We start from the raw sequence: 57,671 nt of genomic DNA, 5'->3' as shown, positions 1-57,671 counted from the left end.
CGTGTATCCACCACTTGGGTGTCGGGGCCTTTGCAAAATGGGCATTTCATAGGGTTGAAGAACGAAAAGCGGGAATTGAAGCGTAACGAAACGAACAAAAAATCATAGTCCCCGGTTTTTCTTAATCTTCTTTCCTTCTTTTTTTATTGTAACCATATACTGGAAATTTCGCGCATAGCTGCTTCACATCTTCAGCCACGCGGTTAATCACCGCATCATCATTTGGTGCATTCAATACATCCGCAATCAGGTGCGCCAGTTTCTCCGCTTCCAATTCTTTAAAGCCGCGCGTGGTCATTGCCGGACTACCGATGCGAATACCGCTGGTAACGAACGGTTTTTGTGGGTCGTTAGGGATGGCGTTTTTATTCACCGTGATGTGCGCACGCCCCAGCGCCGTTTCGGCGTCCTTGCCGGTGATGTGCTTGGCTTGCAGATCCACCAGGAACATGTGGCAGTCGGTGCGTCCGGACACAATGCGCAGGCCGCGTTCCTGTAACACCTTAGCCATCACGCGGGCGTTATCAATCACCTGTTTCTGGCATTCCTTGAATTCCTTGCTCATCGCCTCCTTAAATGCCACGGCCTTGGCGGCGATTACATGCATTAAGGGACCGCCCTGTATACCAGGGAAAATCGCGGAATTAAGCACTTTCTCAAATTCTGCCTTAGCCAGGATAATGCCGCCACGTGGGCCGCGCAACGTCTTATGGGTGGTGCTGGTGACAAAATCAGCGATGCCCACCGGGTTAGGATAATAACCGGCCGCCACCAGTCCGGCGTAGTGAGCCATGTCCACGAACAAATATGCCCCCACGCTGTCGGCGATGGCGCGGAAGCGCTTCCAGTCGATCACCAGCGCATAGGCAGAAGCACCGGCAACGATCATCTTGGGCTTATGTTCCTGAGCCAGCTTTTCCACTGTGTCGTAGTCAATCTCTTCTTTTTCGTTGAGGCCATAAACAATGGCGTGATACAGCTTGCCACTAAGGTTCACAGAAGCGCCATGAGTCAGATGGCCGCCATGCGCCAGCGACATGCCGAGAATAGTGTCGCCCGGCTTGAGCACCGACATGTATACCGCCTGATTGGCTTGCGAGCCGGAATGCGGCTGCACATTGGCATATTCAGCACCGAACAAAGCCTTTACGCGATCAATTGCCAGCTGTTCCGCCACGTCCACGTATTCGCAGCCGCCGTAGTAGCGCTTGCCGGGATACCCTTCGGCATATTTGTTGGTCAGCTTGCTGCCCTGCGCCTCCATCACTGCCGGGCTGGTATAATTTTCTGAGGCGATCAGCTCAATATGATCCTCTTGACGGCGACTTTCATCCTGGATCGCTGCCCATAATTCGGGGTCGGTATGAGCAATAGTGTTTTTGCTAGAGAACATGACGGATTTCCAATAGGTCAGTGAAGGGGGAAAGCGTGCATTTTATCACGTTGGTCGGGAACAAACTTGCTACAGACACATGGGCTTATACTCTATAAAAGCTTACCTCACCACGCCAGACTCGTGCTCAACAGACTCGCGCCGCTACTAGCAAGGATTGGAGTCTGCATTTACACGGCAAAGCTGAGAACGCCGATAACCACGCATTCGCCGCTGGCAACTGCCCCGCCGTCTTGAGCACCAAACCACCGAAGGTATCCCAGTTTAGTGCTTATTTATTAACCTTTACTGCACACTAAGAATTTATTTGCGAGCCTCTGCTTCGTGGCTTGTTTTCTTAAAATGCTTTGAGTCAAATCTCGCTTGAGATTATTTATTATATGAAGACACCCTTATTAAACTACAGCTTTGTAAGGATCAGCATACCCTAATTTTTCTAGCAACTTAGTTTCCAGTGCTTCCATTGTGGCGGCATCCTGCTCATTTTCGTGGTCATACCCTTGCAAATGCAGGGCGGCATGGATGGCAAGGTGAGCGTAGTGAGCTCGCAAGTCCTTGCGTTGCTCGCGCGCTTCCTGTTCCACCACCGGCGCGCAGATCACGATATCGCCATACAGTAAATCGGCATTATCAGGCGACTGGCCGGTATCAGCATACACAAACGTAAGTACGTTAGTAGCGTAATCCTTGCCGCGAAATTGTTTATTCAGCGCACGCCCTTCTATTTCATCTACGATACGTAGCACGATTTGCACATCGCGTTGCAGCGCAGCCTTTATCCAACGGCGAAACTGCTGACGCGTGGGCAGATTCATCCCCCCAACCGCATACTGCACCGACAGGGATAATTTATGCGCAGTCATCGTCTTCAATTTATAGAGTCCATTCGGCTTATCGAGGGCACTTTTCCATGGGCCATGTTTATTCCAGAGACTGAAGTGGCTAAAGGGCACTTCTAAAAATTCAGATTTCGTCACAATACTTTGTTGCTCACAAAAAATGTTTCCTTACATATCAATTATATGCTGCGTCAACATTTTTTATTCGCGCCTAGTCTTGTTTAGAACTCTGAATTTTTAGAGGCGCCCTAAAGTAGCCATACACCGTTTTCCATGACGGAATGTCCTTCGGTAACATCAGCCATTGGTAGCCACTTTTTCCACGTACAATATCGCATCAACAATCGTTTTTTGTGCGCGGCTCGCAGCCTCGCTTATCACTTCGAATAAAGTAGCTTTCTATCATTGCCCATTCATGACTTCAAGTTGCGTTGATACATTTTATGCTGAAAAATAAAACCTTTACTTCTACAAGAAAAATATTGCAAGATAGCTTCTCACAACCTCTCCTTCAGTGTTTTCCAATTCAGAAATAATGGAAGAGGCTAATCCTTGACCCGGTAGTTAACGTGCTGCTAATATACCCAGTCAAATCATTCAACTAAATTTTAGAGGCCATAATATGGACGTACAAGAGCTAATCAAAGAACAGGTGGAGAGCAATCCTGTAGTGTTATATATGAAAGGCACACCAGAAAATCCGCAATGTGGATTTTCTGCAAATGTAGTACAAACTCTCAAGGCATGCGGCGTGACAGGTCTTTTCACCGTTGACGTGCTCGATGATCCGGAAATCCGCCAAGGTATCAAGGACTATTCTAATTGGCCAACCGTTCCTCAACTCTATATCCATGGCAAATTTGTCGGTGGCTCCGACATCGTGAGTGAGATGTATAAAAATGGAGAGTTGAAGAAATTACTCCATTCCTAGAGAAATGTTTTAGGTATTGGATTTGTTTTCTGGGCGGCCGCAAGGTCGCCCTTTTTAATATTTCCTTTTTAATATTTAATTTGGCCCTGCAAGATACTTGCGCGCTTGCGCGATGGCAGTTTCAACCTGCTGAGGTGCAGTGCCGCCAATGTGATTGCGGCTGGCCAACGAACCTTCCAGTGTGAGCACAGAGTAGACGTCATCTGCAATGAGTGACGAGAATTGTTGTAACTCCTCCAGCTTTAGATCGCTCAGATCGCAACTACGCTGCTCGGCAAAGCGCACCGCCAGCGCGACCGCTTCGTGTGCATCCCGGAACGGCAACCCCTTCTTCACTAGGTAATCAGCCAAGTCTGTGGCCGTGGCATAACCTTGCAAAGCAGCCTCGCGCATGGCTGCTGGCTTGACAGTGATGCCACCTACCATGTCGGCGTAGATACGCAAGGTGTTGGTTAGCGTATCTACCGTGTCGAACAGGGGCTCTTTGTCTTCCTGGTTGTCCTTATTATAGGCCAGTGGCTGGCCTTTCATTAGTGTCAACAATGTTACTAGATTACCGTTCACGCGGCCGGTCTTGCCACGTACCAGTTCCGGAACGTCTGGATTTTTTTTCTGCGGCATGATGGACGATCCAGTGCAGAAACGATCAGCAATGTCGATGAAGCCGAAGCATGGATTCATCCACAGGATCAATTCTTCTGACAGGCGCGATAAATGTGTCATGGTGAGCGCTGCGCAAGCGGTAAATTCGATGGCGAAATCGCGATCGGATACTGCGTCTAGAGAGTTTTCACACACTCCGTCGAAACCAAGAAGTTCCGCCACCATCTCGCGCTCAATCGGGTAGCTGGTGCCTGCCAATGCGGCCGCACCAAGTGGCAGGCGGTTGACGCGCTTCCGGCAATCGATGATGCGTTCTGCATCGCGCTTGAGCATCTCGAAATACGCCATCAGGTGATGCGCGAAACTCACCGGCTGCGCTACCTGTAAATGGGTGTAGCCCGGCATTATGGTGTGCGTGTGCTGTATGGCAAGATCAGTTATTGCAGATTGCAAACTGCGAATGAGTTCGTGCAGTTTGTCGATGGCGTGGCGCAAGTACAGGCGCACATCGGTTGCCACTTGGTCGTTGCGCGAGCGCCCGGTGTGCAAACGCTTACCTGCATCGCCCACAAGCGTGGTCAGGCGCTTTTCAATATTGAGATGTACATCCTCCAGATCAAGTGACCAAGCGAATTTGCCGTTGAGAATCTCATGTTCGATTTGTGTCATGCCACGACGGATATCAGTTAAATCCTGCATGGTGATGATGCCGCATGCCTCCAGCATCTGTGCATGAGCTAGCGATGCATGAATATCGAACGATGCCAGTCGTTTATCAAACTCCACCGAAGCTGTATAACGCTTCACCAGTTCCGCTACCGGTTCGGCAAATCGTCCCGACCAGGTTTTTTTGTCTTGCATCGTCATCGTCTCTTGTCCAGAATGTGCGTTATATACAGAGATATATCTGTCATGCCAAATATGCAAAGTATAAATCAAAACACGATGTCCGATGCGTTACCCGATTTTCGTAACTGGGGTGTCATATTGCGTAGCCTGCTGTTAGTCAATGGTATGGCGCTGTTGGTTGCCATTGCACAAGCATCATCTTGGCAGGACATCCTAAAACGCATAATAGACATCTCTACGCTGCTACAGCCGGTGTTGTTATTGAACTTGTTACTGTTGTTCATACTTAATTCCTGGCTAGCACGACTGACCTACAAGCAGGGCGCCACTGTAGTACTGTTATTGGCAGTGACTGTCACTCTGATGATTTACCATTTGGGGGGCAAGCTGTACATTTCCGCTGTAGATTATGGGCATTTCCATTCTTGGCGTAACGCCTTGCTCAGTAGTGTTATTGCGGGCCTTTTGTTAGTCTATTTTCGATTTCGTGCCCATGCTCTTTCCCCTGCCCTGGATGAGGCGCGCTTGCAGGCATTGCAGGCTCGTATCCGCCCACACTTCCTGTTTAACAGCATCAATGCAGTGCTGGGTATTGTTCGTGCCGACCCCAAGCGTGCCGAGACCGCGTTGGAAGACATGGCCGATCTGTTCCGTATGGCGATGGCACACGATGGCGATTTAGTGACAGTGCGACAAGAAGTGGCGCTTGCGCGTCAGTATCTCGCGTTGGAACAATTACGTTTGGGCGGACGTCTCAAGGTAAACTGGTACACCGACAATATGCCGGATGATGCGCTACTGCCACCGCTGATATTGCAGCCATTACTTGAAAATGCCGTCTATCACGGCATTGAGCCGCTGGCCGAGGGCGGGCTTATCGATATCAAACTATATCGCAACGGCAATGAAATGCACCTCGAAATGTATAATCCGCGTCAGGAACAAGGTAGCCACCATGTAGGCAACAAAATAGCATTGAGCAATATACGTGAACGTTTAGCGTTGCAATTCGATGTCGAAGCAAGTTATTCGGTGGAGATCGGCAAGGATTTTTACCATGTGCATATAAAGCTTCCATATGTTAAGGAACCCCTGCATCTCCCTTCTTTCTCGTGAGCGAGTCAGGGTAAAAACTCTTGCGTAGGAAAAGAGGGGTATATTGTCTGGTGTAACTTCAAGGAGAGCTCAATGAACGATGTTGAAAGCCCCCTCACTGTTTTTATAGTGGATGACGAGCCGCCTGCACGCAATCGCCTTAAGGATCTGCTTGCCGATTGCGCCGAACAACTGCCGCTGCAACTGGTGGGCGAAGCAGGCAACGGATACGAGGCGTTGGATAAGTTATCCGAAGTGCAAGTTGATGTGGTGCTGGTAGATATTCGGATGCCAAAAATGGATGGAATCGAGCTGGCGCGTCATCTCAACAAGCTGCCTAAGCCGCCAGCAATCATTTTCACCACAGCTTATGATGTCTACGCCATTCAGGCTTTTGAGTTGCATGCCGTTGACTATCTGCTCAAACCTATTCGACTCGGGCGTTTATCTGATGCCCTCACGCGTGCGCGTTCTGCCGTGCCTTTACGAAGCGAAAAACTGCAGGAACTTAGCCCTGAGCCGCGCAAAAATATTGCAATTCACGAGCGTGGCAAGATCCATCTTATTCCCATCGAACAAGTGCTGTACCTGCGTGCCGAGCTGAAATACGTTACTGTGCGCACAGTGGAACGCGAGTACCTGACTGAAGAATCGCTCGGCGCGCTGGAAAAGGAATTTGCCGCACGTTTCATTCGCATCCATCGCAATTGTTTGGTGGCGAAAGACGAGATTGTCGGCTTTGAAAAAGTTGCCGATGAGAAAGGCGGCGAGTCACACTGGACGGTCAATCTCAAGCAATTGAACGAGATGTTGCCGATTAGTCGAAGGCAGCAGTTTATTGTGAAAGAGTTTGGTTAGGTGGACCACGCTTTATTAAAAATGCCGAACCAACCAAAAAATTAAAGATTGTTGCAACCAGAATGCATGCAGGTATCAGCAAACTGCCTTAATGTATCAAAAATTCTTCCAAAACCTACATGAGAAATAGGTGGCAATAACATTGCCCCCAACTATCCGCTATTCCGCAATCCCGCTGCAATTCCGTTAATTGTCAGGTGTATCGCACGTTTCACTAGGTAGTGGGTATCGCCCGAGCGGTGGCGGTGCAATAACCCCACTTGCAGGTGGTTAAGCGGGTCGATATAGGGAGTACGCGTGGTAAGGCTGCGCGCCAAGGTTGGGTTGCCTTCCAGCAAAGTGGTCGCGCCGGTGATGGCGAACAGCATATCCACAGTCCGTTGCCATTCCGTTTCTATCATGTTGAAGATGGTGTAACGCAAGGTTTCGTCCGGCACCAGTTCGGCATAACGTGAGGCGATGCCCATGTCGGTTTTGGACAGAACCATGTCCATGTTGGAGAGCAGGCCGCGAAAAAATGCCCAGTTTCGATACATGGCTTGTAGTTGCTGCAGACCGGCCTCGCCCTCGCGTTCGATAAATTGTTGTATCGCGCTGCCAAAGCCGTACCAGCCAGGCAACAGTACGCGGTTCAAACTCCAACTGAACACCCAAGGAATAGCGCGCAAGTCTTCGATGCTGTTGGATGCCTTGCGCGAGGAGGGGCGACTGCCGATGTTGAGTTCAGCAATTTCTCGGATCGGTGTGGCAGCGAAAAAATAATCGGTAAAACCGGGAGTCTCATATACCAGCTTGCGGTAGGCGACGAAGGCATCCAGGCTGAGCGCTTCCGCAATGCGGAGGTATTCCGGCATGGTGCTGTCATTATGATCACCATGTTGATGCAGTAGTGTGGCTTCCATAGTGGCGGCGATGAGAATTTCCAGATTGCGCCGCCCGATCTCAGGGTCGGAATATTTGCTGGCGATGACTTCGCCCTGTTCGGTGATGCGAATTTGAGCGTTTACGCTGCCCGGCGGCTGCGCCAGGATGGCCTCGTAGCTTGGGCCGCCACCGCGCCCCACTGTGCCGCCACGGCCATGGAAAAGTCGCAATTCAACGCCATGGTTTTCAAACACCTTAACCAGCTCGAGTTCAGCCTTATATAGTTCCCAATTGGCAGTAAGGTAACCGCCATCTTTGTTGCTGTCGGAATAACCCAGCATTACTTCCTGTGTATCGCCGCGGCTCTTTAACAATTCGCGGTAGAACGGAATAGAGAATAATTCGTTCATGATCACGCCGCAAATGCGCAAATCGGCGATAGTCTCGAATAGCGGAATGATATTGAGGTGCAGTTCATGACAGCTGCCCAGCAAGCCGACCTGCTGCAGCATTAGAGCCACTTCGAGCAGGTCGCTTACCGCATCAGTCTTGGAAATGATGTAGTTAGGCAATGCGACGTGACCGAAGCGGTGGTGAATTTTTGCGGCCACTTGCATCAGACGCAGCTCACTTTGAACAATATCAGAGAACTGTTCCAAATCGCTGACCAATGTCTTGCCTGCCTGCAATGCCTTGATTAGGGCACTGCGACGGCCTGCCTCATCCAGCTTGGGGTAGTCGGTATTACCCGCCTTGGCGAATAATTCACTCACTACCTGTTCATGCACGCCACTGTGCTGGCGCATATCCAGCGGTGCGAGATGGAAGCCAAATACCTCGACGGCGCGGCGCAGGTAAGCCACTCGCCCGCGTGCCAGATACAACGCGCCATGTTGTTCCAGCGAGTGAATAATGATATCAAGATCGGCTATATATTCTTGCGCATTAGCGTAAGGTTTTGCATCCCGGCCAACGGCACGCAGGTGCTTGACGTGGTGTCCGAGTTGTTCTGTCGTAGCTACCAGTCGCGAGTAGATTGCAATAAGCGCGCGGCGATAAGGTTCATCTTCGCGGCTTACCGCTTTGTCCGGCGACTGTGCGGCAAACTCCTCCAATTCCTGGCTGACTTTTACCAGCCGGGTAGACAGACTGAGCCGCGTACCGAGCAGATGGGTTTCCGTCAGATAGTATTCCAGTGCTGTAGCCGAATGCCGCATTGCGGCGTCCAGCATGACTTGGTGCGTGACAAATGGGTTACCATCGCGGTCGCCTCCGATCCAGCTGCCGATGCGCAGAAATGGCGGAACGCGCAGGCGCTTGCCGAAACGTACTTCTATCTGCTTTTCCAAACTGGCATAAATCTTGGGGATTTCACTGAAAAAGGTATAGCGATAATAGGCTAGCCCATTTTTTACTTCATCCGGCACTGTTAATTTTGATGTGCGCAACATGCGCGTGTGCCACAGTATCAGCACGAATCGACGTAGTGCTTCCTCATTGTCGGCAAGCTCGTCCGGCGTCATGTCGATCCGATCGCGGTCTGATAGCAGACTAGCGATGATAAGTTGGCAGTCGAGGATGCTCTTTCGTTGCACCTCGGTAGGGTGTGCGGTGAGCACCGGCGAGATCAGCGCCTTGTTGAGGAAAGCCTGCATGGTTTCGGCAGAAATATGCTTTCCCTGTATACGATCGAGAGCAAGTTGCACGCTTCCCTCTTGTGGCGGTGAACCGGCATTGAGATGCGCGCGGCGACGACGGTTATGGTGCAGGTCTTCAGCAATGTTGGATAATTGCGAGAAATAACTAAAGGCACGAACTACGGACAAGGTGTCGCGTGGTGACAATGCATCCAAGATTTGTTCCAGTTGATCGCGATCGCGCTCGTCCTGAGTCTTGCGGAAATGTACTGCACAGCGCCGCACGTTCTCTACCAAATCGAAGGTTTTTTCGCCTTCCTGTTCGCGTAATGTGTCACCAAGGATACGTCCGAGCAGGCGAATGTCTTCTCGTAATGGCATGTCTTTAAAGGATATATCGGCAGGCGTGGCGAGCAAGTTCATGGTATTTATCTTCTAAAACAGGTGTCTTCTACAGCATACGGTATAACGCGCGCGCAATAGGCTCATGTTAGAATGCGGCGCAATCGGATTTACAACTAAAGATTCAGGAAAACCAATGAATCAGGTATCTCAGGCGCAAGCCGCCCCCGCAAAACTGGTCATCGTATCGCGTGAAAGCGCGTTGGCAATGTGGCAGGCAGAATTTATCCGTGCTCGGCTACGTGCATTATACCAACAAACCGAAATCAGCATATTGGGCATGACCACGCAAGGCGATCAAATTCTTGATGTAACGCTGTCTAAAATCGGTGGCAAGGGTTTATTCGTGAAAGAACTTGAGACTGCGTTGGAAGATGGACGCGCTGATATTGCGGTGCACTCGCTGAAGGATATGCCAATGCATTTGCCACATGGATTTATGTTGGCCTGCATTGACAAACGTGAAGATGCGCGCGATGCCTTTGTTTCTAACCTCCATGCCAATCTCGAATCACTACCGCCTGGCAGTGTGGTAGGCACTTCGAGCTTACGCCGTGAAAGTCAGTTGCGTGCACGTTTTCCCCATCTGAAAATTGAGTCATTGCGAGGTAATGTGCAGACCCGTTTGCGCAAGCTTGACGAAGGCAAATACGCCGCCGTCATTCTCGCCGCTGCGGGTTTGAAGCGTTTGGGCTTAGGCGATCGTATCCGCGATTTAATTTCTCCTGAGAACAGCCTGCCGGCAGTGGGGCAGGGTGCGCTTGGCATTGAATGTCTTATTTCCCGCCCTGACCTGGAAGTGCTGTTGCGTCCACTGCACCATGCGGACACTGCTATTTGCGTGCGGGCGGAACGCGCCTTGAGCCGTGCGCTGGCGGGCAGCTGCCAGGTACCGCTAGGCGGTTTTGCAGAAATAGTGGGCAATGAACTGCGCTTGCGAGGCTTTGTCGGCAGCCCAGATGGTAGTCGCATGGCGCATGCCGAACTATGTGGTACAACTGCCGACCCTGAAGCATTGGGTAATGCCGTGGCGCAAGCATTACGCGCTCAGGGCGCGGATGAGATTCTTGCGGCTCTATGAAATTCGATATAACAAGTCACTACAGAGGCACACAGATACAAAGAGTAAAATTTATTTTTGGCAGGTATATATTTTTTCCAACAAGAGGGATGACTTTGTTTTTTTCCCCTGGGTTTTTAACTCTGTACCGCTGTCACTCAGTAATATAACAAAATTTATTTTGACATGATGCAACAGCAGCCACTAGCCGGATTGAACATCGTGGTGACCCGCCCGCGCGAGCAGGCGACGAATTTGGCACAACGCATAGTACAGGCTGGTGGGCGAGCAATCCTTTTTCCCCTGTTGGAAGTCAGCCCGGTGCTTGACTCGGAGTCTTTGCGCGCGCTTATCGCCCGTCTGCACGAATTCAATCTTGCTATTTTTATTAGTCCCAATGCCGTGCGTTATGGCATGGAAGCTATTATTACCGCAAGCAAATCTCTCTCCCCCAGTCAGCTCAGCTCTGTTAACTTTGTTCCGCTAGCAAATGAAACAGATGCGGGCAGTAAAGCGGGAGAGGGTAACGTTAGTGTTTCAACCGAACAATATAATGCGTTGCCCGCGTCCTTAAAAATTGCAACGGTAGGGCAAGGCAGTGTTCGCGCACTGCGTGATTACGGTGTAAAAAATGTCATCGCGCCGCAGGATCGTTTCGATAGCGAAGCCTTGCTGGCGCTGCCGGAATTGAAACAGATCGCAGGCTGGCGCGTGGTTATTTTTCGCGGCAATGGCGGACGTGAGTTATTGGGCGATACCCTTAAAGCGCGTGGCGTCAAGGTCGAGTACGTCACATGCTACCAACGTGCCAGGCCGCATCAAGATGCCACCCTGTTGCTTGCTGCCAATCCAGATGCCATTACAGTGACCAGTAGCGAGGCCTTGGGTTATTTGTGGGACATGCTGGATAACGTGGCGAAAAAAAGACTTGCCGCTGTGCCATTATTCGTACCGCATGCACGCATTGCCGAAACCGCGCATAAACTGGGTTGGAGCGAGGTTGTGCTGACTGATGAAGGGGATGACGGTTTGATATCAGGTTTGATAGCATGGGCAAAGAAAAATGCTTCAAACAGAATTGGAAATAAGCTATGACCAAGCAAGCGCCGCCCCCCGAACCGATCAATTCTGCTGTGCCGGAGGCTGTGATAGCGCCTGCCGTTTCGGCGCATAATCGTGTGGAAAATATCATTTCGCGCATGAGTGTTATGCAGATGGTGTTGGCTGTAGTGCTGGTAGTGTTCCTATGGCAGTGGTTTGACACTCACCTCCAGATTAATAATATGCAACAGGATTTGGCGCGCCGCTTGGCCGAAATGGACGGCAACAACAAGGCCAGCCAAGTATTGATGATGCAAGTGCAGGAGTCCATGCGTGAACTGTCTGTCAAAGTGAGCGTGCTGGAAGCACATTCTGCCGAAGCACAAAATCAGCGGGCTGCGCTGGAGTCGCTGTATCAAGATCTGTCCGGCAGCCGCGATGAGACGGTGCTGGCTGAAGTGGAGCAGTTGCTGCTGATCGCTGGACAGCAATTGCAACTTTCTGCCAATGTGAAGGCAGCGTTAATCGCCATGCAACAGGCCGATGATCGCCTTAAGCGCATGGATCGTGCCGCCTTAAATGGATTGCGGAAGGCTATCAATCGCGACATTGACAAGTTGCGTACATTGCCAGATGTAGATGTACAGGATATCAAGTTCCGCCTCGATAATCTCATCGCTGAAGTGGACACCTTGCCCCTAATACAGGACATTGCTCATGTGCCGCAGGAAAAAAATGTCGCCATAACCGCGCCAGTGCGTGATGAGGGCGCATGGCGGCATTTAATGCGCGAAGTCTGGGAAGACATGAAGCGCTTGGTGCGCATCGAAAATATGCAAAAGCGTGAGTTGCCGCTACTACCGCCTACGCAAACTTTCTTTTTACGTGAAAATTTGAAGTTGCGCCTGTTGTCAGCACGTCTTGGCTTGTTGTCGCGCGACGAAAAGAGCTTTAAACATGATCTGCAATTGGTACAGGAATGGATAGTACGTTATTTTGATGTCAAATCCACCAGTGGTGCGCTAGCTGTAACCACTTTGCAGAAGCTGCGGAAGTCCAACATAAACATTGAATTGCCGGATGTCAGTGCGAGCCTGGAAGCAGCGCGTAACTATCGTTCTTCGCTCGGCAAGGGGTCACGATGAAATTCCTGGTGTGGCTGCTGGGATTATTCTCGCTGGCCGTGGCGCTGAAGTTGGCAGCACACAATCCCGGCTACTTGTTGCTAGTGTATCCGCCCTATCGTATTGAGATATCGCTCACCCTGTTTTTGCTGATGCTGTTAGCCCTGTTCGTGCTGGGATATTTCGCCGTGCGCTTGGCACTGTCCGCCATCCGCCTCCCCGCTTATGTGCGCCAGTTCCGCATTGAACGTGCTCACAGCAAAGGACGCTCAGCCATGATGGAAGCGCTTGACGCGTTCTTCGAAGGGCGCTATGCGGTGGCGGAAAAGGCTGCGGTACGCGCGATGGAGTTAGGCGAAAGTTCCGGCCTCAACCCTGTCATTGCAGCACGTGCAGCGCATGAGCTGCGTGAATTCGACAGGCGCGATGCTTACCTGGCTACAGCCGATAATAAGTCGGCAGGTGTATCCACCATGCGCTTGATGGCGCAAGCCAAATTTAATCTCGATCAACACCAACCCCAGGCCGCGCTTCAATCGCTGAAAGAATTGCGCGAGAGCGGAGTAAAAGGACATATCGGCGCGCTTCATCTTGAGCTTAGGGCACAGCAACAGGCGCGAAATTGGGATGCGGTGCTGGATATTGTAGATCAGTTGAAAAAGCGCAGTGCAATGGATGACGCCGCTGCTGCGCAGATACGCCAGCAGGCCTGGCTGGAAAAAATCCGCGCGCACACGCTGGACGCTCAAGCGTTGCTGGCCATTTGGAAAAGCACCCCTGGCGAATTCAGAAAGCGCCCCAAAGTTGTAGCGGCGGCTGCGCGTGCCTTCATCCATCAGGGAGATTGTCGTAACGCAAAGCAGATTATAACTGACAGGCTAAACGTGGAATGGGATAGCGACTTGGTAATGCTATATGGGGAATGCCTGACGGGAGAAGCAGGGAGTCATATTGAACAGGCAGAGCGTTGGCTCAAGCAGCATCCTGACGATGCTGGATTGCTACTGGTGCTGGGGAAGTTGTGCTTACACCAAGGGTTGTGGAGCAAAGCTCAAAACTATCTGGATGCAAGCAACAGCATTGCACCCAGCAGCGCTGCGTATACCGCTCTTGGCCATTTGTCTGAGAAATTGCAGCAACCGAACGAGGCATTTAAGTATTTTCAAAAAGCCATGGCGTTGGCGCAGGGCTAATATGCAAGCGTGGCCAGGATAAAGCGGTGCATGCTTGCACCCCTATTATCAGAAAGCTTCTAACGTTGTGAATCGAATCTAAGAATTAAATCTGCCGAGTCAAGAGCACCTCTGGATGTCTTTGATGAATGTCTGCATGTTTCCAATTTTTATTGCCTTCATATTCTAGCCCGAACATTTCATAAACCGCTCATAAATGGTTAACCCTGCCATTGCCGCACCCTGCCAACATCTACATGGACAAAATCAGAGCCCGGATAATAGCCCACGCCGCCGCCGTGCAGCATAAATGCCGCACGGCGCACTTGGATAAGATCATGCCCGGGGACACGAATATCAGTCGCCTTACCGTCCAAATGCATACTGTGCTTGGCCACACCGCCGCTGCTCGCTGCGAGCTTGGCATTGGTGGCGGGCGAGCGATATCCGGAAATAATATGGAAAGGTTGGCGAGCCTCGATCATGCTGTTGATGCCATACAGCAAATCAAGCAGCACAGGGGACATGTTTTTTATTTCATTATTTCGGTGATCACGCAGCACATGATTGATATCAGCCAAGGCTTGGGGGATATAGTCACCCTCTGCCCAATAGACGGTTTTTATGCTTTCCCCTGTATGCGTGTTATAAAAGGCTAATGATCGTTCTCTGGCAGCAATATCACGCAGTGCGGCATGCGCCGGGAAGGGAGACAGTCCAGCTGCGGCGACCAGCATCCCTAATTTTAAAAATTGACGACGGCTATTGTCTTTTATTGTGAGTTTCATTGGATATCTCCATTTGGAATGGGGACTGGCAATCCCACTTCACGAGCCAGCCCTTCCTTTAGTTGAATGACTTCTTTCACTTTGTCCCAGTCTACCATGTCACCAATTCCTTGGGTCTTAGCTGAGTTCTCTACAATGGTTATCGGATCAATATTCTTTTTATAAACGTCCCGATTCACTTCAAGAAAAACGCGGCCATCCTTAAGACGCACCAGCAATACAGGGACATAAATGAGCTTGCCGGTCAGATTTTTGCGTACCTGCTGAAAAAGTGCGGCAATGTCATCCGGATGCAAACGGATGCAGCCATGACTCAGGAAATGATAGATACTCGCCGGTGCGATGGTGCCGTGAATACCGATTCCCGGAAGGCTAAGGCCAATCCAGTGCTTGCCCAATGGATTCTCCGGCCCTGGCGGCACCTGGGTCAGTACAATCTTCCCTTCTCGCCGCATTTCTTCCTGGATTGACTTGGGCAAATACCACGTCTTGTTTTCCTGGATATTAATGACACTGAAGCTGCCCATTGGTGTTGGCCAGTTCGGGCGTCCCAGGCCCACTGGATAGTAAACCATCAGCTTGCCTGCTTGAAAATAATACAGCATCCGCTGCGGCAGGTTGATCAGTATGCCATCCGTCAACCGTTCCGGAATGATATGACGGTTATCAATCTGCAACAGCTGATCCTGTTGTAACATTGCGCCTTTTTTTATTCCATTCATCCGTGCAAGAACGGACAGCTCTATACCAAAACGGGCGCTGATGCTGGTCAGGGAATCGCCTCGTTGCACAGCATATTCAAACTGCTCGCCCACCAACGCAGCAGGAAACTCCATCGTATCCTGTGTCCCCTCAATGGGAGCTGAAACCGAGGCTGTGGGAGCAGGTGCCGGAGCTGGGTCTTCATTCTTGCAGTAAGCGCACCGTGCCAAGACAAACAAAAGAATCCCCAAGAACACAAATACGATTTTTTTGTGCATCAAGGATATTCCCACTAGCGAGTGAGTCTTCCAGTAAGCAATCGATTTGAATTAAACAACTTGGACAATTTTTTTGCTGTCGCCATTATGTCCTTCGCGTCAAATAAAGCCGAAATCACCGCCAGCGCATCTGCACCTGCATGCACTAACGATGCGGCATTGTGCAGGGTGATGCCACCGATTGCTACCAGTGGCACGGCAAGTTCGACACGCGCCTGCTGCAATAATTCAATATCTGCCACTTCAGCATTAGGCTTTATGGTCGAGGGGAAAAATGCTCCGAATGCCACGTAATCCGCACCTGCATGAACTGCATCTTGAGCCAGTGACAGACGGTTATAGCAAGAAACGCCAATGATTTTATGTATTCCCAGTGCGGCACGCGCCGTATCAACGCTATTATCCGCTACGCCTAAATGCACACCATCCGCATCCACGTGCGCCGCCAGTTGTACATCGTCATTTACAATAAATGTTATGGCAAATTCACGCGTCAGTTTGCGTAAGGCGTGAGCCTGTTCCAATCGCTGCGCAGTATTTGCTGATTTATTGCGATACTGCAGAACCTGTACGTCACCTGCCAGTGCCAGTCGCGCACGATGCAACAAATCTTTGGTATCTGCACAGTCTGGCGTAATAGCGTAAACGCCTTTAATGGCGTACGCTGGATTCATCCTCTTCGTCATCTCGGGCCCAAAATAAACGATCTGGAATGTGCTGTCCCATGCCGGGACGGAAGGCATATTGCAATGCCTGCCAAGTAAACTCCTGAGCCTCTTTCACCGCTTCATTCATCGACAGGCCGTTTGCCAGCAAAGAGGCAATGGCCGAGGCCAAAGTGCAGCCGGAGCCATGGTAAATGCCTGACAGGCGCGCCCAGCTATCGCTACGTACTACGCCGTTCTCGCCGTAAAGAGTGTTAATCACCTTGGGCGTATGCTCGTGTGTGCCCGTCACCAGCACATATTCACAACCAAGCTGCACGATGCGCTTGGCACACTCGGCCAAGTCGGGATTATCTTCGTCATTATCTTCATCTTGAATGAGGCGGCGTGCCTCTATGCTATTCGGTGTCAGGATAGTGGTCTGGGGCAATAACAGTTCACGTAATGCGTCCAACATGTCCTCATCGGCTAGTTCATCGCCGCGGCCAGATGCCAACACCGGGTCAAATACCAACGGAATATCGGGATAGTCTGAAATCACTTCAGCAATCGCCGCAATATTCTCTACGCTGCCCAGCAGACCAATTTTGAACGCCGCCACGGGCATGTCTTCCAGCACTGCGCGTGCCTGATCAGATACCCACTCAGCATCAATTGGCAAGATGTCATCTACCCCACCAGTGTCCTGTACAGTGACTGCTGTCACAACGGACAGGGGATGACAACCCATGCTGGCAATAGTCAGAATATCGGCCTGCAAACCTGCCCCCCCGCTGGGATCAGTGGCACCAAAAGTAAGGACAATAGGCGGGATGTCAGACATGGCAGTAGGTGTCATTGTAAAATACAAAAGAAAAATGCAATTTTAACTGAAATTACTCGCCATGACCCCGAACCCTGAATATAAAACCTATATGTGCCTCATTTGCGGCTGGCTATATGACGAAGCCACTGGCTCCCCGGAAGATGGCATCTTGCCTGGCACGCGCTGGGAAGACGTGCCTATTAACTGGACTTGCCCGGAATGCGGGGCGCGTAAGGAAGATTTTGAAATGATTGAATTTTAATACTCAGCTTTAAAAGCAGCTTGTATTTGCATCAAGTTGAGTGTATAAAAACACATAGTAGGATTGGGTAAGATTAGAACGTAAACCATTTGGGAGACGCTTATCGAGACTGCAATAAATACAATCTGAAGTGAGTATTTCGCCGGAATCAAACCGGATAAGTCGATAACCCATCTATCGACATATAACGCCGCGCAATGCGGCGTTATTATCTCTCAAGCTCAAATCATGTACTTGATTTGCAAAGTAAGCTGCAACCTCATGCCAATGTCCTGACAACACGGATGCCTGTGTAAGAGTTACGACTCGACTGATCGCTCATGAAGCGAACGGCGGAGCGCGCGTCCCTCGGATCAATGATCCAGGAACCGCCGCGCAGCACTCGCCATTCCTGATTGCTAAGAGTGCTTATTGCACCGCCAGACGACCACGCCTTGCCATCTGCCGGAGCCCCCCTGTAGGTATCATGCCATGTATCCTCCACCCATTCCCATACATTTCCCAGCATGTCATGCAACCCAAATGCGTTAGGCGCAAAACTACCGACTGGTGAGGCACGCTTACAACTCCATTCGCTTTTGCTGTCTTGGCAGTTGCAGTTGTTTTTGCCAAGCTCATCACCCCAGTAATATTCCGTTACCGACCCGGCACGGCACGCGTATTCCCATTCCGCTTCAGACAACAAGCGATAGGTCTTGCCCGTTTGGGTTGATAGCCAGCGCACATAGGCTTGCGCGTGAATAAAATTAACATTAGTCACGGGCAGATTGTCACCTGCCCAACCGTTATCTGCAGGGGAATAGGTAGTTTCGCCGGACACGACGAAACGCTTCCATTCCGCCATTGTGACCGGGTATTTTCCTACTGCGAAAGGGCGAGCAATGGTAACTTTATGTTTGTCAGATACTTCGCCCATACGATAGCTGCCTGCCGGTATCACTACCATCTCAGGAGTGTCCGGCGCATCGCGGAAAACTTTGGCAAGCCCGACTTCGTTTGCAGCCGCCATTTGTTCAAGTTGAATTTGTTCTACCGACCAGCACTCTATGCCTAGCGGTCCATTCAGCTCTTTCTTCTGTTCCCTAAGCTTTGCCTGGGCCTGTGCATGTTCCTCCGCCAGATAGATGAGACAGGCGACCTCTTCATTAGCAGAAGCCTGCACCCATTCCTTTTCCACTAGGCCATCTTGGGTGATGGCATTAATAAGGTGGCTACCCGCAGGCAGAAAAAAGCGTCGGGGTGTGTTTTTATCCAGTTGACCCTGATCGTCGCCATTTACCGTGAGATAGCAGTCCATGTCGGACTCAAGCAGCAAAGCAACCTGCAGGGGCGCAGCAGCAGTTTTAACAGGAGACTCGTTGCCGAAATCCGGATTCTTGAGATGGTCTTCTTGTTGTTCGTTAATCATTAATGCCATCCAGTGTTAAAAGAATTGAAGAAGAAATGGTAAAGGTTCAGGAACGCCTCTAAAAATTCAGAAATTTACAAGAATCTGCTACGCAGATGTTCGCAAATTTTTATTTTTTGAAAATGCACTTCAATGAATTAACTGCCGTTTACGGCAGCGTCCTGGCGAGACGAAGGCCGAAATTAAAATTCCTTATTGTCGGCACACTCCCATGACGATGGGCACAGCGCGCGTACCTCGGAAAGCTACTCCAAGAACCGCCGCGCATCACGCGACCAAGCTGGTTACCTCCAGACGACCAAGGCTTCCCATCGGCCGGAGCCCCTTCGTAATTATCATGCCATATGTCCTCCAACCATTCCCATATGTTTCCCAGCATGTCATGCAGCCCAAAAGTATTGGGCGAAAAGCTACCCACAGGCGAGGCACGTTTACGACTCCATTCGCTCCCGCTGTCTTGACAGTTACAATTGTTATGCCCTATCTCATTACCCCAGTAATATTCCGTCACCGACCCGGCACGGCAGGCATATTCCCATTCCGCTTCAGACAACAAGCGATAGGTCTTGCCCGTTTGGGTTGATAACCAGCGCGCGTAGTTCTGCGCGTCAAACCAACTAACATTGGTAACCGGCAAGTTATCGCCCTCCCAATCATTATCCGAGGGCAAATAGGATATCTCGCCCTTTTCGACATAACACTTCCATTCCGCTACCGTAACCGGATATTTACCTATTGCAAAAGGGCGAGTAATGGTAACCTTGTATTTATTAAATGCTTCCCCCCTGCGATAGCTACCTGCCGGTATCACCACCATTTCGGGAGCATCCGGCCCATCACGGAATACTTTGGCAAGTCCAACTTCTGTTGCCGCCGCCATTTGCTCCTGTTGTATCTGATCCACCGACCAACATTCTATGCCCAGCGGCTTGCCCACTTCTTCTTCACGTTTTGCTTGTAGCTGGGCATACTCTTCCGCCAGTTGAATCAAGCAGACAACCTGCTCTTCGTGATATAAATCCTGAGTCCATTCTTTTTCCAGCAGACCATCTTGCGTGATGACGTTGATAAGATGGCTGCCTAGGGGCAGCACGATGCTGAGTGGAGTATTTTTCTGCAGTGCACCATGGTTATCGCTATTCACCATGAGACGGCAGTTCATGTCGGTCTTGAGTAGCAATATAGCTTCACGACAGCGCTCAGTTTTTTGCGGTTTTTGTTCTTCCATATTAGCCACCCAATTACCTCTTGCCACATACCGCTAACTTTGATGACGACAACCGAGTCAGCCTTTGCTAGGAGTGCAATCTTCTGAGACGATACAAAAGCGAAAGAGCAGTTATCGCACCAAGATTAAATTGAGATTGCTCCAGTATTGTTCGTCACTCAAGTGAGATTAAATATCGAAAGGGTCAAAAACAGGAGGGAATCAGTTAATCGGCCGGTTCATCCAGCGTGCTGGCAATACGGAACCCAAAATCGTCGTATCGGCTTGACGTTACGGCTCGAGCGCGGCTGGCGGAGCGCGCAAGTTTCGGGCTGCAATCCCAAGAACCCCCACGTACCACGCGTCCCTGCTGGTTACCTCCATACGTCCAAGTTGTCTCGTCTGCTGGAGCCCCCTCGTAATTATTATGCCAATGGTCCTCCACCCATTCCCACACATTTCCCGACATGTCATGCACACCGAAAACGTTAGGCGCGAAACTTTCTACTCGCGAAGCACGTTTACAACTCCATTTGCTCCCGCTATCTTGGCAGTTACAGTTATTTTCGCCTATTTCATCGCCCCAGTAATACTCAGTCACAGAACCAGCACGGCAAACGTATTCCCACTCCGATTCAGTCAGCAAGCGGTAAGTCTGACCAGTCTGGGCAGTAAGCCAACGCGCATAATCCTGAGCGTCAAACCAACTGACGTTAGTGACTGGCAGGGTGTCACCTATCCATCCATTATCAGAGGGACGATGGGGAGGGATTTCCGGCTCAACGTAGGGCTTCACTTCGCTGCCATCACCTGGTGCACCAAAATAAACGCTCATCGGTTCCTCGATAATGACACTCTTCGCATCAACGAATCTTTTCCATTCCTCTACCGTAACTGGATATTTGCCTACGGCAAAAGAACGAGTAATGGTGACCTTATGTTTATCAGATACGTCGCCCATTCGATAGCTGCCCGCCGGTATCACCACCATTTCCGGGTAATCCGGCCCATCACGGAACTCTGGGGCAAGCCCCGCTTTTTTCGCCGCCTCCAGTTGTTCCTGCCGTATCTGCTCAGCCGACAAACATTCTATGCCCAGCGGCTCCCGCATTTCCTCTTCTAGTATTGCTCGTGCTTGGGCGTGTTCTTCCGCCAGATGAATGCAATGCACGACCTCTTCTTCCCGATATAACGGCTGCACCCATTCCTTTCCCACCAGACCATCTTGCGTAGCGGCATGAATAAGAGGGTACCCCAATGGCAATACGAAGCTGCGGGGGCGATCTCTTTCCAATATACCCTGATCCTCGCCATCAACCATGATGTGGCAATCCATGTCCGTCTCCAGCAGCAAAGTGGCTACCTGGCTGTGTTTGGCTTCCTGATGTTTTTGCTCTTCCTGTTCAATCACCTAATCATCTCCCTTGCAAATTTCTGATTTTGATAGCGATCACCATATCACTTTAACAGAGTAAGGTAATATGCTGGGCACGACAAACCCGAGTAGGGCATTCCCGCCCAGATTAAGTTCCTTCGGAAGGTTTCCAGATTTTGCGTTGATCATGGTGCAATCCAATGTCAAAAAGTGGAGTAGAAGTGAAAATAAGATTCAATACCTAAGCCATTTCTTTACAGCGTCCTGGCAACACGAAAGCCAATACCGTAGTTCCGGATTGAAGGCTCAATCCATAAACGAAGGGGAGAACGCGCGTCCCGCGGATCGCTATCCCAGCAACCGCCACGTAACACACGCCACTGCCGGTTGCCTTCGGACATCCAAGCCGTCCCGTCGTTCGGAGCCCCTTCGTAATTTTCATGCCATGGGTCCTCCACCCATTCCCATGCGTTTCCCAGCATGTCATACAGGCCAAAAGCGTTAGGTTTAAAGCTCCCCACGGGCGAGGCACTTTTACAGCTCCATTCGCTCTCGCTGTCTTGACAATTGCAATTGTTATGACCTACCTCATCACCCCAGTAATATTCAGTCACTGACCCTGCACGACATGCGTATTCCCATTCCGCCTCAGTCAGTAAGCGGTAGGTATGGCCTGTCTGAGTCGATAGCCAACGCACATAATCCTGCGCATCAAACCAATTGACATTGGTCACCGGCAAATCACTGTTAGTCTCTTTAACATAACTCAAAACTTCGTGATGCAATTCAGTTGCCTTCGTAGGGGTTTTGAGTAAAACCTTGTTATGCCCGCGAACTGTACCTGTACCCGCCAAATACCCCGCTCCAATACCAGGCAATACCTCATCTTCAGGCCGCAACCTCTCGACGAAACGCTTCCACTCTTCCACCGTAACCAGATATTTCCCTACTGCAAAGGGACGCGCAAAGGTAACCTTATGCTTCTCAAATACTTCGCCCATGCCATAACTTCCCGCCGGTAGCACCACCATTTCAGGAGTATCCGATCTATCGCGGAATGCTATTGCTTCAAATCCAGCTTCCTTCGCCGCCAATATTTGTGCTTGTTGTATTTGTTCCGCCGACCAGCACTCTATACCCACAGACTGGTTCAACTCTTCAATTTTTTGATCATTTTTCATGATATCTCCGTGGCTTAATATAGGCAATCGCACGGACTGACAGTCCCGCAGGCACTGGGCCAAGAGCCACAACACAGGGAAATTTTCTCTCTTTTAGGGCAACGCTCCAGCCATGCCATATGAAATTTTCGGTTGATTTAAGCAGCCCTACTCACTTTCCAGAATAGCCTAAAGTAGCCCTTTCAGTCAACAGAAAGTATGGCGAGTAAATAAACTGTCCGAACATATAACACATGATTAATCCAGCATAATTCGGCCCTAGGCAGTTGCCGGTCTTTGCTCGTACCCAATTGATTACATTGATGCGCCTATTATTTAGGCAAATGCATTGATATATAATAATCAATACCTTATGCACAGCCAAACCTGAAGTCCGACAGATAACGAACTTACTCGCCACATTTATTGCTAAATAGCTAATAGTCGAGGAGCCCGCAGCGATGTTCTCTGTCTGCTAAACAAAAATGAAATTGCTGCCGTCTCTGGTCATTCTGAAAATGCGTGACTCAGTTCTGGTAGCTCACACCGACAAATATCGTTCGTCCTGGTAATGGATAAGCGTTATATTTTCCCGGAGTAAATTGGCTGCTTACCGCATAATTAAAATATTTCCGGTCAAATAAATTGTTCACTGACGTGCTTAACTGCCAAGGACCGGTTTTATGTACAAGCTTAATATCAGCAACCGTATATGCAGGAATCTTTTTTCCTAAAGTATTCGCCTCATCGTTGTCCATGAACGGTGAATCAACGTAGGTGACCGATGAATTCAATAATGTTTGTTCGCTTATTGCCCATGCTGCGCCTAGATTCAACTTTTGCCTAGGGACCAATGGAACCCTCTTGTCTGCAATATTCACGTTAGTTTGCGTGAATGCCCCACCGGCCAAAACACCGCTTAAAAATTTTGCATCGATATAGGTATAGGCTGCATTTAATGCAAGCTGGGGTAATGCCTGCCATTTTCCATCCAATTCAAAACCCCTGCGTCGTGTCGGCGGCAAATTGGTATTGCCAATACCCGTGGTGAATGGATCAAGATGGATTTCATCACGCGTTTTGTTATTGAACAAGGCCGCTCGCCAGTTCCCTTTATGAATGCGCTGATCCACACTGAGCTCCATATTGTCAGAGGTCTGAGGGCGCAAAAACTGAAATTGATTGGTAAAGGTTGGCGATGATTCGTAAATTTCATCTATATTTGCAAAACGGAAGCTACGCCCAACTTTCCCATGTAATGCCACTCCACGATCAAGTTGATGGCGCAGACCAAGTTCATAAGCATTTTTTGATGCCTTAAAAGAACCCGGTGTAGCAGCAGAGCCAAATGCCGCACCAGGAGCGGCCGCGTTGAAAATATCATTCGCGTCTATAGTGATCCGTTCATTACGCACCCCGGCCAAGAGGGATGTTGCTTTTGATAAATGCGTCGTATTTTGTAAATACCAAGCGCTATTTTGCTGGTCCATGGATATTTGGTTAATTGGCTGTCCAATATGCGCCGCAGCGTTTGACGTATGCAAGTCATAATTCCAGCGATACACATCAATACCCGCTACCAAGGTGCTATCCCCACCTAATGAATGCGGAACCTTGATGCGAGGTGTAAGCGAAGTCACGTTCAAATCGCTATCGCGGTAATTTGGGAAACCGTTAAAATCAAAATAGGATTTTTGATTCTTGGTGCGGCGTGCTACGCCCACATTAACATCCGTACCAGAAAATCGCTGCTGCCATTCAAGCGCAACTTGATTGCCATCGCGGCTGGCATAGTCCAGCGGGGTAGCAGCGCCACGCGGATCAGTCGCCACCAGGTCAATGCCGGCGCTCGGCTGTACCAGCCGCGCGCCGGGTAGGCGAATGTCCTGTCGATCGATCCCAATTTTCAATGCAAGCTCACCTGCGTCCAACATCCACCGTGTATTTGCCTGCACATTGGTTTGCTCGTTGCGGTTGTTCGCACGGTATCCATCAGAAACTAATTGATTAGCTGTAAAGTCAATTCCAGCTTTACCAGAAAAATAATTAGCATTTGCCTGCACCTCAGCCATACCATAACTACCCGCCTTCACACTGACTTGCCCCGTCGTGCCTGCGTGCGTAGGCGATTTGGTGATGATATTGATTACGCCGTTAGTCGCGCCGTCACCGTACAAGACAGCACCACTGCCACGCATAATCTCAATGCGCTCAATCGAAGCGAATGGGATGGCCGACCACTGAACCCCTGAAAGATCAGCGTTAGTAATGCGCCGCCCATCCAGCAGAATTAGCGTATTTTGTCCGGCAGCTGCGCCAAAACCGCGCAAATCAACTGTGGCTAATGCGGCATTGTTGCCAAATAGATCTCGCGCAGAAATACCAGCTTGCTGCGAAAGCAATTCCGGTATCGTGCGTGCGCTGCTTTTATTGATAGCTTCGCGCGTAATGATGGATACATTAAGTGGCTTGTCAGCGTACGTTTCTTCGAATCGCGACCCGGTGACAATGATAGTTTCGAGCGTAGGATCGTCCGTTATTGCGTAAGCTGATGAAGTAACCGCGCACAAAATGGCGGCGACAAGTTTTTGATGTTTCATTAAGATTTTCCTGAGCGAATTCCAAGGTTCCCCGTTGAAATGTTCAAACACAGGAAATGCACAAGCAAAAGGAAGGAAGTGCTGGCTAACCGACGCGGCTTGCCATCCCGCCGTCCATGCGCCACCCGCAGCATTTCCCGACCTAAAGAACCTCTGGTGAGGCTCCTGTGCTCAAGGCCGGTATCCGGGCTCGCAGGACTAGACGCATCGCCTTCCCATGATTGCTCACAGTGGCTTAACTCAGGTTTTCCATAATTTACGCGTCTTGCATTGGTCGCTTGCTAGTTTCTGTCTACTATGCAAATTTAATCAGCTAGGGAGAAGCCACCGCCTCGATAAACCAGGCCAGCGCCCCGCCTTCCTTACTAAATTTACTTATCAAACAAATACTGCGCGATCATCACGCGAATTCATGAAACATCCAAGTTATCAACACGTCCACACCTGCTTACCGTTGCGGGGGCAGCACAGGCCTGAGGAATAAATTCCCTCACCTGTTTCCCGTTTAACCAGACGCATTCCTGTGTCTGGCACCTTAAGCGGCGCGAAGTATATCAGACGCGAAAGCTTGAATGGTTTTGAGCCAGAACATGCTTTCTTGACGCATGTGTTTTGCAAGAAACACTATCAAATATAGAGAGCTGAAATAAACGGTGAAACTTCATCTTATAAAGCACATCCTAAGAACAATGGTAAAATTATTATTTATGCAAGATTCAAATTAGGACTCTGTACCATGAGCTCACGCAACGAATATTTGTTTGAACAATCGCAGCACGTCATTCCAGGTGGGGTCAACTCGCCAGTACGTGCATTTAAGTCGGTGGGCGGCACACCGCTGTTTTTTAAACGCGGCCAGGGCGCATACGTGTGGGATGCCGACGACAAGCGTTACATCGATTATGTTGGTTCGTGGGGGCCGATGATTGTTGGCCACTGCCATCCTGCCGTGGTCACGGCAGTGCAGGATGCTGCCGCGCAAGGTTTGGGTTTCGGTGCGCCCACTGCGGCCGAACTGGAAATGGCCGAACTGTTGTGCAAGCTTCTTCCCAGCATAGAAATGGTGCGACTGGTGAGTTCCGGTACCGAAGCCACCATGACTGCAATCCGTTTGGCACGCGGCTTTACCGGGCGTAGCCGGATTATTAAATTTGAAGGCTGTTATCACGGCCATTCTGATGGTCTGCTGGTCAAAGCAGGTTCCGGCGCACTGACTTTCGGCCAGCCGAGTTCCTCTGGCGTACCAGCGGAAATCGCGGCGCTGACTACGGTGCTCGACTATAACGATGTGGCTGGGCTGGAGCGTACCTTTTCCGCAATAGGCAACGAGATTGCTGCAGTTATTGTTGAGCCAGTTGCAGGCAACATGAACTTGATTATCCCCAAGCGCGAATTTCTGGATGCGTTGCGTGCGCTGTGTACTAAACATGGTGCAGTGCTTATTCTGGACGAGGTGATGACCGGCTTCCGCGTCAGCCTGCAAGGCGCACAAGGCCATTACGGCATCAAGCCGGATCTGGTCACGCTGGGCAAGGTTATGGGCGGCGGCCTGCCCGCCGCAGCCTTCGGGGGGAGACGTGACATAATGCAATGCTTGGCGCCGCTCGGTGCGGTGTATCAAGCTGGCACCCTGTCCGGCAATCCGGTGGCAGTGGCGGCGGGGTTGGCTACGCTTGAATTAGTGCAGCAGCCGGATTTCTACGAGCACTTAAGCGTGCTGACGCGTCAACTAACCGAGGGCTTGGAACAGGCTGCCAAGCAGCATGGCGTCGATTTTTCCGCCCAATCCATCGGCGGCATGTTCGGTTTGTATTTCCGTGCCACCCCGCCGACCTCTTATGCCGAAGTGATGACCTGCGACAAGGAGGCGTTCAATCGTTTTTTCCATGCCATGCTGGACGAAGGTATATACATGGCGCCATCCGCATTCGAGGCAGGTTTCGTGTCGTCAGCACATACATACGCAGACATTGCGCAGACCATCGCGACTGCCAGCAAAATTTTCGCAGCTTGGTAGCATGGGACTATTTTCGCGCGCTACATTTTTTACCACGGTTAATCATTTGCGCGATTTGCCGGTTCATGGTGGAAGAGAAGTTGCTTTCGCCGGACGTTCTAACGCGGGCAAATCAAGTGCCATCAATACGCTGGCCAACCATGTTCGCTTGGCTTATACCAGTAAAACACCGGGGCGGACCCAGCATCTAAACTATTTTGATTTGGGCGAACATTGCTTTCTGGTGGACTTGCCGGGCTATGGATATGCCAAAGTGCCAGTGGAAATAAGGGCACACTGGGAAGAGCTGCTGAGCGGGTATATACAGACACGGGAGGCATTATGCGGGCTGGTCATCATAATGGATGCGCGACATCCGCTCACCCAGCTGGATGAGCAAATGCTGGATTGGTTTGCACCCACTGGCAAGCCAGTGCACGTGCTACTCACCAAGTCAGATAAACTAAGTCGCCAGCAGGCGAATATGACGCTGAATCGTGTTAAATTGCACCTCGCGGAGCATTTTCCATTTTGTTCGGTGCAGTTATTTTCTAGTCTGAAAAAGATAGGTATGGATGAGGCCGAGGCGGTGATTGCTGGCTGGTTTTCTGCCAAGTAGCAGACAAAAAAATGCCCCCGGCTAATAAGGAAAAGCCAGGGGGCGAAAATGCCTCGACTTTATTGAGCCAAGACAGCCCGCTCAGGGAGGAGAAGCGGGAGATGACTTCTCACCATCTATAACATCAGACTAAATAATGATGAAAGAGTTCCAATATTAAGTAAAAATTTTAGGATTTAAGTTATGCACACACTCGGGCAATATCCACATAAACGGATGCGACGCATGCGCCACGATAAGTTTTCCCGCGCCTTGATGCGTGAAAACGTGCTGACCGCAGCAGATTTCATTTACCCGGTATTCGTACTGGAAGGTTCTAATCGCGAGGAGGCTGTGGCATCCATGCCTGGGGTAAAACGCCAGACCCTGGACAAACTGCTAGTACAAGCTGAAGAGTGCGTCAAACTGGGCATCCCCATGCTTGCCCTGTTCCCTGTGATAGATACTTTGCTCAAGTCGGAAGATGCGCGCGAGGCGCTCAATCCGGACGGACTCGTACCGCGCGTAGTAGCCGCGCTCAAAAAACACTTCCCCGAGCTTGGCCTGATGACTGATATTGCCCTTGACCCCTATACCAGTCACGGACAAGATGGACTAATCGATGCCCACGGCTATGTCATGAACGACGAGACCGTCACCGTCCTGGCACAGCAGGCACAAGTCCACGCACAGGCCGGAGCTGACGTGGTAGCCCCTTCCGACATGATGGACGGGCGTATTGCTGCCGTACGGGTTGCCCTTGACCGCAAAGGATGCAATCACACCCGCATCATGGCCTATTCAGCCAAATATGCTTCCAGCTTCTATGGCCCATTCCGCGATGCGGTTGGCTCCAGTGCCAATCTGGGTACTGGCGACAAGTACACTTATCAAATGGATCCAGCCAATTCCGACGAAGCGCTGTGGGAAGTCGGTCTGGATTTGCAGGAAGGTGCCGACATGGTAATGGTCAAACCGGGCATGCCTTATCTGGACATTGTTCGACGTATCAAAGATGAATTTAAGGCACCAACTTTCGTGTATCAGGTAAGTGGCGAATACGCCATGCTTAAAGCGGCCTCGCAAAACGGCTGGCTGAACGAACAGGCTTGCGTACTGGAATCCTTGCTGTCATTCAAGCGTGCTGGCGCGGACGGCATCCTGACTTACTTTGCCTTAGATGCGGCGCGGTGGTTGAAGCAGGAGTAACTGCGCCGATTAATTCCCGTAGATTTCTGTCGATTGATTAGAACATCTGAATTCCGGCCTTCGCGGAAATGACGAATTGCACTATTTGGTGGCCGACTCCACAGCTAAACAAAGAGGCAATAACCCATGAAAATTGCGACAATTTTTTTACTCGTTTGCAGCAGCCTGTTCGTTTCGGCCTGCAAAACTACCCCAGAAGATCAAGCTCGTTGGGCTGCCTATGAGCATGAGCTAAACACTAAGGTTATAGACCCTCGGCCAATTATTTACGAGATGAGTCCATGAACATTCTGCCAGTTACATTAATAATCCGGCCAATTTCTAAATTAGTTAAGGAGCGAATATGGACATTCACGTCTATGACACTTATGTAAAAGCTAAAGATGGCCACACTATGCACTTTGATGTATTCACTGCGGTGAAGGACGATCAGAAAGCGATCAAATCCGCTAAAGAGTGGCTGACTTCAATCGGTGAAGGCGAAGCACTTATCACGAGCAAAGAATGCAATTTTTGCCACATTCAAAGCGCATCCAACAACGTTATTGAAGCGATTAACAAGGATGGGTACTTCATCTACAAGATGGAAGGTTGTAAGTAATAGAATTCTAGTGCTCCAAAAAGAAGGTTTGGCAAACCGGTCACAACAAATGAGTTCAAATTTTGGTAGCCCAGACCCGTAAATTGTGTCTGGCAACATACAGGAGCCAGTAATGTCTAATAAAAAAGTGATTCAAACCCTTGACGCACCAGCCGCTATTGGCATTTATTCGCAAGCTGTCTGCGTAAACAAAACCGTGTATCTTTCCGGCCAGATCGGGCTGGATCCCAACAGCATGCAAATGGAAGAAGGCATAGAGGCGCAAATTCATCGCGTATTCCAGAACCTGCGCGCGGTGGCCGGTGCTGCCGACAGCAGCTTGAACGATGTTGTGAAGCTCAATGTTTATCTCACTGACATAAACAGCTTCACCAAAGTGAACGAAATCATGACGTCCTATTTCCATCAACCCTACCCGGCACGCGCGGTGGTAGGTGTGGCGGCATTGCCGCGAGGCGCGCTGGTGGAGATGGATGGCATATTATGCTTGCAGGACTAGGCATACACCTCCTGTGCTATCCCTGTTTTGCAGTATTTCAAACGTGCTTCCCGCCAGCATTCCTGTAGCCACATTAACCAAGCTCGCAAAACTTGGTATTCGCAACCGCTTCGATCTGGTGCTGCATTTGCCGCTACGTTACGAGGACGAAACTCGGGTAACGCAAATCGTCGCGCTTGTGCATGGTGTGAGCGCGCAAGTGGAAGGCGAGATCATCCACAATGAGGTAACGTTTCGCCCACGTCGCAGCCTCATATGTCAGTTGCAGGACAGTAGCGGCGTGCTGCATCTAAGATTTTTGAATTTCTACCCAAGCCAGCAGAAGCAACTCGAAGTAGGGAAAAAAATCCGTGCCTTGGGTGAAGTGCGCATGGGTTATTTCGGCATGGAGATGGTGCACCCAAAGTGTCGCGTCGCGGGTGAAAGCACACCGCTAAAACAAGCGCTGACACCTGTGTACCCCACTACCGCAGGCCTGCCGCAAGCTACGCTGAGCAAGCACATTCAGGCTGCCTTGAACGAGCTTGAACTGCCTGACACACTACCAGCAGCTTTGCTCGCACGCTTGAAGCTTTCCAGCTTTGCCGACAGCGTAAGGTTGTTGCACAATCCTCCGCCCGACATTGATGAGGATACGCTGCTTAAACGCACCCATCACGCTTGGTTGCGCATCAAGTTTGATGAATTGTTGGCGCAGCAACTTTCCATGCGAATACATTACCGCAAGCGGCAAAGTCGCAATGCGCCGCGCCTGCGCGCACTCGGCCATTATACGCAGCGACTGTTGCAGACTTTAACCTTTAGTCTCACCGCCGCCCAACAAAAAACCTTGCGCGAAATCAGTCGCGATCTTGAAAAAGCGCATCCGATGCAGCGTCTGCTGCAAGGCGATGTGGGCAGTGGTAAAACCATTGTTGCGCTACTGGCCGCCTTGCAGGCGATAGAAAATGGCTATCAGGTGGCTTTGATGTCGCCCACCGAAATACTTGCCGAACAGCACTATCACAAATTGCGTGATTGGCTGGAGCCGCTTGGCATCAATCCCGTATGGCTTTCTGGCAGCCTGAAGAAAAAAGATAAGCAAGCCGCTATCGAACGTATCGCGCAAGGCGAAACGCAGTTGGCCATCGGCACGCACGCATTGTTTCAGGATCAAGTTACATTCCCCAAGCTGGGATTGGTTATCGTGGACGAGCAGCATAAATTCGGCGTGCAGCAACGTTTAGCGCTGCGCGGCAAGGGCGACGAGCCGCACCAGTTGATGATGAGTGCGACACCCATCCCGCGTACTTTAGCGATGAGTTATTACGCCGATCTCGACGTATCAGTCATCGACGAATTGCCACCAGGGCGCACGCCTGTTATCACTAAACTTGTGAGCGATAACAGGCGCGAAGAGGTGCTTGCGCGCGTTCGCCAAGCCTGCCTCGCAGGGCAGCAGGCTTATTGGGTATGCCCGCTGATTGATGAATCGGATACGCTGGAATTACAGGCCGCGCTGGAAACACACCAGAGGCTGGCACAAGCACTGCCTGATCTGCGAGTAGGTCTGGTGCATGGCAAACTGAATACCGCCGAGAAAATACGCGCGATGGCCGCATTCAAAACGGGTGAAACTCATCTCTTGGTGGCAACCACGGTGGTCGAAGTCGGCGTGGATGTACCCAATGCCGCCATGATGGTGATTGAACATGCCGAACGTATGGGACTGGCTCAGCTGCACCAGTTGCGTGGACGCGTCGGGCGCGGTGCTGCACAGAGTTTGTGCATTTTGCTATTTCAACAACCGCTTTCCGAATTAGCGCGCGCGCGCCTGAAAATAATTTACGAAAACACGGATGGTTTTGAAATCGCTCAGCAGGATTTGAGCCTGCGCGGCCCGGGTGAGCTGTTGGGCGCACGCCAAAGCGGCGTCCCCATGCTGCGTTTTGCCGATGTCACCGAAGATGCTGCTTTGCTCAATTGCGCGCAAGCTATTGCTGACGAAATGCTGTGTGATTTTCAGCAGGAAGCACGTGCACACTTGCAGCGATGGATGGCGAATAGACAAGATTATCTGCATGTCTGATACTTATTCGGCGCGTGTTTTGGGAATAGAATCCTGGCGCACCTTCCTGCCTGATATCGACGCGGGCTATGCGCCTTGGCTGCATACCGATGGATCCCTTACATTGCGCATTCAGCAACGTTGCGATAACTTCAGGGTGTGTAACGTACATAACCGTCTGGCAACAGCCGCGTATGATGAAACGGCGCTGCTTGGCGTGCCAGCCCAGCAAAAAATTTATACGCGTGAGGTGTTTTTGTATGCCGATGACAAACCCGTGGTGTACGCGCACAGCGTGGTTGCGGCGCGGCATTTGTGCGGTGCATGGCACGCGCTGCGAAATTTGGGCAATCGTCCATTAGGCGCACTATTGTTTGCCCACCCGCTGGTGCAACGCTCAGTGCTGCATTTTCACGCGCTTAAGCCTAATCATCCGCTCTATCGACGCGCTGCCGTTGCTCTCGACATGCCACCCCAAAAACTATGGGCACGGCGTTCGCTATTCATCTTGCGCAATGCGCCGTTGTTGGTGACGGAAATTTTTTTGCCGGATATTCTTACGCTGAAAAAATGAAATTCAACGAGCGAATAAATCTGTATATCCAGCTAACGAGGCTCAACCGCCCCATTGGCATCCTGCTGCTGCTGTGGCCTACATTGTGGGGGGTGTGGATCGCGGGCAACGGCCAGCCGGCATGGAACATCGTCGCTATTTTTGTGCTCGGCACAGTCTTGATGCGCTCTGCAGGCTGCGCTATCAATGACCATGCCGACCGTGATTTCGACAAGCAGGTAAAGCGTACCCAAGATCGCCCTCTCACCAGTGGAAAACTCGCACCGAAAGAGGCGCTGTGGCTGGCGGCTGGGCTGTCGCTCCTCGCCTTTCTGCTGATTTTGCCGCTCAATGGATTGACACTGCTATTGTCTATTCCCGCTCTGTTCTTTGCCGCCAGCTACCCCTATACCAAACGTTTCTTTGCCATTCCACAAGCTTACCTCGGTATCGCATTCGGCTTTGGTATCCCGATGACATTCGCAGCACAACTCGGCAGCGTTCCCGCCATAGCATGGTGGTTGTTAATCGCTAATGTATTTTGGGCGATTGCTTACGACACAGAATACGCGATGGTGGATCGGGACGACGACATACACATAGGCATCCACTCTTCCGCGCTGTTCTTCGGAAAATACGACATAGCGGCGGTGATGGTCTGTTATGGCGTTACTCTGGCCATACTCACCGCAGTTGGCAGTTCGCTCGGGCTAGGCATGGTCTACTACATCGGCTTACTGTGTGCGGCAGGCATCGCCATCTACCACTACACTTTGATTCGCAAACGTCAGCGCGAAGCTTGCTTCAAGGCTTTCCTGCACAACAACTGGTTTGGTGCTGCGGTGTTTGTGGGAATTGCGCTGGATTATTTGCTGCGCTTGACGAGAGCTTCGTAGTTGAACTTGAACTCATGATGGCTGGCTGGAAGCTCTATTCTGCAAATTCAATGGCAAAGCCCATTGATAGCACTCGAATTTCGGCATTTAACCGATCAAGTAATTGGAATAAATGGGGAATAAATGGGGTCTACCATTCTTTATTTAACCATTTATTTACCCATCCAGCCCCTTGAATTCGTACCGATCAGAAAGTAGAAAATGACCCAGAGAATTGCCGGTAGCTTAGAGGTGCTGGATCTTGTCCGAGGAATAGCGCGGCTGAACCCCAATAAACCCGCGAGCACTTGGAGGGGAGAAGCAACTGCACATGTTGCTTCTCGCGGCGTCGCAACGAATACGGTTTTTGCTCACCTAGTTGGTAAGAACACACCGCATACCCTGAGTGCAGCGGAAATTGACCATTTAGTCGCAGCATGGATTAGAGATGAATCGCATGATTTGAAAAACTGGATGCTCAAGTCTTGTGACAAATCTGACGCAATTCGAGTTGCTCAGTTCTTTACTGCGGCACACCCGACCCCTTTGGCCTCAGATATCAATGAACCTAAAGAAACCGAAAGACATCTTGTAACAACCTACCGTGTCCTTAGAGACACGGCGCTGGCTCGTCGCATAAAGGCAGACCGAGATTACAAATGCCAAATTTGCCAAGAGCGCATTCTCCTTGGAGACGGCACTCCTTACGCCGAGGCTCACCACGTAAATCCGTTAGGCAATTCACACAATGGCCCAGACGACCCAAGTAATATTGTTTGTGTCTGCCCAAATTGCCATGTAAAACTAGACTACGGTGCCATAAAAATGGATCAAGTGCTATTCGCCAATGTTCACTCCGAATTCATCGACTACCACAACACCGTCATCTGCAAATTCGATGGTAGACCCCATTTATTTTGAACCAATACATTGGAGTGCCGTTCAGCCTGATAACAGTAACGAAATCTATGCTACCCACTGCATCAACACGTCGGTAACGCATCTATTCATTCACCCCTGTGATGTTGGGCTTCATTTTATTCAGCCTAACCTACCGAGCTGATCGTATGGATGGTCTGGATTCGAATGTTGCCTTCGTCCTCTGTCTTGCTTCCTCCGCCATTGGTAGATGCCGAAGTGCAGCAAGCGACAACACCATAAAGAACAAATAGACTCAGACTCTCATGGCACTCGCTTAAGCTCTCTTCTGAGCATAAATTATGTCGCACGCGACTTGACGTGGCACAGTAAACAACGGAAGGTTCTTGGGCCATCGTTTCTTCGCGCAAGGCTCGATTGGGTCGATATGTCGCACCAATACATTGGAGCGACGTTCAGCCAGATTGACAGTGAAGAAGCATGTGCCTCCCGCTGCAACAGCACGTCGGTAACGCATGTGTTCATCCCTGTGATGTTGGGCTTCGCAAGCTCAGCGCCAACCTACGTTAGCCTAGGCTACGCTTGCTGTCATTTCATGCCTTTTCGGTATATACGAATTGTCAAATTGAGTGGACAAAAAAACGGCCGATTGCTGCGCCAACCTGATTATTTTTAATGTAGAGAATTACTCGATATTCCTCTGTAAAAACCAAGAACCAACGAACTTCTTTCTGAGTGCAAAAAATATGCTCTTCAAAGCCCGGGTAAGTAGCCCCCTTCATATCCTTGCTCCGAGTTGTTCGGAAACCATTCTGTTGACACATCTTTAACGCTACATTCGCGGGCGTCCCAAGCGGTATGTGTTTCAACACCACAGCATCAAGATTTTCTTGGTACGCGCTTGAGTTTTGTTTGCTGACCAAACGAAGTTCACGAATAAGCGCGCCCTCATTACTGGCACTCATACCCCTGAAATAAATAATCAAAAGAAGCCCCCCTATGGACAACGATATCCATAGCCATTTCGAAGAGATTTGCTTATATTTACTGCTTAAATTCATTGGCACACTCTCTTACCACTTCTTGCATTATCCGAAACCTATCTGGTTCATCATTCCATGCATATATGAGAAAAGCTCGATAGGTAAGGTTGAATAAAATGAAGCCCAACATCAAAACATTGGCATCGACAATTCACCGCCTCAAATAAGTTTATTGCCCCGCCACCATCATATTTTCAACCAAGATGGAACCACACTGCCGTGATCCCTGCACCAGCACATCATTACCCACAGCCGCAATATGCGTGTACATATCCTTCAAGTTGCCGGCGATGGTGATTTCTTCCACCGGATATTGGATTTCCCCGTTCTCCACCCAGAAGCCGGCCGCGCCGCGCGAATAGTCTCCGGTGATGTGATTTACACCCTGCCCGAGCAGTTCGGTGACCAGCAGGCCACGTCCCATTTTCTTTAGCAGGCCGTTAAAATCCAGTTCGCCAGGGCGCAGGATGAGATTGTGATTGCCACCTGCATTTCCGGTCGTTTTCATGCCCAGTTTGCGCGCGGAATAGGTGGCGAGAAAATAGCTTTGCAGTATGCCGTCCTGAACTATGGTGCGGCGCTGCGTTTTCACGCCCTCGCCATCGAATGCGCTGCTAGCCAGGCCGCGGGGAATGTCTGGTATGTCATCAATACAGATGTTGGATGAGAACACTTGCTTGCCCAGATAATCGAGCAGAAAGGAGGATTTTCGGTACAGGCTGCCGCCGCTCCCTGCACCGACAAAATGGCCAAGCAAGCTGGCGGCTATCGGCGCCTCGAACAGCACCGGCACTTGCATGGTATCGAGCTTGCGGGCATTGAGCCGCCGCACGGCGCGTTCTGCAGCGATTTGGCCGACTTTTTCCGCCGCCATCAGGTCGCTCGAGGCACGCGCTTCGCTATACCAGTAATCGCGCTGCATGGAGTCGTCCTTGCCAGCGATGACGGCGCAGCTGATGCCATGGCGTGAGGTAGGATAACCACCGATAAAGCCCAAGCTGTTGGCATACACGAATTGGGACTCATGTATGTTTACCGTGGCGCCTTCTGAATTGTCGATCCGCTCATCCGCATCAAATGCAGCTTGTTCACAAGTCTTGGCTAGCTCAATTGCACCTTCCACGTCCAGCAACCAAGGATGGTACAGGTCGAAATCGGGAAACTCGGTGGCCAGCATATCTTTTTCAGGCAACCCGGCGCAGTCGTCGCTGGCGGTGTGGCGAGCAATGGAGAGGGCGGCGTTCACAGTGTCGCGCACTGCCTGCGGCGAGAAATCGGAAGTGTTGGCATTGCCGCGCCGCTGATCGATGTAAACGGTAATGCCAAGACCTTTGTCACGGTTGTATTCGATGGTTTCGACCTCACCCTGACGTACAGTGACGGCTTGCCCGAAACCATCCGACACTTCCGCCGCAGCGGCAGTTGCCCCTTGGTGGTTGGCATATTCAAGCATGTCCCGCGCAATCTGGTGCAGGGTATCGGCGGAATGGGAAAAACGATGTTCGGTTGGTGTAATGTCATTCATAAGGTAAACGCTTTCGTGGGAAAGCGTTATCATAACAATATCTATTTATAATTTCGCACCTATGCACCGCTACGAAGACAATGCCGAAGAATTAAATTTGCCACCCAGCAAGACTAAGATCAAGCAGCAGATGCATGACCTGCAGGATATCGGTGAGCAATTGGTTGAACTCAGTATCGACAAGCTGAAACAGATGGATTTGCCGGAGCGCTTGTTTGACGCCGTTCGCGAGATGAAGCGCATCAATAAATTTGGCGCGCAACGACGGCAAATGCAATACATTGGCAGATTAATGCGTGAAGTGGAACCCGCGCCCATCATCGCCAAGCTGGAAGCATGGAGCGGCAAATCGCATCAGCATATCGCTTGGCTGCATCAACTGGAACGGTGGAGAGATCGTCTTCTGGAAAACGATGCGGCGCTGACCGAGTTGCTTGCTGATCATCCCGAAGCAGATGCACAAAGGCTGCGGGCGCTGGTTCGAAATGCAATCAAGGAAAAAGAACTGGCAAAACCGCCGAAGAACTATCGTGAAATTTTCCAGGTGCTGCGTGAAATTCTGCCGGAGCCGACTTCTCAAGCACCCGAATAGGCTCATCCACCATTTTCAGATGCGCAACATCAGACCATGAACAGCGTTCTATCACATATCACTCTTGAAACCGGGAAGTCGCCTCAACACAGCATTATCTGGATGCATGGCTTGGGCGCTGACGGCGAGGATTTTGTTTCCATTGCGGAAGAAATGAAGCTGCCGGTAGCGGTACGCTACCTGTTTCCGCATGCACCCAAACAGCCAGTCACCATCAACGGTGGTTTAATCATGCGCGCCTGGTACGACATCACAGCTTCCAATATTGTTGCGCAACAAGACGTCAAGGGTATTCGCGCTTCACAAGCCGCCATTGAAGGGCTGATTGCACAGGAAAAGCAGCGTGGCATCGTTGCAGATAATATTTTTCTCGCCGGCTTCTCGCAAGGCGGAGCCATTGCGCTGCATACCGGTTTGCGCCATGCGTCGCGCCTGGGCGGTATTCTTGCCCTATCCGCTTATCTCCTTCAGGTTGAAACATTGTCGACTGAAGCCAGCGCAGCTGCTCTCAATACCCCCATCTTCATGGCGCACGGGCATAGTGACCCGGTAGTGCCTTATGCGCGAGGAAAAGACTCGGCGGATGAATTAAAAAAACGGGGCTATCAGGTAGCGTGGCATGAATATGGCATGCCACATTCAGTGTGCGCGGAAGAAGTGCGTGATGTCCAGACTTGGCTGACACACAAATTAAATACAAAACCTCTTTAAACCTTGATTTGCGAGCATCTGCCGGGCAGATTGCCTGCTTAAACTACTTTATATCCTGCCTGGCTCGTTACAGAAGATGATCACGTTTTTGGATATTGGCACGCCCTTTCCGCCTGTAGAGCAGGCACTGCTCAAGCCCAATGGCTTGCTCGCCGCGGGGGGCAGCCTGTCTGCACACCGTCTGCTGGATGCCTATCGGCATGGCATCTTCCCTTGGTTCAATACAGGGGAACCCATACTCTGGTGGAGCCCCGATCCGCGCATGGTGCTGATTCCTGAGGAGTTCAAAATTTCCCGGTCGCTACGCAAGACCTTACGCGATAAGAGTTATGAAGTTCGTACTGATAGCGCTTTCGAACAAGTAATGCGTGCCTGCGCCGCGCCGCGCCGCGAACAGGCGGGAACATGGATACATGAAGACATGATTGCAGCTTATACCGAGCTGCATCAGATGGGCGTAGCGCACTCGGTGGAGATATGGATGAATGGCAATCTGGTGGGTGGGCTGTATGGCATCAGTATTGGGCGCATGTTCTATGGCGAGTCGATGTTCAGCCACGCCACTGATGCCTCCAAAATTGCACTCGGCCATCTCACCGCACAATTGCGGCGCTGGGGATATGGCATGATTGATTGCCAGATGAGCACACCGCATCTTGCCTCGCTCGGTGCACGCGAAATCCCGCGTGCGGAATTTATGCATCGCTTGAAAGAATTGATACACTGTCCGGACACTCCGCTCAAATGGCAATTCGACCATGAACTTATTGCATGACATTCCGCTGTCGGCGCTGCAGCTTTACCTCACAGCCCCGTATTCGTGCAGCTACCTGCCGGATCGACTAGCGCGCTCGCAGGTCGCGACGCCCAGCTTGCTGATCACCCCGGCTGTGTATTCGGAACTGGTGCGGCGCGGCTTCCGCCGCAGCGGAACGATTACCTATAGACCGCGCTGCGATGCCTGCCAAGCCTGTATTCCGGTGCGTGTCGAAGTAGCATCGTTCCTACCCAACCGGACACAACGCCGCTCCAGGCAACGCCACATCGGTTTGGAGGCCTCGTTGCATGCATTGAAAGACAACGACGAATATTTTGCGTTGTATCAGCGTTATCAGATGGAGCGACACCCTGATGGCGGCATGAAAAATGACAGCCGAGACCAATATCGCAACTTTTTGCTGCAAAGCCATATTGATTCCACACTGGTGGAGTTCCGCGAAAATGGGGTGCTGCGCATGGTGAGCATCATCGATATTCTCGATGATGGGCTATCTTCGGTTTATACGTTTTATGAACCGAATGTAGCGCAAGCCAGCTTTGGTACTTACAACGTCCTGTGGCAGATCGATCTGTGCCGGAAGTTGCAGATGGAATATTTGTATCTGGGTTACTGGATAGAGAAGAGCGACAAAATGGCATACAAAGCCAACTTTCGTCCGCTGCAAGGGCTCATGCAAGGCAAATGGCAAGCGCTCCCAACTAGTAGGCCGTAACATGTATTCGCTGATTCGACCGCTGCTTTTTTCCTTTAATCCGGAAACCGCCCACCACATTACGCTTGATGCGCTGCAGTTCGTCTATCGGCTTGGCCTGCTGCCGCTGTTTGTCAAACATCCGGTGGATAACCCGCATAAAGTGATGGGTCTGACTTTTCCTAACTCGGTCGGGCTGGCCGCAGGATTAGACAAGAACGGCGATTACATCGATGCGCTGGCCGCACTGGGTTTTGGTTTCATCGAGATCGGGACCGTCACGCCCCGCGCCCAGGAAGGCAACCCAAAGCCGCGCTTGTTCCGCCTGCCAGAGGCGCAGGGTATCATCAACCGCATGGGGTTCAACAACCACGGCGTGGATGCACTCATTGAAAACGTAAAACGCGCAAATTATCGCGGCATTCTTGGCATCAACATTGGCAAAAATTTTGACACGCCGATTGAACATGCTGCCGCCGATTACCTGATCGGGTTACGACGTGTCTATACCCACGCCAGTTATGTCGCCATCAATATTTCTTCGCCTAATACCAAGAATTTGCGCCAGCTGCAAGGGAGTGATGAGCTGGATGCGTTGCTCACGCAACTTAAAGCGGAGCAGGAAAAGTTGGCTGATTTGCACGGCAAGTATGTTCCCTTGGCGTTAAAAATAGCCCCCGATCTTGATAGCGAACAAATCCGCCAGATAGCGACACTTTTGCAACGCCACCGCATCGACGGCGTGATTGCCACCAATACAACACTGACGCGCACAGGCGTCGAACATCTTGCGCAGCAAACGGAGACGGGCGGACTGAGCGGCGCGCCATTGCGTGACAGATCTACTGCCGTTATTCGCGAACTGGCCACCGTATTACAAGGATCTCTGCCGATTATCGGAGTAGGCGGTATCCTGAGCGGAAAAGATGCAGCGGAAAAAATACACGCTGGCGCTGCACTAATACAGATCTACAGTGGACTGATTTATCGCGGTCCTGAGTTAATCAATGAGTGCGTTAAAGCGATTGGGAATTCGCAACGCAGCTAACGAGATAATCGGCATAGGCAAGCTTGATTTCTTCGTGCAAATTGATTTGTGCTTCGGCCTGATTCAACGTTTATTCGAAATGCTTCTTTCGTATGCTTCATGTGTTGATCCTCGCCAAGATCACTGGCGAAGATAGCGCTAGGTCAAAACTAGAGTTATTATAGTTCCGCGCCTTATGAGTTTTGCTGTTGGGTTATTCCCTTGCCAAGAGCCGATATAATCCTAACTATGCACTTTATACAATTCCGCATCCCATGACTTCCCGCTGGTGGTTCTATCCGGTCATAGCTGGCCTCGCTCTCATCATCACACCACTGTTGTTGCTGATGTTTGCGGCAATGCTGATATATCCCACGCTGCCGTCGCTTGAAGCATTGACCGACTATCGGCCTAAAATTCCGCTACGTGTATACAGCGTGGAGGGCGTTCTGATCGGCGAATTCGGGGAGGAACGTCGCGCGCTGGTCAAGATTGACGAAGTACCCGACTTGATGAAAAAGGCCGTCCTCGCAGCGGAAGATGACCGGTTTTATGAGCACGGCGGGGTGGATTACATGGGCGTATTGCGCGCCACTTATAATAATTTCACCTCGGGCGGCGTCAAGCAAGGCGCCAGCACTATCACCATGCAAGTGGCTCGCAATTTTTTCCTAACTAAAGAGAAGAAATTATCGCGCAAATTTAACGAAGTGTTGCTTGCCATCAAGATCGAACACAATCTGAGTAAGGATGAAATCCTCCAGCTTTATATTAATCATATCTATCTTGGTCAACGTGCCTATGGCTTCGCGGCTGCCGCGCAAGCCTATTTCGGAAAAAGCCTTGACCAACTCAGCGTGGCTGAGTTCGCTATGCTGGCTGGTTTACCCAAGGCTCCTTCCATCTATAACCCGGTGGTCAACCCCAAGCGTGCCAAGCTGCGCCAAGCGTACGTACTGCGCCGCATGCATGAGCTGGGTTTCATTAACATCCAGCAACAAGAGGCGGCACTGCATCAACCCATGATGGTGAAACGCAGCTATCAAGAATTTGCAGGCAAAGCTGACTATCTCGCGGAAATGGTTAGGCAAGAGGTATTCAAACGCTATCAGGATGACACTTATACGCAAGGTATCAAGGTCTATACAACCATCCGTCAGCAAGACCAGGCAACAGCCTATGAAGCGCTGCGTAAAGGTGTGCTGGAATATGACCGACGCCATGGTTACCGCGGCCCGGAAGGCTATATCGATCTTCACAAAGGGGATACCGAGGAAGAGATGGAAGAAGCGCTACAGGATATTCCTGATAGCGATGACATGATTCCTGCCGTGGTACTTGAAGCAAATCCCAAAGGCATCCGCGCTTACAGCAAGGGGGGCGCCATCGCCAAAATTAGCGGTGAAGGACTTAAATTTGCTCAGCCCTATATGGGCAACAAGACTGCACTGAATCGGCGCTTGCGTGCCGGTTCACTAATCCACGTGCAGAAGGACGAAAAGAATATTTGGAAGATTGTCCAACTACCGCAAGTGGAAGCGGCTTTCGTTTCTGCCAGTCCGCGCAATGGTGCGATTTATGCTCTGGTAGGCGGCTTCGATTTCAACCGAAACCAATTTAACCATGTAACTCAGGCTTGGAGGCAACCCGGCTCCAGCTTCAAACCGTTCATTTATTCCGCCGCATTGGAAAAGGGTCTGACCCCTGCCACCGTTATTGACGACGCACCTTTGGTGATTGATGCGGCAGAGACAGGCAGCGAAGCCTGGGAGCCGAAAAACTACGATGGGGTATTTGAAGGTCCTATGCGCATGAGGCAAGCGCTTGTCAAATCCAAAAACATGGTCTCTATTCGCATTTTGCAAACTATCACACCGCAATATGCACAAGACTACATCACCAAGTTTGGCTTCGACGCAGCCAAGCACCCTCCTTACCTTACTATGGCATTAGGTGCCGGTTCGGTTACGCCCATGCAAATGCTGACGGGTTACTCCGTCTTCGCCAATGGCGGCTTCCGCATCACCCCCTATTTTATCCAGCGCATTGAGGACAGCAATGGCAAAGTGCTACACCAGGCCACGCCCGTTGTGGCCGGAGAAACCGCCCAGCAGGTTATAGATGTGCGTAATGCCTACACCATGGTAAGCATGATGCAAGGCGTGGTGCAACACGGCACTGCCTTCCGCGCCATGCAATTGGGGCGCCATGATTTAGCGGGCAAGACCGGCACTACAAACGATTCGATGGATGCCTGGTTCTGCGGCTTCCATCCCACTATGGTAGGGATTACCTGGGTCGGTTTCGATAACCCGCGCAGTCTGGGCGAGAGGGAAACTGGAGGCGGGGCTGCATTACCTATTTGGATGGACTACATGGGAAAAATACTCAAGAAAGTTCCTGAAGTCACCTACACCATGCCGGAAAATATGGTGGCTGCGCGCATTAACAACGATGGACAGCGGAATGAAGCTGGCGAATTAGTGGAATATTTTTACCAGGAAAATTTGCCGCCAGAGCAAGTCGTCCCGCCACCTGAAAAATCGCTTATTGAAACAATCATCGATCACATATTTTAATTTGACATGAGTAAAGATCGTTTACATCGGCGCGACTTGATGCGTGAACAACTCGCACATCACGCCGCGCGTCTAATGGCCGAAGGCGGCATTACCGATTATGCGTTTGCCAAACGCAAGGCCGCCAAACAAATGGGCGCAGAAGATACTCAACACCTGCCCAGCAATGATGAAGTTGAAATGGCATTGCGCAGCTTCCGTGCCCTGTATCAGAGTGAAAGCCATCCCCTTGTCCTGCGCCAATTACGCCAGCAGGCGCTCGCCGCTATGCAATTATTGGAACCCTTTCATCCCTTCCTCACCGGCTCCGTGTTGAACGGCACGGCAGGCGAGCAATCAGACATTAATCTTTTGGTTTATTCCGATGACGAAAAGGCTGTGATGATGTTCCTGCTCAAGCATGACCTGCCCTTTGAAGGCGGTGAATGGTCCGTACATCTGACAGGCAGGCAACAAACCGTGCCCAGTTTTACGCTGAAAACTGAAACTGGTGTACCGGTGAATATCGCGGTACTGCCTGAAAACGCAAGGTTCAGTGGCAGCCGCAAGATCGGGAAACAAGCGGATATGGCGGCGGTGAAACGGTTGCTAAATGAAAGTGTAGATAACGAATAGATACTTTGCATAGCCTGCAATGAAATGCCGTTGTTCTTCAAACTTGAACTTATCCTCAATTTAACATCGGTTCCCCACCTTTCGGAAACAGCACCCATAGCCGCCCCTGTTGCTTCATCTTGCCCGCCTGCGCTCCCGCAGACTCGCCAAAGCCCCAGAAAAAATCCGCGCGCACTGCGCCCTTGATGGCGCCGCCCGTGTCTTGCGCCAGCATCAAGCGGTTGAGTGGTGCGCTATCATTGGGATAAGTCGTAGCGAGAAAGACTGGCGCACCCAGTGGGATGGTGCGCGGATCTACGGCAATACTGTATTCATTGGTAAGCGGCACGCCCAGCGCACCCAACGGTGCGGACAGACTATCCGGCAATTCGCGTAAAAATACGTAGCTGGGATTCTGTTCCAGTAATGTATTAATTTTATCTGGATTTTTCTCGGCCCATTCTTTAATGCCCTGCATGGAGGCTTCTTCGAGTTTAAGTTCGCCTGTTTCAACCAGCCTCTTGCCGATGGATATGTAAGGATGGCCATTTTGGTCTGCATATCCGACTTTTACCTGCTGGCCATCCGGTAATTCAATGCGCCCAGAGCCCTGTATTTGCAGGAAAAATAGCTCAATTGCATTCTCCACCCAGAACAGTTCATTCCCCGTCAGCGCACTGGCCCCAGCTCCGGCATCAATTTCTGCACGGTTGTAGTAGGGCACTATGCGCTTGCCCTGTAAGCGGCCGCGCAAGCGCAGGTCTTTGAGTTGCGGATAGGCTCCACCCAGATCGATCGTGAGCAAATCATTCGGCGCGGCATACAGAGGATATTGGAAGCGCGGTGTCTTGGAACGACTGCCCTTGAGCAAAGGTTCGTAATAACCGGTGATCATTCCCTGCTCGCTGCCGTCCGGATTGAGCAGTTGATAAGGGGTAAACCAATCTTCATAAAATGCACGTAGCGTAGCATTGTCATTAACCCCCAATTGTTCGGCCTGAACACATACCTCCTGCCAGTGCGGCTTATTTTTAAGCACACGACAGCTTTGCAGAAATGCAGTTTGGGAGGGTGCAAGGTCAAGCGTTTGCCAATCCGGCAGCATCTCCCACTTACTCACAATAAACAACGGGGCAGGCAACCCTGCTGCGGGTGCTTGCACCACTTTGGGAGGCGCCACAACTGGTTGAGGACGTGACACAACGGGCGGTTTGGATAAAGTGGAGCAGGCGGTAAGAAATATGCTCAGCACCAAAGCCAACCATTTGCTATTTATTTCAATATTATGTTTCTTCATTTGCGAATACTTTTATAAATCCTGTTTAGTTACCAGACTTTCAGACAACTCTCGGGATTTTCCATGGCAGCTACTTTTTAGCAGTCTTAAGACATCGCCATCGTCATTTAAAAAGTAAACGATTTCCGGCAAATGGACAATCTGAAATTATTGTCCGTCCTCAGAGGAGTTTGGCTAAATGCCACATCGCCATAATACTACGCGGCGCATTACAAGCTCCATTCTTTAAGGTCTCCAGCTATTGCTGATGCCATCGACGATTTAGACAGCCATTCAGGGAATTACTCCCGCACGCAAGCTAGAAAAAACAACTCTTCACAAGAGTCAAATATTTATTGATAATAATTCTTATTCATATTAAGATAAAAAATGAAAAGTTAATAAAAAATCATTTTGGAGTTTTTGGCCAATCCAAAATAAGAGTGACTCCTTATAAAGAAGTTTCCCAGTTGCCTGCCGATCAACAGCTTACCGACATTCAACAAATCATTATCGAGCATAACTGCGAATCTTATTTTTACATGTTATCAATAACATTCAATTAATTTTGACTAAATAAAAACTCATAGTAGCCAGCCACCCAGTCCATGTCTTCAGGATAGGCAGCCAGCCAGCTTTTTTAATATTGGTGGTTTCTGATTCAGGAGAATTAAATGCGGACCAATCCCCAACGGGCAGCTTATGCTGCCATCAAATTAGCAATTACATCTTACGCGATTTTCCATCCGGGCCTGGGCCAAGCCCAACAAGATGAACCTAGCAAAACCCTGGAGGAAGTAACGGTTAGCGCAGACTGGCTCGGCTCTCCCACGCCGAAAACGGCGAAGAAACACCCTGGAGCACGGACGGTCCTCACGAATCAGGATATATCCGAATCTGGCTCACGCACGGTCGAAGATGTATTGCGTACTGTGCCCGGTGTGCGGGTTTTGGACGAAAGTGGTACGGGTATTCTGCCTAATATCGGTGTACGCGGGCTCAACCCGTTGCGTAGCGAACAAGTTTTGGTATTGGTTGATGGCATCCCAATTACTCTCGCACCTTATGGACAAACCGGGTTGTCATTGTTTCCGTTAACCTTGAATTCGATCGAATCGATTGATGTGGCAAGAGGAGGGGTAGCGGTTCATTATGGTCCGAATAATGTTGGCGGGGTAATTAACTTTGTAACAAAGTCAATTCCTCATCAAACATCCATGACCTTCAGGGAAACGTTGTCTGTCTTTTCCGGTGGAAATTTATTGGCAGATACGTATTTTCGTGCTGGTGGCTTCGTTAACGACAAGCTCGGCTTTCAACTACAAGCAAACGTAATCGGTGGTAATACCGCGCGTGAACATTCCAAGACGGAAGTGAACAACCTAATGTTGGACAGTCATTGGCTGGTTACCGATAGGTCCGAAGTAAAAGCGGGAATTCAATATTACAAAACCTCAAATCAACTGCCGGGCGCACTAACACCGAAATCCTATGAGCAGAACCGCAACCAGTCTACCCGACCCTTGGACCATTTCAACGGTGATACCTTGCGCGGAAATTTGACGTATAACCATTTCTTCGATAACGGCGCAGAATTTAGCTGGATCAACTTCGGGCATCGAAGTAACCGCGAATTTATATTTGGAAATTCCACCAACGCGGACATCACGTCCACACAGGAACAATCGTCCCCGCGTAATTTTATAGTTTACGGCAGCGAGCCACGATTCACTTTTAACCTCGACGGCAGAATCAAGCAAAAAATTTCACTTGGTGCACGCTACATGCGTGAGGAAGTCGACTATCTCGTTGATGCACGTAACCTCATGACTGGTGCTTATACTGTTTCTCGCAACTGGCGTTTCGAAAACGACGCTTATGCCATTTACATGAGTGATACTTTCATGTTGCTAGACAACAAGTTGAAAATCACACCGGGTATTCGCCGTGAGCAAATAGACCTTTCCTACCGCAATAATCTTACCGGTGTGCAAACTCGTAATCCGACCACGGATTGGTTACCGGGCTTAGACGTTGGATACCAAGCAAGTAACCAGGTATTTCTGTTTGCAAATACTCACAAGTCGATGCGTCCTGTGCAGTTCACACAGATTACGTTTGCCGCTGACCTGGCGTCCGAAAAAGCACAAAATTACGAAGCCGGAATTCGCTGGGCACCAACCAAAAGTATTGATACCACGCTTACGACCTTTCGTTTTGATTTTGACAATAAGCTCGAATTTGTGAATCAAAGCGTTGGTTTCAGAAATCTCGGGAAAGCACGTCATCAGGGGGTGGAAACCGAGTTTGCATGGCGACCGGAGCAAGTCCTCGGTCTCGAACTTAAAACTGCGTATACCTATGTCGATACCGAACAACTTTCCGGCCAATTTGTTGGCAAGAAGTTGCCTCTTGCAGCTCATCATCAATTAAGTCAGCGGGTCAACTATCGCAGCGGTAGCTGGAATTGGAATATCAATGGCCTGTATCAAAGCGATTCATTTAGCGATGGGGCTAATACCGTAACTGAAAATGCATCCGGCTCCATCGGTCCGATCCCGTCGTATACGGTATGGAATTCTCAGGTAACCCATAAATCTCGTTGGAACGACAAAAAAATTACCACAAGCCTGGGGATCAACAACCTATTCGATAAAGATTATTACTTCCGTGGCGTCGATTACAGCCAGGGCCGGTTGCCTTCGCCAGGACGGTCGGCTTTGCTGACGCTGCAAATTGATATTTAAAAGGGCACCTCATGAAGGAATTGATTATTTAGCTCACGTAATAACCGATTCTGTCAATGCTGGCTTTATTCCGGCCGCACAACGCCTTGGCTTATCCATCGTTCTATTGACTGATCAAGTTGAGGCTCACAGGCAGTATTTTAATCAAGTGGGGTTCCCTGCTTACCCTAATGAAATTGTCGCCTGTGATGTGTTCAACCCGCTTGCAGTAATTGAAACGATCACTTGCCGTGCGGAGACACCGGCAGCAATTTTTTCCAACAGTGACCACCTGCAAACCAGTACAGCAATCGTTGCCGACTATTTTGGTTTGCCACGCAAAAATTGGCATGTCACGTATCGCGCCAAAAATAAGGCGGAAATGCGCGCTAACTTAAAAGCTAGCGGTCTCGATATGCTCTGGTTTGCGGTTGTCTGCGATAAGACGGCGCTTGCTCAAGTTTTGGACAGCGTTCCATTTCCATGTATCGTCAAGCCTCGTGAAGGCGTTGCCAGTCAGCAGGTCAGCCTGAGTTACAGCCGTGCCGAACTCGAGGCGCAATGTGCTGCTGTTTGGAGCACTCTGCCGGAACAACCTTTGCTTCTCGAAGAGTATATCGAAGGGCCTCTCTACACGCTGGAGACCATTGGCGACGATAAGAAAGTCTGCATACTCGGTGGATTTAAAGTGAAATTGTCGCCGCCACCGCATTTTGTCGAGCTAGAGGCAAGCTGGGGGACGGGGTTAACAAACGCGCAAGAAACCCAAGTGGTCGACATCATTCGCCGCTTTGGTGTTGGGTTTGGCGCGTGCCACACAGAATTTGTTATGACCGATAAAGGTCCGCGTCTGATAGAAATAAACTATCGTAATATTGGCGATTATCGCGAATTTTTAATGCAAGACACGCTCGACATTCCGTTATTTGAAATCGTTTTACGTCTCTATATGGGCGAGCCTCTCCCCCATTTTAAAATCACTCCCGACGCGGGATTAATTCGTTACTTCACCGCGCACTCTGCGGGCCGACTTGCCAACGCGCCGGAAGCATTTGTCCGTTATGCAGATGACATTCAGGTCACTTATAAGCCGCTACGTATGATCGGCGATACTATCCATCTGACCAACTCTAACAAGGATTATCTTGGAGTACTGCGCGGAGCGGGTTCAGATGCCCAATGTTTAGGTCTGGAGATGGACCGAATCACTAATGGGTTGACATGGAAGATCGACGCATGAAAACAATTGCTAACGATACTATAGGCAATATACGTCTGGACCACACCGACGCCGAGCATGCCGTATATATTTGTTATCGAGTGATTGATACCTTGCTGCGCGAGGACGTACGCGAATGTGTGAGCCGTTCAGAGCTGATACCTAACGCCGCATTGCCTGCGGAGTTAGGGACGTATGCAAAGATTAACCTTGTTTGGCTCAAGGTAACCCATTTCGACGATGACGCGTGCCTGTGGGTTCCAGTCGTCAAATCCACATACATGCAAGATTGGCGCGGAGCAGGATTCCCGCTGCTATGGCAGGAGGGCGGGCAGGTTAGGGAGCTGCATGCGATAGAGGACATTATCACTTGTTTCACCCGTGGCCTTCATCCAGCCGCAGTACTTCCGTTTAACGCATTTGCGGCAGAGTGCCAGGTTGCCGCTGAGCATCGCCAAGTCAGCGAAACCGAACGCGAACGCTGGTTTACCGAGTTACGCGCGCTGCATGGCGTAGCGACTGACACGCAGCTGCCAAATTGGCATGCACACCTGCTGCACTATGACCGGCTCGGTGCGTTTCTCGATCATCCGTTTTATCCTACTGCGCGCGCCAAACTCGGTTTCGATACCGAGGCACTCGCCGCTTACGGCCCTGAATTTCAGCGTAATTTCCTGTTGCGCTGGCTAGCGGTGCCTCTCGCCCTTTATCACCCGAGCCTAGGCAACGAAAATAGCCTGCCACTTGTATGGCCTACTTTCGAAGCCGTCGGCCTGCCTGCCGCGATGATGAATACGCACGCCTTGATTCCGATACATCCATTCGTATGGGAACATGAACTTGCTAAGTTTCTTGGTGAGGCTGGCTTGCACGATGTAATTCGCGCTCCACGTGCTTATCTCAGGGTCGTGCCGACGCTTTCGGTGCGTACTGTTGTGATGCTCGATATGCCGGAATGGCATTTGAAATTGCCGCTGACAATCCGCACTCTTGGTGCGAAAAATATTCGCACCATTAAGCCGAGTACGATCGAGGACGGTCACAGCATCCAAACCTTGCTTACTAATATTGCCGCGTGTGAACCGTCAATTGCCAGCCGTCTGCTGCTGACACGCGAAGATTGTGGTGGACATGTCGACAACCGGATGTTCCTCGGCTACATCCTCCGCCGTTATCCGGTCGACGCCCTGCGCGAAAGCACGCTAATCCCAGTGGCAGCGCTCTTGGCCCAAACGTCGACTGGAAGCACGGTTGCCGAGGAAGCAGCGGCGCAATTCTACAACGGCGATCTTGAAGCTTTTTTTAATGATTATCTCGATCTAACTTTGCGCTTACATTTGTTGTTGTGGCTGCGATATGGCATAGCCCTTGAATCAAATCAGCAAAATTCTGTTGTCGTATTAAGCCGGGAAGAACCGCGACTGCGCCTGCTGCTGAAAGATAACGACTCGGCGCGCATCCATCTCGACTATCTAGCTCGGCGTTGGCCGAGTTTAGCGTCCCGTGTTGCCGAATTACAGGATCGACGCATTGTTGTTGCAGACGAGTTACCGCTGGCACAAATGTTCACGACGATCACCTTGCAACTCAATATTGCCGTATTGGTCGAGCGCTTCGCGACTATTCTCGGCTTGCCTGCCACCGCTCTGTATTCCCGCGTTAGGCTACGAATCGAAACCGTTTTGTCGGAATTAGCTGCAGATGGCGAAAATACAAAGCTGGCAAATCAACTACTACTCGAAGATGATCGGCTTTATATCAAATATCTGCTAATCGCCGCCACCCTGGCTGAGAAAACAGAGACGGGTGCAACAGATGTCAATAAATTCTACGGCCGTAGTGCGCCTAATTTTTTGAGGTCGACATGAAAAATGAGCGGCGTCGCATCGTCGTCACCATCATGGTTTGCCACTTTATAGCAGCTTTCGCAGCGCTTGGCATGCCGCCGTTTTTTGCGCTGATACTCAATACATCATTGCACAGCGAAGCCACCTATCTGGCGGGTTGGTTATATGTCATGCCAACTTTTTTTACTGCGATAAGCAGCCCGTGGTGGGGCAAGTTGGCGGATAAATACGGCAAGAAGCCGTTATTGCTGCGCGCTCAACTAGGATTGGCGGGAAGTTTTCTGCTTGCCGGGTTTGCCCCAAATATCTGGGTATTCTTTATTGCTTTATCACTGCAAGGCCTGCTGGGCGGGACCTTCGCCGCATCCAACGCTTATTTGGCCACCGTAGTAAGCGGTACGGACCTAACCCGTAGTCTGACGTTGATGCAATGGTCGGCACGGGCGGCGCTGGTAATCGCACCGGCAGGGTTGGGCCTGCTAATGACTGTCGAATCTCCTCTTGAGTTATACCGCTACCTGGCGCTGTTACCGCTAATCGCTGCGCTGTTTATTGGATGGTTGCCTGTTTACCAAGCACCAACGGCGACTAAAGCACCGATGCAGGCCACGGGTAAACCGAGAGAGGCCACGTCTCAGCAAGTCTACGCCTTGCAGTTCGCGTTCATTTTTGCCACCGTAATTACGTTTCCTTATTTTATTCCCTTTATTCAAGCTGATTCCGGCTCAGTTTCGCCGGCCATAGCCGGACTGTTGTTTGGGCTCCCGCATTTGATCTATCTATTGTGCGCAGTGCCATTAAGTCGCTATTTGGGGCAGCGCGGCTTGGTGTTCATGCTGTCGATATCATACCTGTTGCTAGCTGCATCATTGTTCGGTCAGGCACTGTTTCCGTCGCTACCTGCCGTGATTACCTGGCGCATCGTAATGGGATTCAGCATGACCATTGGCTTCATAGGATTGCATGCGCTGATCGCCGGCATTGTAACCAGCGGTAATGCGGGGCGAACCTTCGGCTGGTTCGAAAGCAATTCCAAATGGGGCGCCGTTATCGCCGGTTTGATTGCCGGTACTGCCGTTCAAATGTTCGATTTACGCGCCCCTTTTTTTATTGGCGCGCTCACTCTGTCCGTTGCTGGCTTATATCTGGCTGGCTTAGCGGCATATCGTTTACACCTAAGCAATTCTTAGTCATTACTAATTAGGAGGAACCATGCATACCAACAATTTGGCGGAAGCCATTGACTCCGTACAAATAGCTCAACAGGAAGCCGGCCGGCGCTGTATGGAAACATTGCTTAATTGTTATTGCCGTGAGGTGGCGGGCCCGGAAGGGCAGTTAAGTGTGGGGCCTTTATTCGGCCAAAACGATAACCCGGTATCCATACGTCTGGCTTTACAGCGTAGCGGCGGCCGCATCATGCACGTTCGACTGCCGCTTACCGGAGATCGTCTGCTCACGGTAGTCGACGGTGCTTCCCCCACTAGCAATTACCGCTACCAATCGCCATTCTATTGCAAATCCCCGGGAAAATCCTGGGCCTTGCTGGATTGGCAAGTGTTGGCGGGGCTTTTGCTACGCGAGATGTCTTTGAAGAATAAATTGCCTGTGAACGATGAGTTGATGCAACAGATTCACGACAGCGTTGCAGTAACCACTACCGTTCTATGCGCTTCCCGCCCTGGACGCTTTTCGCAGGAACCATTACAGGCATTCATTGAATCCGAACAATCGCTGATTTTTGGCCATCCGTTTCACCCCGCTCCGAAAAGCCGCCAAGGCGTTTCTTATGAAGACATGTTGCGTTATTCGCCAGAAACAGGGGCGAACTTCCCTCTGCATTATTTCGCAGTACGCCGCGAATACTTATTGCAGCAATCGGTGCTTACCGAGTCGTGTGATCAAATCGTCACAGCCCAGGCACCCGCCGGTCTCGCCGCTGACGATGAGTTTGCTTTGATTCCGACCCATCCGTGGCAGGCACGCTATCTGCTCGGCCATGCAAGCGTTGCGGCAGCAATTCGAACCGGACGTATCTGCGACCTGGGGCAACAGGGGCCAAATTATTATCCCACCTCGTCAATCCGCACCCTGTTCCATCCCGACAATCCGTATTTCTATAAGTGTTCGTTGAACATCCGAATAACCAACTGTGTACGCAAAAATGCGGTTTACGAACTTGAGGGCGCGCTGCAAGTGACCAGGATCATGCGCGCATTAATGCCTAGCTTGGAGCTGCAATTCCCGGGTATCCGAGTACTGGAAGAGCCAGCGTTCATCTCGGTGGATTTAAAGCAGGAGGATCGGTTTGCCAAGGAGGTGACCGAAGGCTTCGGCATGATCCTGCGGCAAAATTTCGCCGATGTGCTGCTTACCGGTGTAACACCTATTTTGGCCGGCGCATTATTCGGCAACCACGTCTATGGAGAAGCTCGCATTCGCGAGTTGCTTGCTGACATGGAGCAGCATAGGAAAATACCCTTCGAGGAGGCTGCCGAACAATGGTTTTCGCGTTACGTCGCTGAAATCATGTATCCGGTACTGCACTGCTATTTCGCTCACGGTGTCATATTCGAACCGCACTTGCAAAACGTTGTGATCGGCGTGGCCGGAGGGGAACCGCAACAGGTTTTCTTGCGCGATTTCGAGGGGGTCAAGCTGGTGAAAGAGCGCTATTGCGCAAATCAACTGGAAGCCATAAGTCCGCGCGCCCGCGAGTCCCTCTGGTATAGCAATGATCAGGGATGGAAACGAGTTGCCTATTGCCTGTTCGTCAACAATTTCTGCGAGGCGATCAGCCAGATCAGTGCAGGTAAACCGGCCTTACAAAATCGCTTATGGGCGATGGTGCGGCACCATCTGCATGTTTATCAAAGTCACTATGGGGACGACGTTTCGGCAAGGTGCATTAATGCCTTGTTTAATGGTGAGCCACTTCCAGGAAAAGCAAATCTGATCAACCGTTTCTTCAAGCGGCCGGATCGCGCTTCAGAGTATTTACCGGTTAATAATCCGCTGGGTTCGCTGGGAGAGGATAGTGCATGGAGTTAAGGTTAGCTGAAGTATTTGAAAGCATTTGCGCTGTACAGGCCGATATCGACGAGCCATTGTGTGCCTATGTATATGACTTGGCGGCCTTGCGGCGGCATGCGGCAAATTTGATCAGCACTTTGCCTGAAGGCTATGAATTGTTTTACGCGATAAAAGCCAATTCTGATCTACCAATTCTGCAGACACTGGCGCCAATCATGGATGGTTTCGAGGTGTCCTCGGGCGGCGAGCTAGCCTGGGTGCGCGAACACTTTGCAGATGTGCCGGTGATATTTAGCGGCCCGGGCAAATTGGATCAGGAACTCGGTGAGGCGATAGATCAAAATGTCGATTGTCTGCATGTCGAAAGTTTTAACGAATTGCGGCGGTTAGCCGAGATTGCCATCCAGACGGGTAAAGCGGTGGCGATATTGTTACGTATCAACATGGTAGTCGACAACTTGGCAGAAACCAGCTTGATGATGGGTGGAAAACCAACTCCATTTGGCATTTCTATTCAGCAATTGCCAGAATGCATGCGATGGTTACGGGCTCATCCTGAAATTCGGCTGCGCGGCTTTCATTTTCACTTGTTGTCACATCAGCTCGATGCCCAAGCCCATCTGCAACTAGTGGCATCATACCTGAGACAGGTACGGCGATGGTGCGATGCATACGAGCTGGAAATCGATCATATCAATGTAGGCGGCGGTATTGGTATCAATTACCGGCAACCTCACCAGCAATTCGACTGGTCAACTTTTAGCGCCGGGTTGTCAGCTTTGTTAAAAAATAGCGGTCTGCCTGGGATCCGTGTACGTTTTGAGTTGGGACGTTATATTACCGCCGCCTGCGGCTATTATGTGATGCAGGTTATCGATATCAAGCGGAGCTACGACAAGAATTTTATAGTCGGCAGAGGCGGCTCACATCACTTTCGCACGCCTTACGCACAAGGTCACAGTCATCCGTTTCATGTGATACCGATCAATGCGTGGCAATACCCATTTCCGCGTCCTGAGATTTCCAACGAGAAAGCAAATATTGTGGGGCAATTATGCACGCCGAAAGACTTGCTGGCGTTCGACGCGCCGGTCAAATCGGTGCGTTGTGGCGACTTGCTGGTATTTCCTTATGCGGGTGCTTATGCCTGGCATATATCTCATCACGATTTTTTGCGCCATCCACATCCGCAGCAATGGTATTTGCCGATAGAGGAGCAACCACATGTTGCAAACCAATCAACTTAAGCAGGCGCTCGTTAATGGCAAGACTGTTTTCGGATTGCTCAATTCGATTCCGTCGCCGTTGGTAGTCGAAATGATCGGGTATGCGGGCTACGATTTCGTGATTCTGGACATGGAGCATGTTTGCGTGAATCCGGAAACACTCGAAAACATGGTGCGGGCCGCTGAATGCGCTGACATAACACCCTTGGTCAGAGTGCCCAATGCCGCGCCGGAAAACATCTTGCGTGCATTGGATTGCGGCGCTCAAGGGATCGTCGTACCGCATGTGCGCAACCGCTTCGATGCCGACCAAGCAGTCGCCGCCAGCCGATATTATCCTCTTGGAAGCCGTGGCATCAGTGGGGGACGCACCACCGGTTTTGGCACTCTCGATCTGCCGACTTATTTTGAGCGAGCCAATGCTGAAATCATGGTAGTAGCGATGATCGAGGATAAAGAGGGCATTGATAATCTGGATGCCATTCTATCTGTCGCCGGTATTGACATGGTGCTTGAAGGGGCGATCGACTTATCACAATCTTTTGGTCTTCCAGGGCAAGCGCAACATCCGAGCGTGGAAGCTGCAATCGATAAAATTGCTACCGCTTGCTTCGAGCGCAATGTCAAATTCTGCGCAATTCCGCGTGCCGCAAATCAACTAAATGCCTGGAAGAAGCGCGGTGTGCTGGCCTATTTGCTGGGAGACGACCGGGGAGTAAGCTTTCGGGCGCTCAAAGCTCACTTGGTGGAATTTAAGTAACTTGATAGAAAGAAGCTGACAATGCTGCGCTTCGCTGACGTTTGTTCTATTCCCCAAGCTGACACCCAGACTTAGAGACATGGCCGAAGAAGCCAAGGAATTCCCTGTAGTGTCTGTGACAGCCGAGCGCACGGGAAGCTTCAAGTCCAATGTTGTTCAGGTTGGTGCGTTCCGGGACATGGCACCGCTTGATGTGCCGCAGACCAGCAACGTAATCACGCGCGAAGTGCTCGATGCACAGGCTGCCACCAACCTGTTCAGGGTCTTGCGCAACCTGGTTGGCATTACACGCTCGCACTTAAGCGGTTCGACTTACGTCAACATCGCCATTCGTGGCGTTCTGGTTGAAAATTGGAATAGAGACATAGTCTTTCGGACCGTATTGCTTACTTAAATCGACCCATTTGATTGAAGATGTTTGTCGTGCAGACAGCCCTTCAGGAAGCGAACAAGACTGCCGGAGATATAAGCTGTGACTGCTAGAAAAGTTGTTTCCGAACTACATTTGTATACCGGTTTGGCTATCGGATTGCTGCTGATATTAAGTGGGCTGACCGGTAGCGCGTTGGTATTTCGCGAAGAGATCGAGGCGCTGGTATATTCCGAATTGATGAACACGGTACCGCGTGACGAGCGTGTTTCTTTACAGGAGGTGCTGGAAACAGTGCAGCACGCCCATCCGGAAGACAAACCGTTTTTCATCCGGATGCCGCGCACTCCAGAGCAAACCTATTTAATTAAGATGAACAATGCGCATGATTTGTTTGTTTATGTTGATCCTTATAACGGCAAGATCTTGGGTGAACACCGACAGGAAGATACATTTACCGGATGGATTGCGCTTCTGCACACCGAACTTTTAAGTGGCGAGCGTGGCGAAATTATCCTTGGTGTAAGTGCATTGCTACTGATTGGCATGAGCATTACCGGCCTCATTATTATGGTGGCCGCGAAACGGAAAGTTTTCCCCGGGGTTTAAAATCCGGTGGGCAGCACAATGGAAAAGAATGAATTTTGATATACATCGTGCCTCGGGTATCTATACCGTTCTTTTTATTCTGCTTACTGCTTTTACAGGCACATCCTTAGTATTTAATAAAACGGTTATCAACTTGATCAATGCAATCACTCAAAGCCCACCGCGAGCTGCCCCGCCGCTTTCCGACCCTCGTCAAGCACGGATGCCGAGGCCTGCACTCGACATGATGTTGCATCAAGCCGACTATATGGTGCCTGCCACCACCACCTGGATCAATCTTCCCCAGAAACCGGGGGCGCCCTTGGTGGTAAGAAAAAAATTCTTCCAAGAATTTCATCCAAATGGTAGGAGTTTCGTCTATTTCGATCAGTATTCTGGAAAGGTATTGCAGGTAGAAAACGCGTTGAAGGCCTCTCTGGGCACGCGCATTTTTAACACACTTTACCCGATACATATCGGTGTAATAGGCGGGACACCTACCCGTCTCTTACAGGTGATCATCGGTTTGTCGCCGCTCATTCTATTTACGACCGGCTATGTCATGTGGTGGAACCGAAGGAAGGCGAAACGATATCACTTCCGCCTAATAAAATAAGGCGCAAGATCAGGCGAAAGAACAAAAAAAGTGTTAGGGAAACACTGATTTATTCCACCGCACCTCACTGAACTTCGCCACCATGATATAAT

General features: G+C 50.5%; 51 protein-coding genes and 1 riboswitch (1 of these 52 running past the window's edge). Of the genes, 34 read left to right on the top strand and 17 right to left on the bottom strand.

Annotated elements, in window-relative coordinates:
• The 3 genes from nrdR to ybeY form a co-directional block, all read right to left on the bottom strand.
• Positions 1-50, bottom strand: the 5' end (the start) of a protein-coding gene (gene nrdR / locus MJ768_RS05940; protein ID WP_239288899.1) for a transcriptional regulator NrdR. The gene continues 430 nt to the left of window position 1, outside the view; the window shows 50 of its 480 coding nt (coding positions 1-50); the start codon lies at positions 48-50; its stop codon lies beyond the left edge, outside the window.
• 71 nt (positions 51-121) lie between these two features.
• Entirely contained in the window at positions 122-1,393 is a 1,272-nt protein-coding gene (gene glyA, locus MJ768_RS05935; RefSeq protein WP_239288897.1) for a serine hydroxymethyltransferase, read from the bottom strand.
• 395 nt (positions 1,394-1,788) lie between these two features.
• Positions 1,789-2,256: an rRNA maturation RNase YbeY gene (gene ybeY / locus MJ768_RS05930; RefSeq protein ID WP_239288895.1), complete on the bottom strand. Its 468-nt coding sequence runs from the start codon at positions 2,254-2,256 to the stop codon at positions 1,789-1,791.
• 598 nt (positions 2,257-2,854) lie between these two features.
• Between ybeY and grxD the strand changes: the two genes are divergently transcribed.
• Entirely contained in the window at positions 2,855-3,163 is a 309-nt protein-coding gene (gene grxD / locus MJ768_RS05925; RefSeq protein ID WP_239288891.1) for a Grx4 family monothiol glutaredoxin, read from the top strand.
• A 75-nt stretch (positions 3,164-3,238) separates the two neighbouring features.
• Here the strand turns inward: grxD and argH are convergent, their stop codons facing one another.
• A complete protein-coding gene (gene argH / locus MJ768_RS05920; RefSeq protein ID WP_239288889.1) occupies positions 3,239-4,633 on the bottom strand; it encodes an argininosuccinate lyase in 1,395 nt (464 codons plus the stop codon).
• A gap of 45 nt (positions 4,634-4,678) precedes the next feature.
• Between argH and MJ768_RS05915 the strand changes: the two genes are divergently transcribed.
• Positions 4,679-5,731: a sensor histidine kinase gene (locus MJ768_RS05915; protein ID WP_239288887.1), complete on the top strand. Its 1,053-nt coding sequence runs from the start codon at positions 4,679-4,681 to the stop codon at positions 5,729-5,731.
• Positions 5,732-5,803: 72 nt separating this feature from the next.
• Positions 5,804-6,568 carry a LytR/AlgR family response regulator transcription factor gene (locus MJ768_RS05910; protein ID WP_239288885.1) on the top strand — a complete coding sequence of 255 codons (765 nt, stop codon included), beginning with the start codon at positions 5,804-5,806 and terminating at the stop codon, positions 6,566-6,568.
• 152 nt (positions 6,569-6,720) lie between these two features.
• Here MJ768_RS05910 and ppc read toward each other — a convergent pair whose 3' ends face one another.
• Positions 6,721-9,492 (bottom strand): phosphoenolpyruvate carboxylase, encoded by a 2,772-nt coding sequence (ppc, locus tag MJ768_RS05905; protein WP_239288874.1) that lies wholly within the window; start codon positions 9,490-9,492, stop codon positions 6,721-6,723.
• A gap of 115 nt (positions 9,493-9,607) precedes the next feature.
• On the opposite strand from ppc, the gene hemC reads away from it, so the two are divergent.
• The 4 genes from hemC to MJ768_RS05885 all read left to right on the top strand — a co-directional run bounded on the left by hemC (position 9,608) and on the right by MJ768_RS05885 (position 13,889).
• On the top strand, positions 9,608-10,552 hold the full coding sequence (gene hemC / locus MJ768_RS05900; protein WP_239288872.1) for a hydroxymethylbilane synthase: 945 nt from the start codon (positions 9,608-9,610) through the stop codon (positions 10,550-10,552).
• 165 nt (positions 10,553-10,717) lie between these two features.
• The gene (locus tag MJ768_RS05895; protein WP_239288862.1) at positions 10,718-11,626 is read left to right on the top strand and encodes a uroporphyrinogen-III synthase; all 909 of its coding nucleotides are present in this window, start codon (positions 10,718-10,720) and stop codon (positions 11,624-11,626) included.
• Positions 11,623-12,717, top strand: coding sequence for a uroporphyrinogen-III C-methyltransferase (locus MJ768_RS05890; RefSeq protein ID WP_239288860.1), 1,095 nt, complete (start codon positions 11,623-11,625; stop codon positions 12,715-12,717). The genes MJ768_RS05895 and MJ768_RS05890 overlap by 4 nt, the downstream gene beginning before the upstream one ends.
• Positions 12,714-13,889, top strand: coding sequence for a heme biosynthesis HemY N-terminal domain-containing protein (locus MJ768_RS05885; RefSeq protein WP_239288857.1), 1,176 nt, complete (start codon positions 12,714-12,716; stop codon positions 13,887-13,889). Before MJ768_RS05890 ends, MJ768_RS05885 begins: the two co-directional genes overlap by 4 nt.
• A gap of 200 nt (positions 13,890-14,089) precedes the next feature.
• On the opposite strand, the gene MJ768_RS05880 is transcribed toward MJ768_RS05885, so the two are convergent.
• The 4 genes from MJ768_RS05880 to thiD are packed head-to-tail and all read right to left on the bottom strand — an operon-like array spanning position 14,090 to position 17,124.
• Entirely contained in the window at positions 14,090-14,656 is a 567-nt protein-coding gene (locus tag MJ768_RS05880; RefSeq protein ID WP_239288856.1) for a DUF882 domain-containing protein, read from the bottom strand.
• Positions 14,653-15,636, bottom strand: a complete 984-nt coding sequence (locus MJ768_RS05875) for a L,D-transpeptidase family protein (RefSeq protein WP_239288855.1) — start codon at positions 15,634-15,636, stop codon at positions 14,653-14,655. Before MJ768_RS05875 ends, MJ768_RS05880 begins: the two co-directional genes overlap by 4 nt.
• A 14-nt stretch (positions 15,637-15,650) precedes the next feature.
• Positions 15,651-16,310, bottom strand: a complete 660-nt coding sequence (thiE, locus tag MJ768_RS05870; protein WP_239288854.1) for a thiamine phosphate synthase — start codon at positions 16,308-16,310, stop codon at positions 15,651-15,653.
• The gene (gene thiD, locus MJ768_RS05865) at positions 16,288-17,124 is read right to left on the bottom strand and encodes a bifunctional hydroxymethylpyrimidine kinase/phosphomethylpyrimidine kinase (RefSeq protein WP_239288913.1); all 837 of its coding nucleotides are present in this window, start codon (positions 17,122-17,124) and stop codon (positions 16,288-16,290) included. Before thiD ends, thiE begins: the two co-directional genes overlap by 23 nt.
• A gap of 61 nt (positions 17,125-17,185) precedes the next feature.
• Between thiD and MJ768_RS05860 the strand changes: the two genes are divergently transcribed.
• Positions 17,186-17,368: a rubredoxin gene (locus MJ768_RS05860; RefSeq protein WP_239234493.1), complete on the top strand. Its 183-nt coding sequence runs from the start codon at positions 17,186-17,188 to the stop codon at positions 17,366-17,368.
• Between the two features lie 259 nt (positions 17,369-17,627).
• Here MJ768_RS05860 and MJ768_RS05855 read toward each other — a convergent pair whose 3' ends face one another.
• The 5 genes from MJ768_RS05855 to MJ768_RS05835 all read right to left on the bottom strand — a co-directional run bounded on the left by MJ768_RS05855 (position 17,628) and on the right by MJ768_RS05835 (position 25,118).
• The gene (locus MJ768_RS05855) at positions 17,628-18,776 is read right to left on the bottom strand and encodes a formylglycine-generating enzyme family protein (protein ID WP_239288852.1); all 1,149 of its coding nucleotides are present in this window, start codon (positions 18,774-18,776) and stop codon (positions 17,628-17,630) included.
• A 148-nt stretch (positions 18,777-18,924) separates the two neighbouring features.
• Positions 18,925-20,004: a formylglycine-generating enzyme family protein gene (locus tag MJ768_RS05850; RefSeq protein ID WP_239288850.1), complete on the bottom strand. Its 1,080-nt coding sequence runs from the start codon at positions 20,002-20,004 to the stop codon at positions 18,925-18,927.
• 205 nt (positions 20,005-20,209) lie between these two features.
• Positions 20,210-21,394 (bottom strand): formylglycine-generating enzyme family protein, encoded by a 1,185-nt coding sequence (locus MJ768_RS05845; RefSeq protein ID WP_239288848.1) that lies wholly within the window; start codon positions 21,392-21,394, stop codon positions 20,210-20,212.
• Between the two features lie 218 nt (positions 21,395-21,612).
• Positions 21,613-22,539 (bottom strand): formylglycine-generating enzyme family protein, encoded by a 927-nt coding sequence (locus tag MJ768_RS05840; RefSeq protein ID WP_239288846.1) that lies wholly within the window; start codon positions 22,537-22,539, stop codon positions 21,613-21,615.
• 506 nt (positions 22,540-23,045) lie between these two features.
• Positions 23,046-25,118, bottom strand: coding sequence for a TonB-dependent receptor (locus tag MJ768_RS05835; RefSeq protein ID WP_239288844.1), 2,073 nt, complete (start codon positions 25,116-25,118; stop codon positions 23,046-23,048).
• Between the two features lie 326 nt (positions 25,119-25,444).
• Positions 25,445-25,671: riboswitch (cobalamin riboswitch) on the bottom strand.
• A gap of 183 nt (positions 25,672-25,854) precedes the next feature.
• Between MJ768_RS05835 and hemL the strand changes: the two genes are divergently transcribed.
• The 9 genes from hemL (at position 25,855) to MJ768_RS05790 (ending at position 34,417) form a co-directional block, all read left to right on the top strand.
• Complete coding sequence (gene hemL / locus MJ768_RS05830; RefSeq protein ID WP_239288842.1) at positions 25,855-27,135, top strand: glutamate-1-semialdehyde 2,1-aminomutase; 1,281 nt, start codon at positions 25,855-25,857, stop codon at positions 27,133-27,135.
• 1 nt (position 27,136) lies between these two features.
• Entirely contained in the window at positions 27,137-27,733 is a 597-nt protein-coding gene (gene yihA, locus MJ768_RS05825; RefSeq protein WP_239288840.1) for a ribosome biogenesis GTP-binding protein YihA/YsxC, read from the top strand.
• Positions 27,734-27,916: 183 nt separating this feature from the next.
• The gene (hemB, locus tag MJ768_RS05820) at positions 27,917-28,921 is read left to right on the top strand and encodes a porphobilinogen synthase (protein ID WP_239288838.1); all 1,005 of its coding nucleotides are present in this window, start codon (positions 27,917-27,919) and stop codon (positions 28,919-28,921) included.
• Between the two features lie 343 nt (positions 28,922-29,264).
• Entirely contained in the window at positions 29,265-29,522 is a 258-nt protein-coding gene (locus MJ768_RS05815; protein ID WP_239288837.1) for a DUF2024 family protein, read from the top strand.
• Between the two features lie 112 nt (positions 29,523-29,634).
• Complete coding sequence (locus MJ768_RS05810) at positions 29,635-30,021, top strand: RidA family protein (RefSeq protein ID WP_239288836.1); 387 nt, start codon at positions 29,635-29,637, stop codon at positions 30,019-30,021.
• On the top strand, positions 29,996-32,089 hold the full coding sequence (recG, locus tag MJ768_RS05805) for an ATP-dependent DNA helicase RecG (protein WP_239288835.1): 2,094 nt from the start codon (positions 29,996-29,998) through the stop codon (positions 32,087-32,089). Before MJ768_RS05810 ends, recG begins: the two co-directional genes overlap by 26 nt.
• Positions 32,082-32,642 (top strand): chorismate--pyruvate lyase family protein, encoded by a 561-nt coding sequence (locus MJ768_RS05800; RefSeq protein ID WP_239288833.1) that lies wholly within the window; start codon positions 32,082-32,084, stop codon positions 32,640-32,642. Before recG ends, MJ768_RS05800 begins: the two co-directional genes overlap by 8 nt.
• Positions 32,639-33,517, top strand: a complete 879-nt coding sequence (gene ubiA / locus MJ768_RS05795) for a 4-hydroxybenzoate octaprenyltransferase (RefSeq protein WP_239288831.1) — start codon at positions 32,639-32,641, stop codon at positions 33,515-33,517. Before MJ768_RS05800 ends, ubiA begins: the two co-directional genes overlap by 4 nt.
• A 201-nt stretch (positions 33,518-33,718) precedes the next feature.
• Entirely contained in the window at positions 33,719-34,417 is a 699-nt protein-coding gene (locus MJ768_RS05790; protein ID WP_239288829.1) for an HNH endonuclease, read from the top strand.
• Positions 34,418-34,995: 578 nt separating this feature from the next.
• Here MJ768_RS05790 and MJ768_RS05785 read toward each other — a convergent pair.
• Both MJ768_RS05785 and pmbA read right to left on the bottom strand, forming a co-directional pair.
• Entirely contained in the window at positions 34,996-35,436 is a 441-nt protein-coding gene (locus MJ768_RS05785; RefSeq protein WP_239288823.1) for a hypothetical protein, read from the bottom strand.
• A 151-nt stretch (positions 35,437-35,587) separates the two neighbouring features.
• Entirely contained in the window at positions 35,588-36,943 is a 1,356-nt protein-coding gene (gene pmbA / locus MJ768_RS05780; RefSeq protein ID WP_239288822.1) for a metalloprotease PmbA, read from the bottom strand.
• 61 nt (positions 36,944-37,004) lie between these two features.
• On the opposite strand from pmbA, the gene yjgA reads away from it, so the two are divergent.
• The 7 genes from yjgA (at position 37,005) to MJ768_RS05745 (ending at position 43,939) form a co-directional block, all read left to right on the top strand.
• Positions 37,005-37,535, top strand: coding sequence for a ribosome biogenesis factor YjgA (gene yjgA / locus MJ768_RS05775; protein ID WP_239288821.1), 531 nt, complete (start codon positions 37,005-37,007; stop codon positions 37,533-37,535).
• A gap of 36 nt (positions 37,536-37,571) precedes the next feature.
• Positions 37,572-38,246, top strand: a complete 675-nt coding sequence (locus MJ768_RS05770) for an alpha/beta hydrolase (RefSeq protein WP_239288820.1) — start codon at positions 37,572-37,574, stop codon at positions 38,244-38,246.
• Positions 38,247-38,322: 76 nt separating this feature from the next.
• Positions 38,323-39,021, top strand: coding sequence for a leucyl/phenylalanyl-tRNA--protein transferase (gene aat / locus MJ768_RS05765; protein WP_239288819.1), 699 nt, complete (start codon positions 38,323-38,325; stop codon positions 39,019-39,021).
• Positions 39,005-39,739 carry an arginyltransferase gene (locus tag MJ768_RS05760; RefSeq protein ID WP_239288810.1) on the top strand — a complete coding sequence of 245 codons (735 nt, stop codon included), beginning with the start codon at positions 39,005-39,007 and terminating at the stop codon, positions 39,737-39,739. The genes aat and MJ768_RS05760 overlap by 17 nt, the downstream gene beginning before the upstream one ends.
• A 1-nt stretch (position 39,740) precedes the next feature.
• Positions 39,741-40,766, top strand: coding sequence for a quinone-dependent dihydroorotate dehydrogenase (locus MJ768_RS05755; RefSeq protein ID WP_239288808.1), 1,026 nt, complete (start codon positions 39,741-39,743; stop codon positions 40,764-40,766).
• A 254-nt stretch (positions 40,767-41,020) separates the two neighbouring features.
• Entirely contained in the window at positions 41,021-43,324 is a 2,304-nt protein-coding gene (locus MJ768_RS05750; RefSeq protein ID WP_239288806.1) for a penicillin-binding protein 1A, read from the top strand.
• 6 nt (positions 43,325-43,330) lie between these two features.
• Positions 43,331-43,939, top strand: coding sequence for a nucleotidyltransferase domain-containing protein (locus MJ768_RS05745; protein WP_239288804.1), 609 nt, complete (start codon positions 43,331-43,333; stop codon positions 43,937-43,939).
• Positions 43,940-43,994: 55 nt separating this feature from the next.
• Here the strand turns inward: MJ768_RS05745 and mltA are convergent, their stop codons facing one another.
• Positions 43,995-45,215, bottom strand: coding sequence for a murein transglycosylase A (mltA, locus tag MJ768_RS05740; protein WP_239288802.1), 1,221 nt, complete (start codon positions 45,213-45,215; stop codon positions 43,995-43,997).
• Positions 45,216-45,868: 653 nt separating this feature from the next.
• Here mltA and MJ768_RS05735 point away from each other — a divergent pair.
• From MJ768_RS05735 to MJ768_RS05690, 10 genes are all read left to right on the top strand, one after another.
• Entirely contained in the window at positions 45,869-47,941 is a 2,073-nt protein-coding gene (locus tag MJ768_RS05735; protein WP_239288800.1) for a TonB-dependent receptor family protein, read from the top strand.
• Complete coding sequence (locus tag MJ768_RS05730; RefSeq protein ID WP_239288798.1) at positions 47,931-49,160, top strand: ATP-grasp domain-containing protein; 1,230 nt, start codon at positions 47,931-47,933, stop codon at positions 49,158-49,160. Before MJ768_RS05735 ends, MJ768_RS05730 begins: the two co-directional genes overlap by 11 nt.
• Entirely contained in the window at positions 49,157-51,007 is a 1,851-nt protein-coding gene (locus MJ768_RS05725; RefSeq protein WP_239288796.1) for an IucA/IucC family protein, read from the top strand. The genes MJ768_RS05730 and MJ768_RS05725 overlap by 4 nt, the downstream gene beginning before the upstream one ends.
• Positions 51,004-52,176 carry an MFS transporter gene (locus MJ768_RS05720; protein ID WP_239288795.1) on the top strand — a complete coding sequence of 391 codons (1,173 nt, stop codon included), beginning with the start codon at positions 51,004-51,006 and terminating at the stop codon, positions 52,174-52,176. The genes MJ768_RS05725 and MJ768_RS05720 overlap by 4 nt, the downstream gene beginning before the upstream one ends.
• A gap of 22 nt (positions 52,177-52,198) precedes the next feature.
• Positions 52,199-54,037 (top strand): IucA/IucC family protein, encoded by a 1,839-nt coding sequence (locus tag MJ768_RS05715; protein WP_239288794.1) that lies wholly within the window; start codon positions 52,199-52,201, stop codon positions 54,035-54,037.
• Positions 54,028-55,266 (top strand): type III PLP-dependent enzyme, encoded by a 1,239-nt coding sequence (locus MJ768_RS05710; RefSeq protein WP_239288793.1) that lies wholly within the window; start codon positions 54,028-54,030, stop codon positions 55,264-55,266. The genes MJ768_RS05715 and MJ768_RS05710 overlap by 10 nt, the downstream gene beginning before the upstream one ends.
• The gene (locus MJ768_RS05705) at positions 55,244-56,005 is read left to right on the top strand and encodes an HpcH/HpaI aldolase family protein (protein WP_239288792.1); all 762 of its coding nucleotides are present in this window, start codon (positions 55,244-55,246) and stop codon (positions 56,003-56,005) included. Before MJ768_RS05710 ends, MJ768_RS05705 begins: the two co-directional genes overlap by 23 nt.
• A 79-nt stretch (positions 56,006-56,084) precedes the next feature.
• Positions 56,085-56,399 (top strand): TonB-dependent receptor plug domain-containing protein, encoded by a 315-nt coding sequence (locus MJ768_RS05700; protein WP_239288790.1) that lies wholly within the window; start codon positions 56,085-56,087, stop codon positions 56,397-56,399.
• A 78-nt stretch (positions 56,400-56,477) separates the two neighbouring features.
• Positions 56,478-56,984 carry a PepSY-associated TM helix domain-containing protein gene (locus MJ768_RS05695; protein ID WP_239288788.1) on the top strand — a complete coding sequence of 169 codons (507 nt, stop codon included), beginning with the start codon at positions 56,478-56,480 and terminating at the stop codon, positions 56,982-56,984.
• A 28-nt stretch (positions 56,985-57,012) separates the two neighbouring features.
• Positions 57,013-57,579 (top strand): PepSY-associated TM helix domain-containing protein, encoded by a 567-nt coding sequence (locus MJ768_RS05690; protein WP_445082972.1) that lies wholly within the window; start codon positions 57,013-57,015, stop codon positions 57,577-57,579.
• Positions 57,580-57,671: the final 92 nt, after the last annotated feature.

The organism is Candidatus Nitrotoga sp. 1052 (assembly GCF_927312905.1).
In the GTDB taxonomy this organism is placed as follows: domain Bacteria; phylum Pseudomonadota; class Gammaproteobacteria; order Burkholderiales; family Gallionellaceae; genus Nitrotoga.
Note: the sequence above shows the minus strand (reverse complement) of the source record. Positions and strands in the feature narration are given on the sequence as shown.

Bases quoted from the DNA above. Each gene is read 5' to 3' on its own strand.
- glyA (WP_239288897.1), bottom strand. From the start codon at position 1,393: ATGTTCTCTAGCAAAAACACTATTGCTCATACCGACCCCGAATTATGG.
- ybeY (WP_239288895.1), bottom strand. From the start codon at position 2,256: ATGACTGCGCATAAATTATCCCTGTCGGTGCAGTATGCGGTTGGGGGG.
- grxD (WP_239288891.1), top strand. From the start codon at position 2,855: ATGGACGTACAAGAGCTAATCAAAGAACAGGTGGAGAGCAATCCTGTA.
- argH (WP_239288889.1), bottom strand. From the start codon at position 4,633: ATGACGATGCAAGACAAAAAAACCTGGTCGGGACGATTTGCCGAACCG.
- MJ768_RS05915 (WP_239288887.1), top strand. From the start codon at position 4,679: ATGCCAAATATGCAAAGTATAAATCAAAACACGATGTCCGATGCGTTA.
- MJ768_RS05910 (WP_239288885.1), top strand. From the start codon at position 5,804: ATGAACGATGTTGAAAGCCCCCTCACTGTTTTTATAGTGGATGACGAG.
- ppc (WP_239288874.1), bottom strand. From the start codon at position 9,492: ATGAACTTGCTCGCCACGCCTGCCGATATATCCTTTAAAGACATGCCA.
- hemC (WP_239288872.1), top strand. From the start codon at position 9,608: ATGAATCAGGTATCTCAGGCGCAAGCCGCCCCCGCAAAACTGGTCATC.
- MJ768_RS05895 (WP_239288862.1), top strand. From the start codon at position 10,718: ATGATGCAACAGCAGCCACTAGCCGGATTGAACATCGTGGTGACCCGC.
- MJ768_RS05890 (WP_239288860.1), top strand. From the start codon at position 11,623: ATGACCAAGCAAGCGCCGCCCCCCGAACCGATCAATTCTGCTGTGCCG.
- MJ768_RS05885 (WP_239288857.1), top strand. From the start codon at position 12,714: ATGAAATTCCTGGTGTGGCTGCTGGGATTATTCTCGCTGGCCGTGGCG.
- MJ768_RS05880 (WP_239288856.1), bottom strand. From the start codon at position 14,656: ATGAAACTCACAATAAAAGACAATAGCCGTCGTCAATTTTTAAAATTA.
- MJ768_RS05875 (WP_239288855.1), bottom strand. From the start codon at position 15,636: ATGCACAAAAAAATCGTATTTGTGTTCTTGGGGATTCTTTTGTTTGTC.
- thiE (WP_239288854.1), bottom strand. From the start codon at position 16,310: ATGAATCCAGCGTACGCCATTAAAGGCGTTTACGCTATTACGCCAGAC.
- thiD (WP_239288913.1), bottom strand. From the start codon at position 17,124: ATGTCTGACATCCCGCCTATTGTCCTTACTTTTGGTGCCACTGATCCC.
- MJ768_RS05860 (WP_239234493.1), top strand. From the start codon at position 17,186: ATGACCCCGAACCCTGAATATAAAACCTATATGTGCCTCATTTGCGGC.
- MJ768_RS05855 (WP_239288852.1), bottom strand. From the start codon at position 18,776: ATGATTAACGAACAACAAGAAGACCATCTCAAGAATCCGGATTTCGGC.
- MJ768_RS05850 (WP_239288850.1), bottom strand. From the start codon at position 20,004: ATGGAAGAACAAAAACCGCAAAAAACTGAGCGCTGTCGTGAAGCTATA.
- MJ768_RS05840 (WP_239288846.1), bottom strand. From the start codon at position 22,539: ATGAAAAATGATCAAAAAATTGAAGAGTTGAACCAGTCTGTGGGTATA.
- MJ768_RS05835 (WP_239288844.1), bottom strand. From the start codon at position 25,118: ATGAAACATCAAAAACTTGTCGCCGCCATTTTGTGCGCGGTTACTTCA.
- hemL (WP_239288842.1), top strand. From the start codon at position 25,855: ATGAGCTCACGCAACGAATATTTGTTTGAACAATCGCAGCACGTCATT.
- yihA (WP_239288840.1), top strand. From the start codon at position 27,137: ATGGGACTATTTTCGCGCGCTACATTTTTTACCACGGTTAATCATTTG.
- hemB (WP_239288838.1), top strand. From the start codon at position 27,917: ATGCACACACTCGGGCAATATCCACATAAACGGATGCGACGCATGCGC.
- MJ768_RS05815 (WP_239288837.1), top strand. From the start codon at position 29,265: ATGGACATTCACGTCTATGACACTTATGTAAAAGCTAAAGATGGCCAC.
- MJ768_RS05810 (WP_239288836.1), top strand. From the start codon at position 29,635: ATGTCTAATAAAAAAGTGATTCAAACCCTTGACGCACCAGCCGCTATT.
- recG (WP_239288835.1), top strand. From the start codon at position 29,996: ATGGCATATTATGCTTGCAGGACTAGGCATACACCTCCTGTGCTATCC.
- MJ768_RS05800 (WP_239288833.1), top strand. From the start codon at position 32,082: ATGTCTGATACTTATTCGGCGCGTGTTTTGGGAATAGAATCCTGGCGC.
- ubiA (WP_239288831.1), top strand. From the start codon at position 32,639: ATGAAATTCAACGAGCGAATAAATCTGTATATCCAGCTAACGAGGCTC.
- MJ768_RS05790 (WP_239288829.1), top strand. From the start codon at position 33,719: ATGACCCAGAGAATTGCCGGTAGCTTAGAGGTGCTGGATCTTGTCCGA.
- MJ768_RS05785 (WP_239288823.1), bottom strand. From the start codon at position 35,436: ATGAATTTAAGCAGTAAATATAAGCAAATCTCTTCGAAATGGCTATGG.
- pmbA (WP_239288822.1), bottom strand. From the start codon at position 36,943: ATGAATGACATTACACCAACCGAACATCGTTTTTCCCATTCCGCCGAT.
- yjgA (WP_239288821.1), top strand. From the start codon at position 37,005: ATGCACCGCTACGAAGACAATGCCGAAGAATTAAATTTGCCACCCAGC.
- MJ768_RS05770 (WP_239288820.1), top strand. From the start codon at position 37,572: ATGAACAGCGTTCTATCACATATCACTCTTGAAACCGGGAAGTCGCCT.
- aat (WP_239288819.1), top strand. From the start codon at position 38,323: ATGATCACGTTTTTGGATATTGGCACGCCCTTTCCGCCTGTAGAGCAG.
- MJ768_RS05760 (WP_239288810.1), top strand. From the start codon at position 39,005: ATGAACTTATTGCATGACATTCCGCTGTCGGCGCTGCAGCTTTACCTC.
- MJ768_RS05755 (WP_239288808.1), top strand. From the start codon at position 39,741: ATGTATTCGCTGATTCGACCGCTGCTTTTTTCCTTTAATCCGGAAACC.
- MJ768_RS05750 (WP_239288806.1), top strand. From the start codon at position 41,021: ATGACTTCCCGCTGGTGGTTCTATCCGGTCATAGCTGGCCTCGCTCTC.
- MJ768_RS05745 (WP_239288804.1), top strand. From the start codon at position 43,331: ATGAGTAAAGATCGTTTACATCGGCGCGACTTGATGCGTGAACAACTC.
- mltA (WP_239288802.1), bottom strand. From the start codon at position 45,215: ATGAAGAAACATAATATTGAAATAAATAGCAAATGGTTGGCTTTGGTG.
- MJ768_RS05735 (WP_239288800.1), top strand. From the start codon at position 45,869: ATGCGGACCAATCCCCAACGGGCAGCTTATGCTGCCATCAAATTAGCA.
- MJ768_RS05725 (WP_239288796.1), top strand. From the start codon at position 49,157: ATGAAAACAATTGCTAACGATACTATAGGCAATATACGTCTGGACCAC.
- MJ768_RS05720 (WP_239288795.1), top strand. From the start codon at position 51,004: ATGAAAAATGAGCGGCGTCGCATCGTCGTCACCATCATGGTTTGCCAC.
- MJ768_RS05715 (WP_239288794.1), top strand. From the start codon at position 52,199: ATGCATACCAACAATTTGGCGGAAGCCATTGACTCCGTACAAATAGCT.
- MJ768_RS05710 (WP_239288793.1), top strand. From the start codon at position 54,028: ATGGAGTTAAGGTTAGCTGAAGTATTTGAAAGCATTTGCGCTGTACAG.
- MJ768_RS05705 (WP_239288792.1), top strand. From the start codon at position 55,244: ATGTTGCAAACCAATCAACTTAAGCAGGCGCTCGTTAATGGCAAGACT.
- MJ768_RS05700 (WP_239288790.1), top strand. From the start codon at position 56,085: ATGGCCGAAGAAGCCAAGGAATTCCCTGTAGTGTCTGTGACAGCCGAG.
- MJ768_RS05690 (WP_445082972.1), top strand. From the start codon at position 57,013: ATGAATTTTGATATACATCGTGCCTCGGGTATCTATACCGTTCTTTTT.